The organism is Hoeflea sp. BAL378 (genome assembly GCF_000759435.1).
Lineage (GTDB): Bacteria > Pseudomonadota > Alphaproteobacteria > Rhizobiales > Rhizobiaceae > Hoeflea.
This window is the reverse complement of sequence record NZ_JRJG01000038.1, coordinates 57,672-115,342: the sequence shown is the minus strand read 5'-3', so window position 1 is coordinate 115,342 and position 57,671 is coordinate 57,672. Positions and strand designations below refer to the sequence as shown.

The 57,671-nt window shown below is 64.0% G+C and carries 47 protein-coding genes (2 of these 47 cut by a window edge); 18 read left to right on the top strand and 29 right to left on the bottom strand.

The features are described from left to right. Positions 1-354 carry the end of a tripartite tricarboxylate transporter substrate binding protein gene (locus LL06_RS10490; protein ID WP_035525837.1) on the top strand. 591 nt of this gene lie to the left of the window's left edge, so 354 of the gene's 945 nt are visible here — the last part of the coding sequence; its start codon lies off the left edge, out of view; the stop codon is at positions 352-354. A 135-nt stretch (positions 355-489) separates the two neighbouring features. On the opposite strand, the gene LL06_RS10485 is transcribed toward LL06_RS10490, so the two are convergent. The 8 genes from LL06_RS10485 to LL06_RS10450 form a co-directional block, all read right to left on the bottom strand. Beyond that, the gene (locus LL06_RS10485) at positions 490-1,989 is read right to left on the bottom strand and encodes a tripartite tricarboxylate transporter permease (RefSeq protein ID WP_035525835.1); all 1,500 of its coding nucleotides are present in this window, start codon (positions 1,987-1,989) and stop codon (positions 490-492) included. A 12-nt stretch (positions 1,990-2,001) separates the two neighbouring features. Continuing rightward, the gene (locus LL06_RS10480; protein ID WP_035525832.1) at positions 2,002-2,541 is read right to left on the bottom strand and encodes a tripartite tricarboxylate transporter TctB family protein; all 540 of its coding nucleotides are present in this window, start codon (positions 2,539-2,541) and stop codon (positions 2,002-2,004) included. A 141-nt stretch (positions 2,542-2,682) separates the two neighbouring features. After that, positions 2,683-3,435 (bottom strand): Asp/Glu racemase, encoded by a 753-nt coding sequence (locus tag LL06_RS10475; protein WP_035525829.1) that lies wholly within the window; start codon positions 3,433-3,435, stop codon positions 2,683-2,685. A 1-nt stretch (position 3,436) separates the two neighbouring features. After that, positions 3,437-4,354: a fumarylacetoacetate hydrolase family protein gene (locus LL06_RS10470; protein WP_035525826.1), complete on the bottom strand. Its 918-nt coding sequence runs from the start codon at positions 4,352-4,354 to the stop codon at positions 3,437-3,439. Positions 4,355-4,375: 21 nt separating this feature from the next. Then, on the bottom strand, positions 4,376-5,494 hold the full coding sequence (locus LL06_RS10465; RefSeq protein ID WP_035525824.1) for a cupin domain-containing protein: 1,119 nt from the start codon (positions 5,492-5,494) through the stop codon (positions 4,376-4,378). A gap of 15 nt (positions 5,495-5,509) precedes the next feature. Continuing rightward, complete coding sequence (locus LL06_RS10460) at positions 5,510-6,556, bottom strand: carbon-nitrogen hydrolase family protein (protein ID WP_035525822.1); 1,047 nt, start codon at positions 6,554-6,556, stop codon at positions 5,510-5,512. Between the two features lie 8 nt (positions 6,557-6,564). Then, positions 6,565-7,935, bottom strand: a complete 1,371-nt coding sequence (locus LL06_RS10455; protein WP_052161403.1) for an aminotransferase class III-fold pyridoxal phosphate-dependent enzyme — start codon at positions 7,933-7,935, stop codon at positions 6,565-6,567. Between the two features lie 24 nt (positions 7,936-7,959). Beyond that, complete coding sequence (locus LL06_RS10450) at positions 7,960-9,396, bottom strand: aldehyde dehydrogenase family protein (protein WP_210165718.1); 1,437 nt, start codon at positions 9,394-9,396, stop codon at positions 7,960-7,962. Between the two features lie 195 nt (positions 9,397-9,591). On the opposite strand from LL06_RS10450, the gene LL06_RS10445 reads away from it, so the two are divergent. The 5 genes from LL06_RS10445 to LL06_RS10425 are packed head-to-tail and all read left to right on the top strand — an operon-like array spanning position 9,592 to position 14,847. After that, on the top strand, positions 9,592-11,745 hold the full coding sequence (locus LL06_RS10445; RefSeq protein ID WP_035525819.1) for an indolepyruvate ferredoxin oxidoreductase subunit alpha: 2,154 nt from the start codon (positions 9,592-9,594) through the stop codon (positions 11,743-11,745). 8 nt (positions 11,746-11,753) lie between these two features. Continuing rightward, positions 11,754-13,319 carry an indolepyruvate oxidoreductase subunit beta family protein gene (locus LL06_RS10440; RefSeq protein WP_035525817.1) on the top strand — a complete coding sequence of 522 codons (1,566 nt, stop codon included), beginning with the start codon at positions 11,754-11,756 and terminating at the stop codon, positions 13,317-13,319. Next, positions 13,316-13,804: a thioesterase family protein gene (locus LL06_RS10435; RefSeq protein WP_052161401.1), complete on the top strand. Its 489-nt coding sequence runs from the start codon at positions 13,316-13,318 to the stop codon at positions 13,802-13,804. The genes LL06_RS10440 and LL06_RS10435 overlap by 4 nt, the downstream gene beginning before the upstream one ends. Before the next feature lie 36 nt (positions 13,805-13,840). Then, positions 13,841-14,359 carry a MarR family transcriptional regulator gene (locus tag LL06_RS10430; protein WP_201772327.1) on the top strand — a complete coding sequence of 173 codons (519 nt, stop codon included), beginning with the start codon at positions 13,841-13,843 and terminating at the stop codon, positions 14,357-14,359. Next, the gene (locus LL06_RS10425) at positions 14,356-14,847 is read left to right on the top strand and encodes a MarR family winged helix-turn-helix transcriptional regulator (protein WP_035525814.1); all 492 of its coding nucleotides are present in this window, start codon (positions 14,356-14,358) and stop codon (positions 14,845-14,847) included. Before LL06_RS10430 ends, LL06_RS10425 begins: the two co-directional genes overlap by 4 nt. A gap of 77 nt (positions 14,848-14,924) precedes the next feature. On the opposite strand, the gene LL06_RS10420 is transcribed toward LL06_RS10425, so the two are convergent. The 8 genes from LL06_RS10420 to LL06_RS27655 form a co-directional block, all read right to left on the bottom strand. Continuing rightward, on the bottom strand, positions 14,925-16,718 hold the full coding sequence (locus tag LL06_RS10420; protein WP_035525810.1) for an ABC transporter ATP-binding protein: 1,794 nt from the start codon (positions 16,716-16,718) through the stop codon (positions 14,925-14,927). Next, positions 16,715-18,211: an MFS transporter gene (locus LL06_RS10415; protein WP_052161400.1), complete on the bottom strand. Its 1,497-nt coding sequence runs from the start codon at positions 18,209-18,211 to the stop codon at positions 16,715-16,717. The genes LL06_RS10420 and LL06_RS10415 overlap by 4 nt, the downstream gene beginning before the upstream one ends. Before the next feature lie 235 nt (positions 18,212-18,446). Then, a complete protein-coding gene (locus LL06_RS10410) occupies positions 18,447-21,602 on the bottom strand; it encodes a multidrug efflux RND transporter permease subunit (RefSeq protein ID WP_035525807.1) in 3,156 nt (1,051 codons plus the stop codon). A gap of 17 nt (positions 21,603-21,619) precedes the next feature. After that, positions 21,620-22,789, bottom strand: coding sequence for an efflux RND transporter periplasmic adaptor subunit (locus LL06_RS10405; protein ID WP_052161399.1), 1,170 nt, complete (start codon positions 22,787-22,789; stop codon positions 21,620-21,622). 163 nt (positions 22,790-22,952) lie between these two features. After that, on the bottom strand, positions 22,953-24,371 hold the full coding sequence (locus tag LL06_RS10400; protein ID WP_201772326.1) for a TolC family protein: 1,419 nt from the start codon (positions 24,369-24,371) through the stop codon (positions 22,953-22,955). Between the two features lie 6 nt (positions 24,372-24,377). Then, positions 24,378-26,327: a MacB family efflux pump subunit gene (locus tag LL06_RS10395; RefSeq protein ID WP_035525805.1), complete on the bottom strand. Its 1,950-nt coding sequence runs from the start codon at positions 26,325-26,327 to the stop codon at positions 24,378-24,380. After that, complete coding sequence (locus LL06_RS10390; RefSeq protein ID WP_052161397.1) at positions 26,324-27,514, bottom strand: efflux RND transporter periplasmic adaptor subunit; 1,191 nt, start codon at positions 27,512-27,514, stop codon at positions 26,324-26,326. Before LL06_RS10390 ends, LL06_RS10395 begins: the two co-directional genes overlap by 4 nt. Then, a complete protein-coding gene (locus LL06_RS27655; protein WP_161784961.1) occupies positions 27,511-27,648 on the bottom strand; it encodes a hypothetical protein in 138 nt (45 codons plus the stop codon). The genes LL06_RS10390 and LL06_RS27655 overlap by 4 nt, the downstream gene beginning before the upstream one ends. Before the next feature lie 151 nt (positions 27,649-27,799). Here LL06_RS27655 and LL06_RS10385 point away from each other — a divergent pair, with 151 nt between their 5' ends. Both LL06_RS10385 and LL06_RS10380 read left to right on the top strand, forming a co-directional pair. After that, positions 27,800-28,495, top strand: a complete 696-nt coding sequence (locus tag LL06_RS10385; protein WP_035525802.1) for a response regulator — start codon at positions 27,800-27,802, stop codon at positions 28,493-28,495. Further along, positions 28,488-29,549, top strand: a complete 1,062-nt coding sequence (locus tag LL06_RS10380) for an ATP-binding protein (protein WP_035525800.1) — start codon at positions 28,488-28,490, stop codon at positions 29,547-29,549. Before LL06_RS10385 ends, LL06_RS10380 begins: the two co-directional genes overlap by 8 nt. A 71-nt stretch (positions 29,550-29,620) precedes the next feature. Here LL06_RS10380 and LL06_RS10375 read toward each other — a convergent pair whose 3' ends face one another. The 11 genes from LL06_RS10375 to LL06_RS10325 form a co-directional block, all read right to left on the bottom strand. After that, positions 29,621-30,955, bottom strand: coding sequence for an FAD-binding oxidoreductase (locus LL06_RS10375; RefSeq protein ID WP_035525798.1), 1,335 nt, complete (start codon positions 30,953-30,955; stop codon positions 29,621-29,623). A 231-nt stretch (positions 30,956-31,186) separates the two neighbouring features. After that, positions 31,187-31,639: a nuclear transport factor 2 family protein gene (locus LL06_RS10370; RefSeq protein ID WP_201772325.1), complete on the bottom strand. Its 453-nt coding sequence runs from the start codon at positions 31,637-31,639 to the stop codon at positions 31,187-31,189. A gap of 300 nt (positions 31,640-31,939) precedes the next feature. Beyond that, positions 31,940-33,451 carry an aldehyde dehydrogenase family protein gene (locus tag LL06_RS10365; protein ID WP_173426114.1) on the bottom strand — a complete coding sequence of 504 codons (1,512 nt, stop codon included), beginning with the start codon at positions 33,449-33,451 and terminating at the stop codon, positions 31,940-31,942. Between the two features lie 104 nt (positions 33,452-33,555). Beyond that, positions 33,556-34,848: an FAD-binding oxidoreductase gene (locus LL06_RS10360; RefSeq protein ID WP_035525796.1), complete on the bottom strand. Its 1,293-nt coding sequence runs from the start codon at positions 34,846-34,848 to the stop codon at positions 33,556-33,558. Positions 34,849-34,915: 67 nt separating this feature from the next. Continuing rightward, positions 34,916-35,338, bottom strand: coding sequence for a Rid family hydrolase (locus tag LL06_RS10355; RefSeq protein WP_035525794.1), 423 nt, complete (start codon positions 35,336-35,338; stop codon positions 34,916-34,918). 64 nt (positions 35,339-35,402) lie between these two features. Continuing rightward, positions 35,403-36,578, bottom strand: a complete 1,176-nt coding sequence (locus LL06_RS10350; protein ID WP_052161395.1) for a tyramine oxidase subunit B — start codon at positions 36,576-36,578, stop codon at positions 35,403-35,405. 377 nt (positions 36,579-36,955) lie between these two features. After that, positions 36,956-38,458: an aldehyde dehydrogenase family protein gene (locus tag LL06_RS10345; protein ID WP_035525791.1), complete on the bottom strand. Its 1,503-nt coding sequence runs from the start codon at positions 38,456-38,458 to the stop codon at positions 36,956-36,958. Continuing rightward, the gene (locus LL06_RS10340; RefSeq protein ID WP_052161394.1) at positions 38,445-40,292 is read right to left on the bottom strand and encodes an ABC transporter ATP-binding protein; all 1,848 of its coding nucleotides are present in this window, start codon (positions 40,290-40,292) and stop codon (positions 38,445-38,447) included. Before LL06_RS10340 ends, LL06_RS10345 begins: the two co-directional genes overlap by 14 nt. 3 nt (positions 40,293-40,295) lie before the next feature. Then, a complete protein-coding gene (locus LL06_RS10335; RefSeq protein ID WP_244447096.1) occupies positions 40,296-41,150 on the bottom strand; it encodes an ABC transporter permease in 855 nt (284 codons plus the stop codon). Continuing rightward, a complete protein-coding gene (locus LL06_RS10330; protein ID WP_035525788.1) occupies positions 41,150-42,166 on the bottom strand; it encodes an ABC transporter permease in 1,017 nt (338 codons plus the stop codon). Before LL06_RS10330 ends, LL06_RS10335 begins: the two co-directional genes overlap by 1 nt. Positions 42,167-42,239: 73 nt before the next feature. Then, positions 42,240-43,766, bottom strand: coding sequence for an ABC transporter substrate-binding protein (locus tag LL06_RS10325; protein ID WP_081963871.1), 1,527 nt, complete (start codon positions 43,764-43,766; stop codon positions 42,240-42,242). 717 nt (positions 43,767-44,483) lie between these two features. Between LL06_RS10325 and LL06_RS10320 the strand changes: the two genes are divergently transcribed. After that, entirely contained in the window at positions 44,484-45,521 is a 1,038-nt protein-coding gene (locus LL06_RS10320; protein ID WP_052161391.1) for an AraC family transcriptional regulator, read from the top strand. Positions 45,522-45,788: 267 nt separating this feature from the next. Next, positions 45,789-46,712, top strand: coding sequence for a GNAT family N-acetyltransferase (locus tag LL06_RS10315; protein ID WP_052161390.1), 924 nt, complete (start codon positions 45,789-45,791; stop codon positions 46,710-46,712). A 64-nt stretch (positions 46,713-46,776) separates the two neighbouring features. Here the strand turns inward: LL06_RS10315 and LL06_RS10310 are convergent, their stop codons facing one another. Further along, the gene (locus LL06_RS10310) at positions 46,777-48,066 is read right to left on the bottom strand and encodes an FAD-binding oxidoreductase (protein ID WP_035525786.1); all 1,290 of its coding nucleotides are present in this window, start codon (positions 48,064-48,066) and stop codon (positions 46,777-46,779) included. 22 nt (positions 48,067-48,088) lie between these two features. Continuing rightward, on the bottom strand, positions 48,089-48,754 hold the full coding sequence (locus LL06_RS10305; RefSeq protein WP_035525783.1) for a haloacid dehalogenase type II: 666 nt from the start codon (positions 48,752-48,754) through the stop codon (positions 48,089-48,091). Between the two features lie 204 nt (positions 48,755-48,958). On the opposite strand from LL06_RS10305, the gene LL06_RS27650 reads away from it, so the two are divergent. The 8 genes from LL06_RS27650 to LL06_RS10270 all read left to right on the top strand — a co-directional run. Then, positions 48,959-49,096: a hypothetical protein gene (locus LL06_RS27650; RefSeq protein ID WP_161784960.1), complete on the top strand. Its 138-nt coding sequence runs from the start codon at positions 48,959-48,961 to the stop codon at positions 49,094-49,096. An 11-nt stretch (positions 49,097-49,107) separates the two neighbouring features. Further along, positions 49,108-50,217, top strand: coding sequence for an acetylornithine deacetylase (argE, locus tag LL06_RS10300; protein WP_035525781.1), 1,110 nt, complete (start codon positions 49,108-49,110; stop codon positions 50,215-50,217). Positions 50,218-50,582: 365 nt separating this feature from the next. Then, complete coding sequence (locus tag LL06_RS10295) at positions 50,583-51,956, top strand: aminotransferase class III-fold pyridoxal phosphate-dependent enzyme (RefSeq protein WP_035525778.1); 1,374 nt, start codon at positions 50,583-50,585, stop codon at positions 51,954-51,956. Positions 51,957-52,652: 696 nt separating this feature from the next. After that, positions 52,653-53,384: an HAD-IA family hydrolase gene (locus LL06_RS10290; protein ID WP_035525776.1), complete on the top strand. Its 732-nt coding sequence runs from the start codon at positions 52,653-52,655 to the stop codon at positions 53,382-53,384. A 61-nt stretch (positions 53,385-53,445) separates the two neighbouring features. Then, entirely contained in the window at positions 53,446-55,059 is a 1,614-nt protein-coding gene (locus tag LL06_RS10285; RefSeq protein ID WP_035525772.1) for an ABC transporter substrate-binding protein, read from the top strand. A gap of 69 nt (positions 55,060-55,128) precedes the next feature. Next, positions 55,129-56,088, top strand: coding sequence for an ABC transporter permease (locus tag LL06_RS10280; protein WP_081963867.1), 960 nt, complete (start codon positions 55,129-55,131; stop codon positions 56,086-56,088). Next, positions 56,088-56,945 (top strand): ABC transporter permease, encoded by an 858-nt coding sequence (locus LL06_RS10275; protein WP_052161389.1) that lies wholly within the window; start codon positions 56,088-56,090, stop codon positions 56,943-56,945. Before LL06_RS10280 ends, LL06_RS10275 begins: the two co-directional genes overlap by 1 nt. Then, positions 56,945-57,671: the start of an ABC transporter ATP-binding protein gene (locus LL06_RS10270; RefSeq protein WP_035525769.1), read on the top strand. The gene runs 938 nt beyond the window's last position; 727 of the gene's 1,665 nt are visible here — the first part of the coding sequence; its start codon is at positions 56,945-56,947; the stop codon falls past the right edge of the window. Before LL06_RS10275 ends, LL06_RS10270 begins: the two co-directional genes overlap by 1 nt.

Here is a 57,671-nt window from a genome sequence, read left to right as displayed (position 1 = left end):
GTGATCAACACCACGCTGCAATTGATCCAGCCCTGCCTGGACGAGATCAAGCCCTTAGCGGCGTTCACCACTAGCCGTATAGCCACCCTGCCGGATGTCCCCACCCTGGGCGAGCTGCGTCCGGAACTGAAACTGGCCACCTGGAACGGGCTGTTCGTCCGCAAGGAAGTTCCTGCGGAAGCGCGGGAGAAGATTGCCGCGGTTGCCAAGGAAGTCATCGCCAGCGAGGCAGCGAAGAAGCTGGCGGACCAGACCGGCGCCCAGATCTACTGGCTGGACGCGACGCAAGCGGCGGCGGAAATCGAAACCGACCGGGCCACGCTCGGCCACATTGCGGAAATGAACGGAAACTGATCCGCCGCTTGTGAAGACCTGCCGAACTCAAGAGCCCCCCGACCCTGTTGCAGGGTCGGGGGGCTCTTCATGTCCGGGGACGCAAGCCAAGGACGCTCGCCTGAGAGCGGGCAAGCGGTGCCGATCCCGATCCGATCAGACGCTGTCGCCGGCAGTCGTGCCGGGCTGTTTGCCTTCGGCGCGGAGTGTGCGCAGGTGCTGGACGATGACGAAGACGATCGCAAGAATGATCACCACCGAGATCGGCCGGTCGAAGAAGTCCAGCGGGCTGTCGATGCGCGCCATGGATGCGCGCAGCTTGACTTCCATGATGCCCCCCAGGACCATTCCGAGGATGATCGGGACGACGGGCAGGCCGAGCCGCTTCAGGATCAGGCCGAAGACGCCGAAGCCCGATGCGATGGCGCAATCGGTGATGGAATTGCGCAGGCTGTAAACCCCGACGAAGCTCAGCGCCATGATGGTCATGCCGAGGAAGCGGGTGGGAACCTGGGTGACCTTGATAAGGGCATTGGTCGAGAACAGAAGGAAGATAACGACCAGCACATTGAGGATCAGCAGCGACAGGTACAGCGCCATGATGAAGTCCATGTGGTCGCGAAACAGTTGCGGCCCCGGCACCACGTTGTGGACATAAAACACCGACAGCATCATGGCCGTGAGCGCTTCGCCGGGAATGCCCAGGGCAAGCAGCGGTATCATGGCCGAGGGCGGGACGGCATTGTTGGAGGCTTCGGAGGCGATGATGCCTTCCGGGGACCCCTTGCCGAACATTCCCGGCTGCTTCGATGTCTTGCGGGCATAGGTATAGGACAGGAATTGCGCGGTGAACTCGCCGACGCCCGGAATGATGCCCATCGCCACCCCGAAGCCTGACGAGACCGACGCAACCCGCTTGTGCCTGAACAGCTCCGCGAATCCGCGAAACAGATTGCCCTGCACCGTCATCGGCTTTGGAACCGCGTCGCTGTCGACCATCAGCACCAGCGCCTGTGAGATCCCGAACAGGCCGAGCACCACGACGATCAGATCGAACCCCGAGGACAGCCACGCCTGATCGAAGGTGAAGCGCTGGGTGTATTTGACCGTCTCCAGCCCGACACTGTTCAGGAAGATGCCGAGAAAGGCCAGCATGCCCGCCGCCATGGCCTGGCCCCGGTGCGCGACGATGACCAGCACGATGCCCAGCAACGCCGCCAGAAAGATTTCGCGGCTGCCGAATTTCGGCGCGACCATCGCCAGCACCGGCGCGAACAGGATCAGGCAGAGAATCGCAAAAATTCCGCCGAAGAAGCTCGCCGAATAGGCCAGCGACAACGCCCGGTGCGCTTCGCCGCGTTGCGTCATCGGGAAGCCGTCATAGGTCGTCAGGGCATTGACCGGGGTTCCCGGCGTGTTGAGCAGCACCGCCGGAATGGCGCCGCCATACATGGAGGATCCGTAGATGCCCAGGAGCATGGTCAGTCCGACGACCGGCTCCATCGAGAATGTCGCAGGCAGCAGGATGGCGATGGCGGTCGGCGCCCCCACCCCGGGGATCGCGCCGATGATCACGCCGCCCACCGAGCCCACGAAGAGGGCAAGCAGGACCTGCCAGTTGAGAAGGATCTCGATCCCGCCGATTACAGCTTCCATCGGTCTGCTCCCCTAGAGATAAGACATGGCAAATCGGCGCAATGAGGCCGGAAGATGCTCGTACAGCTCGCCGACCGGCATGTTCACCTGCAGAATGGACTTGAAGATCAGCACGACCGAAATGGCGAAGAGCAGCGCTGCTCCATAGGCAACGGGTTTCCGATAGCCCAGCCGGAAGGTGACCAGCAGCGAGAAAAGCACCGTGGCCGGAAGGTATCCGAGAAACGGCACGCTCCAGACATAGACGAGCAGATAGGCCACATATTCCAGCGACCGCATCCAGAACACCGTCTCCTGCAGCCGGCCGGGCGTTCTCGGCGAAACCAGCGATCCGCACACATGCAGGATCGCGAACAGCAGCATTCCGAGAACGGAGACCGTCGGCCAGAAAGCGGGTTGCGAAACCAGCCCCATGCCCGACACCCACTCGACTTCCTCGCCGAGGTTGGCGAACAGGAACAGGCAGAAGGCCAGGAACCCCAGAGCGAAGACGAGGTCGCCCGGCGGGCGCTCCCGTTGAAGCACATCCAGATAGGATCTCAACCTGCTCATCACCTGTTCTCCCTCAATTCGTTTCCGGTTGGCCGATCAGAGAGGCAGAGGCAAACGTCATCCCGCTCGCCTGCCGTCAAGCGCCGGTTTGCTGCACCGGAAAAAGAACGGACGCGCCGATGTCCCGGCGCGTCCGCAAGATCAGGCCTTGCCGGCCAGCAGCGTTCCGCAATTGGGCACCTTGGGCTCGAGGCCCAGGCGCACCAGCATCTGGTGGGTCGTCGCCACCGCGGCCGAGAGAACCGGAACGCCGCATTCATCCTCGACCCGCTGGATCGCCGCCAGCGAAGGCATCTGCACGCAGGCCGAAAGCACCAGCGCATCGATGTTCTTGAGGTCCAGGCGCTTGTAGATCTCCACGAGGTTCATCGGATCCTGCGCCGCGACCTCGAGATTGTCCGGGATTTCCAGCGCGATGTAGTCCTTGACCTCGACGCCTTCGGCTTCGATGTACTCGGCCACCAGCTTGGTCAGGGGCTTCATGTAGGGCGCCACGATCGAAATGCGCTTTGCCCCCATCAGCTTGAGACTGTCCACAAGCGCCCCGGCGGAACTGACCACCGGTGCGGGATGGCCGTTTTCGACGGTGATCTTGTGCAACCGCTCCTGGCTCTCCCTGTGATAGCCCTTGCCCATGGCCATGATGGCGACGAGACAGGCGTAGCCCATCACGTCGACGGCGGCGTCGGAAAGCTCATAGGCGCAGCGGTCGCTGTCGCAGTCCATGGCCTTGAGCTCTTCCGGGGTGACCTTCTTCATCCGCATCCGCGAGGAATGGAAGGAAAAACGCTCCGGAAAGATGGTTTCGCGGGCGCGCAGCATGGCCGGGATTTCGCGTTCCATGGTCAGGTTTGACGAGGGAACGATCTGGCCGATCTTGATGGTCTGGTTCATGTCAGTCCCCGATCTTGACGACGGGATTGCGCAGCACGCCGATCCCGTCGACGCCGCATTCGATGACGTCTCCGGGCCACATGAATTCCTGCGGACTGCGTCCGGCGCCAACGCCCGCGGGCGTTCCGGTGGCAATGATATCGCCGGGCTCCAGCGTCATGCCCGAAGACAGGTCGGCGATCAGGGTCGGAATATCGAACAGCAGGAACTTGGTGTTCGAGCGCTGCTTTTCCTCGCCGTTCTTCTTGAGCCACAGGACGAGATTGTGCGGGTCGGCTATGTCATCCGCCGTCACGATCGCCGGACCGAACGGCGCGTAGCTGTCCTGCCCCTTGGAGAAGATCCACTGTCCGGCCCGCCGGTTGTCGCGCGCCGAAACGTCGTTGATGACCGAATAGCCGAAGACATGGCTCATCGCGTCTTCCTTGGAGATACGGGTCGCCCGCTTGCCGATGATCACGGCCAGCTCGACTTCCCAGTCGAGTTGCTGGGTCATGGCGGCGTTGTGCTGGATCGGCTCGCCGTCGGCGATGACGGCCGTCGGCGGTTTCGAGAACACCACCGGCTTGTCCGGAAGCTCCTTGGAAGTGTCGAGCGTCCGCGCCGATTCGGCGACATGCTCGACATAATTGAGGCCGATGCCGAAGATGTTCTTGCGCGGGCGCGGAATGGGCGCCAGCATCTTCACGTTTTCGACGGGCACGGCGATGCCGGCCGGGCGCTTGCCGTCGGTTTCGGCGATGGCGCGGGCCAAGGCCGCCAGGGCATCCGGACCCTGGTCGATCAGGTCCAGCATCGAGGTCGGAAAGTCTTCCCCGACGACGTGGCCGAGGCGCTCGACGTCGATGACCAGTCCGTCCCAGACAACACCAAGACGTCCTTCTGCCGCTGCCGCGGCACGATAGGTTACAAGTTTCATTTCTGGATTCCCAAACTGTCGTTATTGCTTGACGATCTGATGACCGTCATTTTCGTTCAGCGCCTGTTCGGCGTAGAAGCCGAGCTTTTTCATGGTAGGAAGATCATTGAAAGAGAAAAGGCACGCATCGTCGCCCGTCGCGGTGTTGCAGTGCTCGTGCCACATCCACGGCGGAACGCAGAAGATGTCCTTCTCCTTCCAGTCGAAGCGCTTGCCGTTGATGACGGAATAGCCCTCCCCCTTGGCAACCTGGTAGATGATGTTGCCGGTGTGGCGGTGCGCCTGGGTGTGCTCAGACGGACGCAGGAGCTGCATCGTGGCGCCCATGGTCAGCATCGGGTCGCCGCCGGTATGCGGGTTGCTGTAGCGCATGATCACGCCGTCATAGGGCGAGCCGTCGGTGACCTTTGCGTAGTTCAAGAGCGCCTCGTAGGTCGGTTCCCAGCGATACTGCAACAGCGGCGAATAAGGCTTGTCCCATTTGTCCATCAGCGGCAGCAGCCCCGGTGCGCCGTAGGTCAGCGGGCTGCCGTTCACCGGAAGATTGGTCGTCTGGTAGTCGTTGGGATGCACGGCGTAGAAATTGGCTTCCAGCGCATTGGTCAGCGGGATGTCCAAGCCGTCCTGCCACATGCAGATCTCGCCATCCTCGGCGATTCCATGTTCGTGCCAGGTACCGTTGGGCGTGATCACAAAGTCTCTTCCGCCCAGTTCCATCTTGTGCCCGTCGACGATGGTATAGGCGCCCTTGCCCTCCATGATGAACCGCAAGGCGGAGGCCGCATGCTTGTGCGCGCCGGCCTTCTCGCCCGGCTTCATCACCTGGATGCCGGAGAACAGCCAGCCGCAGGCGGCGCTGACATCCTTGCGCTTGGGATTGCGCAGATAGACCACGCGCCGCCCGGCGTCCTCGGGGCGGACCAGCTCGATGGCGCGCAGCACCTGGTGGCGCAGATCCGAATTGCGCCACAGAACGGGATCGGAAACCGGCGTCGGCTCCCAAGGCTCAATCGAATTGGCGACCGTCCAGAGGGCGCCGGTGTCGAGCTGTGCCAGATCGTCATAATAGGCTTTCAGCTCCGCGTTGTCCGCAACACGGGCGCGCCCGAGCACGTCATCGCTGTGTGCAGCATTGGTCATTGCAATGTTCCTTCCCTACTTGAGTTTGTCCAGGTGAAGAGGCTCAGACGACGGCAGATCGCCTTCAGGCGCTCCATCGGCTTCCTGTCGCGCGGGCTTTGTCGCCAAGGCGCTTTGCGGTGCGGTATTCAGATGAAGCTGGAAGACATCGAAGCGGTTGTAGTGCCCGATGATGTCGTGCATCTGCTTGGGCTGGATGCAGCGCGCCAGATCGATCTCGGCGTACACGATCCCCTCGTCATCGATAAGGCTGTCGCCCACGACCCGGCCATCGGGCCCGATGATCCCCGAAAACGCGCTCGACTTGCGTTCCAGCAGCGCGCGTGCGTCCGGCCGCACCTTTTCCATCTCGGTGATGATCTCGTCGGAGATGGTCGAGGTCGAGACGATCGTGAAGACCTTGCCCTCGAAGCTGTGCGACTGCCCGCGCAGCTTGATCGCCTCGGCCATGTCGTAATCGGGTGGGGCCACCGGCAGCGAGATGTAGCTTGCCGCATGCACCAGCTCGCCCTGGGCAAGCAGCGAAAACCGCGCCAGGGTGTTGGTGTTCTCGCCACAGGCGAGCCCGCCGAGAGGTCCGATCTCGGTGTCGTAGACCTTGAGGGTGGATCCGTCGCCGCCGGTCCAGGTGAGCTTTTCGGCCCAGGTCGGGACAAGCTTGCGATGCTTGCCGAGGATGGCGCCATCCGGGCCGATGAACACCAGCGTGTTGTAGAGAGCGCCAAGCGAGATCGGGCTTCGTTCGTTGACGCCGATCACCACATAGGCGTCGTTTGCCCTGGCCGCGGCGCAAACCGTCTCGATTTCCGGACCGGGCAGGAACACCGAAGCCCGTACCAGTTTCTCGAACCAGGCGCTGCCGGTCACCGGATCGGTGATCCAGCTCCAATAGGGATAGCCGGGGATGAAGACCTCGGGGAACACAATCAGGCGGGCCCCGTTGCCGGCGGCTTCGGAGATCAGGTCCGCGGCCTTTCTCGCCGTTGCCGCGGCATCGAGAAAGACCGGGCTGGCCTGCACCGCAGCCGCCTTGAAACGGGGAAATTCCTTATCGGGTAACATGGCGGCTCCTACCGGTTGTCTTCGTAGCGCTTGAACGCGGTGACGAGCGCGCCCACGATCTGGTCGACATGCTCGGCCTGCAGCGTCAGCGGCGGCGATATGATGATGTTGCTGCCGGCGGGACGGACGATGACCCCTTCGTCGCGCGCGAAGGCGGCGATCATCTCGCCCTGGCCCTTGCCGGGATCGATGGGCTCGCGCGTCTTCTTGTCGGCGACCATGTCGATGCCGACCATCAGCCCCTTGCCGCGCACTTCTCCGGCAAGCGAAGACCAGGACGGGATGCCGGCAAGGCCCTTGAGCAGCCGCTCGCCCTGGATCCTGGCGTTCTCGGGCAGGTTCTCGCGCTCGACGATGTCGAGCACCGCGTTTGCCGCGGCGCAGCCCAGCGGATGGCCCGTCGAGGTGTAGCCATGGAAGATGAACCCCATCGGCGACACGCCCTTGGTCCAGGCCTCGTAGACCCGCCTGTTCAGGACGGTGGCACCCATCGGGATGTAGCCGGCGGAGATGCCTTTCGCCAGGCACATGATGTCAGGCTTGACGCCCCAGCCGCGGGCTCCGAACATCGATCCCGAACGGCCGAAACCCGTGACGACTTCGTCCGAGATCAGCAGGATGCCGTATTTGTCCAGAACCTTGCGCATCTTCGGCCAGAAGCTCGCAGGCGGAACGATGACGCCGCCGGCGCCCTGCACCGGCTCGGCAATGAAGGCCGCGACCGTGCCCGGCCCCTGATTGACAATCGCGCGCTCGAGCTGAACCACGATCGCGTCCGCAAGCTCCTCGGGATCTTCCGTATAGGGATTGCGATAGGTCCACGGGCTGTCGATCTGGATACACCCGGCCATCAGCGGCTCATAGGCGGCGCGGTAGCCGACATATCCATTGATCGACGTGCCGCCGAAATGGACGCCGTGATAGCCTTGCTTGAGCGAGATGTATTTATAGCGGCCCGGCTCGCCGACGAGATGCCAATACTGCCGCGCCAGCTTCAGCGCGGTCTCCACCGCATCCGAGCCGTTCGCCGAGAACAGCACCTTGACCATGTCTTCTTCGGCGGCCAGTTCCATGATCTTGGCCGACAGCGCAATCGACGGTCCGGTGGTGGTGCCGGCGAAGCTCGAATAATAGCTGATCTTGTCCATCTGCTCGACGATGGCGGCCTTCACCTCGGGCCGGTTGTGCCCGACATTCACATTCCAAAGCCCGCCGATGCCGTCGAGATAGGTGCCGCCATCGATGTCGGTGACGAACACGCCGTCACCTTTGACAATGATCTGCGGCGGATGCTGATCCGAGATCAGCGGATGGATCATCGGATGAAGCTGGTGGCGCGCATTGTGCTCGCGGAGGAAATTGTCGTCCCTGACAGGCATGCTAATGTCTTTCCCTTTTGACGATTAACCCAGTGCGATACAGACTGACTTGGTCTCGAGATAGTTGTCCAGCGCGGACCGCCCGTGCTCTCTGCCGATCCCGGACTGCTTGTATCCGCCGAAGGGCATGTTCTGGTCCGGCAGGTTGTGGGTGTTCACCCACACGGTTCCCGCCTTGATCCGCGGGACATACCGGTTCACCGTATTGATATTGGTCGACCAGATCGAGGCGCCGAGCCCGTATTTCGTGTCGTTGGCCATCCGGACCGCGTCCTCGGGATCCTCGAACGGAGTGATCGTGAAGACAGGTCCGAAGACCTCCTCCTGCATGATCGCCATGTCCCGGTTGACGTTGGTGAAGATCTGCGGGCGGACGAAATAGCCCGCGCCGGCATAGGGGCTCGTATCCAGAAGCGGCGTAGCGCCCTGGGCGATGCCGCCGGCGATGCAGGCCGACACATGGGCCTGGTGCTTGGCGGAGACCATCGGATTGATCTGGTTGGCCGGATCGAGGCCCGATCCGATCGGCAGGGACTGCGTCACCTGCGCCATGATCTCGCAGACCTTTTCGTACACGCCCTTCTGGGCGTAGACCCGCGTCCCGGCGCAGCAGGTCTGTCCCGAATTGAAGAACACGCCCACGCCCGCGGCAATGCCGAGCTGGTCGAGATCCATGTCATCGAACATGATCATCGGAGCCTTGCCGCCCAGCTCCAGGGTCACCCGCTTCATGTCCCGCATGGCTTGGATGCCGATGCGCTTACCGACTTCGGTCGATCCGGTGAAGGCCAGCTTGTCGACATCGGGATGGGCCGTCAGGGCGGCGCCGGCTTCCTCGCCGGTGCCGGTCACCACATTGACCACGCCCTCCGGCAGACCCGCCTCGAGGCAAAGCTCGACCAGGCGGACGGTGGTCAACGGCGTCTCCTCGGCCGGCTTGATCACGACCGTGCAGCCGCAGGCAAGCGCCGGCGCGATTTTCCAGACCGCCATGTTCAACGGAAAATTCCACGGCGTGATCGCGCCGACAACGCCCACGGGCTCCTTGCGGGTATAGGCATTGTACTTCGTGCCCGGCGGGACGGAAACCGAGATGTCGATCGTGGAGCCTTCGATCTTGGTGGCCCATCCGGCCATGTAGCGCATGTAATCGGCGGAGGCGCCGACCTCGATCAGCCGCGACAGCATCACCGACTTGCCGTTGTTGAGCGTTTCGAGCTGGGCAAGCTCCTCGCCATTCGCCTCGATCAGGTCCGCGATCTTCAGCATCACCCGCTGCCGGTCGACCGGCGACATGGACGACCACTCGCCATTCAGGGCGGCCCGGGCAGCCTTCACCGCCTTGTCGACGTCCTCGACCCCGCCACGCGGAACGGAAGCGATGATTTCGCCGGTCGCCGGGTTGAAAACATCGAGGGTCTTGCCGCCCGCCGCGCCCAGCCTGTGCTTGCCGATGGTCATTTTGACCGGCGAACTCAGGAAATCCGCGACCGCGCTTTCAATTCGAGAGACGGGTGTTTGTGGAGCTGCAATCTGCATGGTCTTCGCTCTTTGCCGTAAGGGTCCCAAAACATTTTCGACCTCATCGGGCCGAAACAACTTGACCTATTTTACATATAAATTTATTCATTACCATACATTTTTTTGGAGACTGACATGGCTGAACGTTCATTTGCGAAAGAGGTGGAGGATCTCCGTCTCGGCGAAGGCGACATTTTCCGGGGGGAAGGAATCCTTGCCATTACAAAGGGTCTTCTCCAGGCCGGCGTGTCCTATGTCGGCGGCTACCAAGGCTCTCCCATCTCGCACCTGATGGACGTCCTGGCCGACGCCAACGACATTCTCGAAGAGCTCGGCGTGACTTTTCAGAGTTCGGCCAGCGAAGCCACCGCTGCGGCAATGCTCTCGGCATCGGTGATGTATCCGCTGCGCGGCGCCGTGGCCTGGAAGTCAACGGTGGGGACCAACGTCGCCTCCGACGCCCTCGCCAATCTCGCCTCCGGCGGCGTCACCGGCGGCGCGATGGTGATCATCGGCGAGGATTACGGCGAAGGCTCCTCCATCATGCAGGAACGGACCCACGCCTTCGCGATGAAGTCGCAGATGTGGCTGCTGGATCCGAGGCCCGAGCACGAATGCATCGTCAACCTGATCGAAAAGGGCTACGAGCTTTCGGAAGCATCCAACACGCCGGTCATGCTGGCCGTGCGGGTCCGCTCCTGCCACATGACCGGCAGCTTCGTCTGCAAAGACAACAAGCGCCCGGAGTTCACGCTCAAGGATGCGCTCAACAGTCCGAAGCGCGATCTCGACCGGATCGTGCTGCCGCCTGCCGCTTACGAACATGAGCAGGAGAAGATCAAGCACCGCATGCCGGCCGCGATCAATTTCATCCGCGACAACAAGCTCAACGAATTCTTCGGCGAAAAAACCGGGAAGACCGGGATCATCACCCAGGGCGGGATGTACAACAGCCTGATCCGCGCCCTGCAGTTCCTGGGCCTGAGCGACGCCTACGGAAACACCAAGATCCCGATCTATGTGATGAATGTCGGCTATCCTACCATCAATTCGGAAGTCGAGGAATTCTGCGACGGCCTGGACGCGGTCCTGATCGTCGAAGAGGGCCAGCCGGAATATATCGAGCAGTCGATCTCCACCGCGCTGTCGCGGGTGTCGGCGCCGACCAAGATCCGCGGCAAGGCCTATTTGCCGATGGGCGGCGATTACACCGCGGCCGTGCTGAGCGATGGCATCGGCCGCTTCCTCAGGGATTTCGATCCGGTGCAACTGGGCAACCGGCCGCCGGTGCCCGAATCCCAGCCGATCCTCGCCGACCCCGTCATCCAGAAGCTCAAGGGGGTCGTCCCTTCGCGGCCGCCGGGACTGTGCACCGGCTGCCCCGAGCGGCCGATCTTCGCGGCGATGAAGCTCGTCGAGGAGGAACTCGGCCAGCATCATGTCTCCGCCGACATCGGCTGCCATCTGTTCTCGATCCTGCCGCCCTTCAATATCGGCGCGACAACCATGGGCTACGGGTTGGGGGCCGCCTCGGCGGCGGCATTCAATGTGAAGGCCGACAAGCGCTCGATCGCGATCATGGGCGACGGCGGCTTCTGGCACAACGGCCTGACCAGCGGCATCGGCAACGCCGTCTTCAACAAGCACGACGGCGTCTTCCTGATTGTCGACAACTACTACTCTTCCGCGACCGGCGGGCAGGACGTTCTCTCGTCCCGGGCGTTCAACAAGCGCCGCAACACCAACAACACGATCGTCGACGCGGTGAAGGGCATCGGCGCCAAATGGGTGCGCCAGATCGATCACACCTATGATGTCACCCAGATGCGCGCGGTGCTCAAGGAAGCCCTGACGACTGAAGCGGAAGGGCCGAAGATCATCGTGGCCTCTTCCGAGTGCATGCTCAACAAGCAACGCCGGGTGAAACCGCAGATCAGCAAGGCGATCAAGGGCGGCAAGCGAACGGTGACGGCCCGGTTCGGCGTCGATGAAGACGTCTGCACCGGCGATCATGCCTGCATCCGGCTGTCGGGCTGCCCGTCCCTGTCGGTGAAGGATCTTGGAGACCCGCTGCGCGACGATCCGGTCGCCTCCATCGACAACACCTGCGTCGCCTGCGGCAATTGCGGCGAGGTGGCAGACGCCGCCGTTCTCTGTCCGTCGTTCTATCAGGCCGACATCGTTCACAACCCCAGCTTCTGGGACAAACTCAAAAGCAGCCTGACCATGCCCGTGATCCGCTTCCTGCAAAACCGTCAACACCGCCTTGCGGCAAGCTTCGAAGCGTGAGGCGGGACATGAAGGACGATACCGTCAAGCTGAACCTGCAAGCCGTTGCCCCTGCCACGGAACGCCCGATCTCCGTCGCGATCGTCGCCATGGGCGGTCAGGGCGGCGGCGTGCTGACCGGGTGGATCGTCAGCCTGGCGGAAAGCCAGGGCTGGGTTGCCCAATCGACATCGGTCCCGGGCGTGGCGCAACGCACCGGCGCGACGATCTACTATGTCGAGATGATGCCGCCCGACGAGGCCGGCCGGCAGCCGATCCTGGCGCAGATGCCGACACCCGGCGATGTCGACGTGGTCATGGCCTCGGAATACATGGAGGCGGGACGATCGATCCTGCGCGGGATTGTCACGCCGGAACGGACCACATTGATTGCCTCCAGTCATAGGTCCCTGGCCATATCGGAGAAAATGGCGCCGGGCGACAGCATCGCCGACAGCGCCGCCGTGACCGACGCGGTGGGCGTCGCTGCCCTGCGCGAGATCATCTTCGACATGAACGCCATCGCCGTCGAGAACGGCAGCGTGATTTCCGCGGCCCTGTTCGGCAGCCTCGCGGCATCGGGCGCCCTGCCTTTCGAGCGGGAAGCCTATTATGCGGTCATCCGCGAAGGCGGAAAGGGTGTCGAAGCCAGCATTCGGACATTCGATGCCGCCCATGCGCGCGCCTCGTCCGGCCCGGCGCGGCAGGAAGAGCCCGCAGCCGTCCCGGCGAAGCCGCCTTTGCCGGAACGTCTGGCGGCGCCCCGCGCCAACCATCTGCTGCAGCGGCTCAGGAGCGAACTGCCGCCGGAGGCGCACGAGATGGCCTTTCTGGGGCTCAAGAAGGTCGTGGATTTCCAGGATACCGACTATGGCGAGGAGTATCTCGATCTTCTCGCCCGGCTGCACGCCCATGACCGCTCGGCCGGGGGCGAGGCGAAGGGCTGGCTCTTCACCGAGCAGGCCGCCAAATATGTCGCCAACGCCATGACCTATGACGACCTGATGCGGGTCGCAAGCCTGAAAACGCGCCTCAAGCGCCGCCAGCGAATCGAGCAGGAACTGGGCGTTTCAGACAAGCATGTGCTGCAGACGACGGAATTCATGCACCCGCGGATGGAGGAATTCGTGTCCGCCTTGCCAGTCGGCCTGGCGCGTTGGATTATCGCACGCAAGGCCCTGTACCGCTGGCTGGACCGCAGGATCAACAAGGGCCGACGGGTCAAGACCTACTCGCTGCACTGGTTCCTGATGCTCTATTTCGTTGGCTCCATGAAGCGGATCCGCCGGTTGACATTGCGCCATCTGGAAGAGACTACCCATCGCGACGAATGGCTTGAAAACGCGAAGATGTTGCTTCAGACGAATTATGAACTGGGGGTCGAGGTCCTCCGCTTCCGCAGGCTCATCAAGGGCTATTCGGACACCCATGTTCGCGGCCTGTCCAAGTTCGACAAGGTCATGCGCACGACGCTCAGGATCGCCGAACGCGAAGACGCTGCCCAATGGGCGCGCCTTCTGCTGGCCTCCGCCGTGAAGGATCATGCCCAGGACGGGCTCGACGGAACAATCAAAACGATAGAGACAATAGCATGACAGCACCCTACACGGCCCAGTCGGCAGCCCGAACGTCGGCGCCCCCGCTCACCAGCCGTCCGGCCGAACTCTGGTCCGCCAGGACCACGTTCCGGCACGGGCAATGCGATCCCGCCGGCATTGTCTACACGCCTCAGTTTTTCGACGTCTTCAACCGCATGATTGAACAATGGTTCTGCGAGCATCTGGGGCTCGACTACTACGACATTCTGGGAGCGCGCCGAATCGGTCTAGGCTATGTCAGTGCATCGGCGGAGTTCTTCGTTCCCTGCCGAATGGGGGACGAGCTGGAGATTTTCGTTCGCCTCGCCAAGATAGGCAACAAATCCTACGCTCTGACGTTGCACGCCATGAAGGGCGAAGAGGAAGCACTGCGCGGTCAATTTGTCACGGTGACGACATCCCTGGAAACGCATGGCTCCATACAGATACCAGATGACATCAGGCGGGCGCTTGTAGCATATGGAGAAAAGACGAATATATGAACGTTATCTGATGATGACCTGAGGACGGAGCGATCTGTGCAGACACCAGACATTCAGAATTCGGCGCGGCCCCTTGATGACGAACCCAATCTGACTGCCCGTCAGAAAGCCGAGACGCGCTTTTGGCTTCAGGTTCTGAATGTCAACAAGCTGATCTACGGCGACCTGAATTCGGCGCTCAATGACCATTTCGGCCTGTCCGTCGCCAAGTTCGATGTTCTTGCACAGCTCCACCGACACCCGGAGGGCGTGCCCATGGGCGAGCTCTCCAGAAGCCTGAAGGTGAGCAACGGCAATGTGTCCGGGCTCGTGTCCCGGTTGCGCAAAGACGGCCTGGTGGACAGGCTGGCGACCAAGGCTGACCGTCGGTCCTTCCGGGCATCGCTCACCGAAAAGGGACGCAAGGTCTTTGAAGAAGCAATCAAGTTGCACAGGCAGGTCGTGTCGGAAAAGCTGCAGAACGTATCCCTGTCGGACATCGATGCGGTGACCTCCGGGCTCAGGGCTATGTCGATGAAGACCCGAAGCGGCGTTGAAGAAGAAGTGAACGCGTGACCGATCAAGACCGGCCGAAAGCCAAGCGGAAAAACCGTTTCCCGTTCAAGTCCCGCGAGAGCCTCCGGCAATACGCCCCCTATCTGATCACCCGGCTGGCTCACCGTTGGGGCGCCGACCAGAGCGCAGCCCTTGCCGACCTCGGCTGGAACGGGACGATGATGCGAATCATGTCGTCATTGTCCGCCTACAAGGAACTGACGATCAACGAACTCGCGGTCCTGTCCGTGACCGAGCAGTCGACAACAAGCAGAACCATCGAGGCTCTCGTGACGGCGGGCTATGTCGGACGGGAAATAAGCGACAGCGACCAGCGTGTCCGTACTGTGGTGCTCACGGAACTCGGCAAGGCCAAACTGAAAGAGATCGCGCCCTTGGTCAATGCCCTCTATAACCGGCTGGTCGAGGATCTGGATGAGGAAGAGCTGATGATCTGCATCCGGGTTCTTCAGAAGATGACCGACAAGATCTGCCTCACCAAGATCTAGCGCCGACTGATTCCATCTTCACCGCCCATCCGAAAGCTATCCGCCGCCGCGATGGCCGCGTCGCCGCCTGCGCCGCTTCAATGCGTGGCTCTGACCAGTCCCGCATAGACTCCGTCGAGCGCGAGCAGTTGCTCGTGGCTGCCGCGCTCGACGACGCGTCCCTTGTCCAGCACGATGATCTGGTCCGCGTGACGGACGGTCGACAGCCGATGCGCGATGGTGATGGTGGTGCGGCCTTCGGCCAGGGTTTCCAGGGCCTGCGCCATCGCCCGCTCCGTGGCCGTGTCCAGCGCGCTTGTTGCCTCGTCCATCAGCAGGACGCGGGAATTGCACAGGATCGTGCGCGCCAGGGAGAGGCGCTGCTTTTCGCCGCCGGAAAAGCGGTAGCCGCGTTCGCCCACCAGCGTGTCGTAGCCGTCCGGGAGCGCCGAGATCGTCGCATGGATCTGGGCGACTTTCGCCGCGGCGATCAATTCGCCATCCGTCGCCTCCGGCTTGGCGAAGCGCAGATTGTCGGCGATGGAGGCATTGAACAAATACGGCTCCTGCGTGACCACGCCGAGCATCTCGGTCAGCGACTGGAAGCTCAGATCTCGCACATCGACGCCATCGTAGCGGATCGCGCCGGAATCGACGTCATACAGGCGGGCCAGGAGATAGCCGAGCGTCGTCTTGCCCGACCCCGTGGCGCCGACGATCGCCGTGTGCGATCCGGCCGGAATGTCGATCGAGACGCCGTCGATCGTCGGCTGCTGGGACGTGTCGTAGGAAAAACGGACGTCCTCCAGGCGGACGGCGCCGCGAAGGGTCTTCCGGTCAAGGGTAACGGGATCGGTCCGCTCGACGATCTCGGCGGGGCGGTCAAGATAGTCGAAGATCCGCGCGAACAGGGCGCGGGTGGTCCTCAATTGGACACCGGACTGCAGAACCTCCTCCAGCGGCCAGAGCAGTTGTTCCTGTAGCGCGATCATCGCGACGAGGGTCCCGATGGTGATTGCCGTCGCCCCGTCCTGCATCAGAAACCCGCCGAGCAGCAGCGTCGACGCCGGCAGCGCATGAAGCACCAGATCGATGATCGACCATTCCCATTGCCCGGCCGTGTGCGAGCGCACCTCGAGCGCCGCGACGCGCTTTGACGTACGGATGAACCGGCGGGTCAGGTCGTCGCTCCGCCCCATGGTCCGCGCCAGGATGATGCCGGAGATCGACAGGGTTTCCTGCACCGCGGAGGACATGTCGGCGATCCGCAGTTGCTGCTCGTAGGTGAGCGCCTCGCGCGATTTCCCCACCCGATGGCTGATGCCGATCGCCACCGGCAAGACCAGGAAGGAGAACAAGGCCAGCCGCCATTCCAGCGCCAGCATGGCGATCATGGTCATCACCACCATGCTGACATTGCGCGTGAGTTCGCTGGCCGTGTGGGTGACGAGCGCCTGCAGCCCGCCGATGTCGCTGGCGATGCGGGACTGGATCTCGCCGGATCGCGCCGTGGTGAAGAAGCCGAGCGACAGCGATTGAAGGTGCCCGTACACGCGCACCCTGAGGTCGTGCATGATCGCCTGCCCGACCTTCGTGGTGATCAGCACCTGGAGCACGCCGATCGCCGTGCTGACGCAGGCAAGGACGATCAGCCCGCCCGCCAGAACCGAGAGCAGCGCAAGATTGGAGCTGGGCAGCGCGACGTCGATAATGCCACGCAACAGGAAAGGGGCGGCGATCCCCGCCATGGATGACAGCAGGATCAGGACGAACACCAGCGCCAGCCGGGAGTGGTAGGCCCGGAACAAGCCGAGGATGCGGCGCACGGAGACGTGCCTGGACGTCAGTTCCTCATAGGAGAAGTCGTCTTCCCGGTTGAGGTCGTCGGTCATTGCTGCTCTCCGGTGGGGTGGACCCGCACCGCGCGGGCGCGGATGAGGGCGGCCGTGACGAAGAGGATGGCCGTCGCGACGGCGATGACCACCACGAACGCTTCGTCGGAGGCGCTCCTCGCCAGGGCTCTCAGCTCGTCCGCGGCCGCGCCCTGCAGCCGGTCCGCGACAATGAGCGCCTGATCGAGCCCGTCGCGGGCGATCTCATCTGTCTTCCACGAAGCCGGCAGCACCAGGGAGGCCGAGTAGACGGCGGACATGAGACTGCCCAGAAGGGCGATGCCGAGCATCCCGCCGAACTCGAAGGAGACTTCTTCGAGCGACGCGGCCATGCCGGCCCGGTCCGGCGGGGCCGACAGCATGATCAGGCTGGATGCCGCCGTCATGGCGGCCCCCAGGCCGACGCCGAGCACCGAAAGGCACGCAATCTGCTGGATGACCCCCGCGTCGTACACGACGAGATAGCCGGCAAGCCCGAAGGCGGCCAGCTCGATGGCGCGCCACAGGGTTTCGGCCCCGCCCCACCGCGGCAGCAGGAGGCCCGTTATCGGGCTGCCCAGGAAGGCGCCCAGCGGTATCGGCAGGATCGACAGTCCCGCCTCGAGCGGCGACATCCCGAGAACCAGTTGCAGCCGCTGGCTGACCACCAGCTCGACCCCGACGATGGCGAATGAGGCCAGCACCGCCGTTGCGACGCCTGCCGAAAAGAGCTCGTTGCGGAACAGGCTGAAATCGATCAAGGGATGGGCGGAGCGCTGCTGTCGCCGGATGAACAGGACCAGAGCCAGCGAACCGACGAGAGCAGCAAGCCCGATGCTCCCGTAGGAGGGCAGCGGCTTCGCCAGTTCCTTGATGGCGAAGACGATCCCGACGAGGCCCGCCAGCAACTGGATCGAGGCGACCAGATCCCAGGGGCGGTCTCCGTTCCGGGCAAGTGCCGGAATGACGACCACCGCGAATGCCAAGGCAACGGCCACGATCGGCACATTGATGAGGAAGACCGATCCCCACCAGAAATGCTCGAGCAACAGGCCTCCGACGATGGGACCCAATGCGGCGCCCCCGGAGGCGACGGCGGCCCAGATCCCGATGGCAAAAGATCGTTCGCGCTCGTCGGTGAAGACGAGGCGGATGATCGAGAGGCTCGCGGGCATCATCATCGCCCCGCCGATAGCCAGCGGCACCCGCGCCGCGATCAGCAGCGACGGCGTCCAGGCATAGGCGGCAAAGAGCGAGGCGATCCCGAAGACCAGAAGGCCGCCGACGAAGAGCTTCTTGTGCCCGACCCTGTCGCCCAGCGTTCCGAGCCCTGGCAAGAGACCCGCCATCACCAGCGGATAGACGTTGATGATCCACAGTTTCTCGTTCGCCGTCGCGCCAAGATCATGGGTCAGGCGCGGCAGCGCCGTGTAGAGCACCGTCATGTCGATGACGATGAGGAACAGGGCGACCGACACGATCGACAGAATGAGCCAGCGGTTACTGGAGGTCATAAAAAGTCACCAAATTGTCTGCGGCAGCCGCCGCATGTACCTGTTTGCGCAACAGCGCGCGCCTGCGATGCCATGGCATCGGCCAGCGGCCTGACACGAGAGGTTCCCGCTGCCAGATTGCCCGTCAGGAACCTTGATTCAGATATTCTTTCAAACACATGATCGCGTAACCATCCGCTTGACGATTGGCCAGGTTGAATCGCGTCCCGGCGCGTTTTCCGACGTTCCTGTGGCATCAGCGGTGCACCGTCTCGTGATCCGGGACCCGGGGCTCTGCCGAACCCGGCGCGGGCGGTGCGGCATGCGCTTGGCGCCCGCCGAAGAGCGTCATCACCACGACGTAGAAGATCGGAACGAACAGCACCGCGAGCACGGTGGCGGAGACCATTCCGCCGAAGACGCCGGTTCCGATCGCGTGCTGGGTTTCCGCGCTTGCGCCGCGGGCGATCATCAGCGGGACGACTCCGAGCGCGAAGGCGAGCGAGGTCATCAGGATCGGGCGCAGGCGCAGCCGCGCCGCCTCGACGATCGCCTCCTGCAGGCTCTTGCCCTCGCCCTGCAGGTTCTTGGCGAACTCGACGATCAGGATCGCGTTCTTCGCCGACAGGCCGATGATCGTGATCAGGCCGACCTTGAAGAAGACATCGTTCTCCAGTCCGCGCAGCAGGACAGCGGTGACCGCGCCCACAATGCCAAGCGGCACGACGAGCATGACCGACAGCGGGATCGACCAGCTTTCGTAGAGCGCCGCGAGCACCAGGAAGACGACCAGCATCGAGATCGCCAGCAGAACGGGCGCCTGCGAGGTCGATTGTTTTTCCTGCAGGGACTGTCCCGTCCATTCGATCATGAAGCCGCGCGGCAATTGCGAGGCAAGCCGCTCCATTTCCGCCATGGCGTCGCCGCTGGAGACGCCGGGCGCGGCTTCCCCGGCAATGCGCGCGGCGGGATATCCGTTGTAGCGCGCAAGCTGGAGCGGGCTCGCCTCCCAGACCGGGGTGACGACCTCGGACAGCGCGACCATGCCGCCGGCGGTGTTGCGGACATAGAGCTTGAGCACATCCTCCACCTGCATGCGGCTTTCGGCATCCGCCTGCACGATCACCTGCTGCAGTCGTCCGGCATTGGGGAAATCGTTGACATAGGTCGATCCGATCGCCGATGACAGCGTGTCGTTGATGACGGCGAACGGTACGCCCAGCGCCTCGGCCTTCTGCCGGTCGATCTTGAGCGAAACGCCGGGTCCCGCGGGCAGGCCTTCCTGATAGACGCCGGTCACCAGTTTGCTCTTGGCCGCCAGGTCGACAAGCTGGTCCTGGGCTGCCTGGAGCGCGGCACTTCCGCTGTTGGCGCGATCCTCGAGCCGCAGCGAGAAGCCCGACGTGGTCCCGAGTTCATCGATCGCCGGCGGCTTCAGGATCATGACGGAGCCTTCGGGAGCGGCCGCCATTGCGGCGGTCGCGGCCCCGATTTCCTCGTCGATGGTCGTCGTCCGCTCGCTCCAATCCTTGAGCGTGGTGAAAGACATCGCCGTGTTCGGGCCCGAGCCGGAGAAGCCGAACCCGAGGATCGACAGGTTGTTGGCGACATCTGGCCGCGACGCGACATGGCGGTCATACATGCCCACGATGCTGCGCGTGCGCTCCGCCGTTGCGTCCGCCGGAAGGGAGAACGACGACATGAAATTGCCCTGGTCTTCCCCGGGCACGAAAGCGGACGGCACCCGCATGTAGCCGTAGGCGAGGGCGCCCAGAATGACCGCGTAGAGGACCATCATGCGTCCGCCGCGGCGGATCAGGGCGGTCACCCATCCGGCATATCCCGCGGTCAGGCGTTCGAAGCCGCGGTTGAACCAGCCGAAGAAGCCGCGCTTTTCGTGGTGTGACGGATCGACCGGCCTGAGCAGCGTGGCGCACAGGGCCGGCGTCAGGCTCAGCGCCAGGAAGGCCGAAAACAGGATGGATACCGCCATCGACAGTGTGAACTGGCGATAGATCGCGCCGACGGATCCCCCCGCCAGACCCATCGGAATGAACACGGCGGCAAGGACCAGGGTGATGCCGATGATCGCGCCCGTGATTTCCTTCATGGCCTTTTGCGTGGCCTGCCGTGGCGGCAGGCCCTCGGCGGCCATGATGCGCTCGACATTCTCGACCACCACGATCGCATCGTCGACGACGATGCCGATCGCCAGCACCATGCCGAACATGGTCAGGACGTTGATCGAGTAGCCGGCCGCCATCATCACCGCGAAGGTGCCAAGCAGGGCAATCGGCGCGACGATCGCGGGGATGAGCGTGTACCGGATCTTCTGCAGAAAGAGCAGCATGACCAGAAACACCAGCGCCATCGCCTCGAGCAGGGTGTGGACGACCTTCTCGATCGAGATCTTGACGAACGGCGCCGTGTCATAGGAAACGTCATAGGCCATTCCCGCGGGCATTGCCGCCGAGAGTTCGACGAGCCGCGCACGCACCGCGTCCGCCGTGCGCACGGCATTTGCTCCCGGCGCAAGCTGGACCGCGGCAGCCGTGGCTTCCTGCCCGTTGCTGCGGATCGAAAAGGCCAGGCTTTGCGCACCGATCGCGATCCGCGCGACATCGCCCAGGAGAAGCTTCGAGCCGTCCGGCCCGGCGCGCAGCACGATCGCCGCGAACTCTTCAGGCGTCGTCAACTGTCCCTGAACCGTCAGCGGTATGCTTATCTTCTGGCCGTTCACCGTGGGTTCGTCGCCCACCCGTCCCGGCGCGATCTGGGCGTTCTGGGACTGGATCGCCTGGACGATATCAGCCAGCGAAAGCGAATAGGAAACGAGCTTCGACGGATCGACCCAGACACGCATCGCCTTTTCCGAACCGAAGGACTGAACCCGACCGACACCGGGGATCCGCTTCAGTTCTTCGGTGAGGTTGCGGCTCATGTAGTCGCCGAGCGCGAGGGCATCGTAGCGGCCGTCCTTAGACCCGAGCGAAACGATCATCAGAAAGCCTGATCCGGCGGATTCGACCGAAAGGCCGGACCGGCGGACGGGCTCGGGAAGGCGCGGCTCGACGGCCTTGAGCCGGTTCTGAACCTCGACCTGCGCCATCTCCGGGTTGGTGCCCGGCTTGAAGGTGAGGGAAATGGTGGCGCTGCCCGAAGTGTCGGCGGTTGATTCGAAGTACAGCAGGTTCTTCACGCCGGACAGCTCGCGCTCGATGAGACTGACGACGCTGTCGTTGATCGTCTGGGGCGTCGCGCCGGTGTAGGTCGCATAGATGCTGACGCTCGGCGGCGCGATCGTGGGAAAGCGCGACACCGGCAGTTGCGGGATCGAGATGACGCCGGCGAGCACGATGAAGATGGCGATGACCCATGCGAAGACGGGCCGGTTGATGAAGAACTGGGGCATGAGATGATCCTGTCCGCCTAGTTCTTTGCGGATGCTACGAGAGGGGTGAAGGGCTTCGGGTCGACGATGGCGCCGTCCTGGACGCGGTCCTGGCCTTGCACGACCACGCTCTCGCCTGCCTCGAGGCCTGATGTGACGATGGTGCGGCCGTTGACGGTCGCGCCGATGTCGACCGCCCGGCGCGCGGCCGTCTTGTCCTGGTTCACGATGACGAGCTGCGGCTTTCCGGCCGCGTCGCGGACGAGTGCTTCCTGCGGCACGAGAAGGGCGTCGTGCAGCACGCCGCGCGGCAGGCGGGCGCGGACATACATGCCCGGCAGCAGCAAGCGATCGGGATTCTTGACTTCGACGCGGACGGTGACATTGCCGGTTCCGGGATCGACGCTGACCTCGGAAAACAGGGCCCGTCCCGTCGTCGGATAGGGCTTGCCGCTCGCGCCGAGGATGACGACCGGGATCTTCGAGGCATCCTCGAGCTGTCCGGATTCGGCCGCCTCCCGTATCACGTCGATCTGCGAGGCGGGTTGCCGGACATCGACATAGACCTGGTCGATCTGCTGGATGATCGCCAACGGGGTCGCCCCGGACGCCGAGACGAGCGCGCCCTCGCTGACCAGCGCCTGACCGATCCGGCCGTTGATCGGCGCGCGCACGGTCGCAAATTCCACTTCAAGCTGGCGGCGCTGCACCGTCGCGCGCGCTTCCGCGACATTGGCCTTGGCCGCGGCAAGGTCGGCGACGGCGTCGTCATAGGCCTCGAGACTGATGGCCACCGAATCGAGAAGCTTTTTGGCGCGGTCGAACTTCGCCTGGGAGCGAACGAGGCCGGCTTCCGTCCTTTGCAGCGCTGCGGCCGCGCTGTCGAGTTCGGCCTTGAAGGTGGCCGCCCCTATCTGGAACAATTGCTGTCCGGCCTTAACTTCCGATCCCTGCTCGTACAGGCGCTTCTCTATGATTCCGCCGACCTGCGGCCTGATCTCCGCAGTCCGGAAGGCCGCGACACGGCCCGGCAGCTCGTCCGCGAGGATCACCGTCTCCGGCTTCACGGCGATGACGGTGACCAGTGCGGGGTCCGGCACGGCTTCCGATGTCTGCACGGCGGACTGTTCCTGCTCGCTGCAGGCTGCGAGGGAACCGGCCATGACGGCGCAGAGAAGAACAGAGACAAGGGCGTTTTTGCGAAGCATTGCATGAATCCAAACGGTGAGCGGCAGCGGCGCTCGTTGCATGTCCCCTCCTCGCCCGCCCGAGCCGGGAGACGGTGGAGGTTATGTGGAGGTTATGTGGAGACGTCCCCTGCCGAGGGACGCGGCAGGGCGAACACAGGCGTCGATGGCGACAGAGCGGCGGCTAGGGGACCCGCACGGCGCGGGGTGCCTCGGCGCCCGCCAGGCTGGTCGCCCCGTCAGCCGGCGTGGTGCTGCCACCGAGCGCGCGGTAGAGCAGCGATTCATTGACGATCTGCGCCAGACGCACATCGGCGAGCGCGGTTTCGGCCGCGCGCCGGCGCTCCTGGGCGTCGAGCCAGACGCGAAGGGTGACGGCGCCGGCGCGGTAGCGCGCTTCGGTCAGCCGCTCGACCTCCTGCGCCGCCGCCAGCGCATTGCGCAGGTGGCGCGCCCGCTCGGCGTAATCGGCGCGCGCCCCGAGCGCATTGGCGACATCGGCTAAGGCGTTGAGCAGGCTGCCGCGAAAGCCCGCGACAGCCTCTTCGTACTGCGTTCTGGAGACGGCAACGGTGAGCTTCATGTCCTTGAGGTTGAGGAAGGACAAGACCACCCCGGCGCCCATCGTGGCGACAGGGTTGGAGGCAAAGGAGAGCAACTGCTGGCTGCTGGTGCCGAGCGCGCCGGTGAGCGAGATCGGCGGGTAGAAGCTCGCCCGCGTCGCATCGACGCCTTTAAGCGTTGCGCGCAGCCGGGCTTCGGCGGCGCGCAGATCCGGGCGGCGGGCCAGGAGCTCGGCCGGCAGTCCGGCGGCGATGACCGGCAGTTTCTTGCGCGGAAGGCGCGGCGGCTCCCGCACCGTATTGGGCGCTCCATTGAGGAGGACGGCGAGGCTGTTTCGCAGCACGAGGCGGGCCTGTTTCAGTTCGGAGATGCGCGCGGCCTGGACCTCGACCGTCTGCTCGACCTCCTTGAGCTCGAGCTCGGAGGCGGCGCCTCCGGCCATCTGCGTGCGGACCAGTTCCTGGGCCTGCCGGACATAGGCCAGGCTGCTTTGCGCGGAGGCAATCGACTGGTTGGCGTGGGCGAGCCGGAAATAGGTCTCGATGGCGATCCCGGTGGTGGCCAGGCGCGCAGCCTCGTAGTCTTCCAGCGACGCCCTCGCCTCCCAGTCGGCGGCGTCGCGGGTCGACGCCAGCCTGCCCCACAGGTCGACTTCGTAGGCGACCCCCAACGAGAGGGATGAAGTCGAAGAGGCGCTCGCCTTGCCGTCGAGCGGCTGCGTGTTGCCTGTCGCGAGATTGCCGTTCAGCTTGGGAAACAGCGCGTTGGCGGCCAGATCCGCCTGGAGACGGCTGCGGCGGGCGCGCAACGCCGCAGCAAAGACGTCATTGTTGCTTGCCGCGACGTCGCTCACCAGCCGGTCGAGATTGGCGTCGCCGAACGCCAGCCACCATCTGTCGGCATTCGCCAGCACCGCGCTTTTGGACGCGGCCGCCTGCCAGGCCGGCGCTCGCGGAACGTCCGGCCGCAGGTATTCGGTGGAGAGCGTGGTGCAACCGGTCAGCACCACGAGCGATAGGGGAACGATCCATCTTGTCACGGCAAATTACTCTCTGGAAAGCGCGTCGACGGGGTCGAGGCGGGAGGCGTTGCGGGCGGGCAGGAAACCGAAGACGACGCCGATGAGGAGGGCGACCGTGCAGGCGGCGAGAATTGCATCGAGCGAGATGATCATCGGGAAGTCGCTGGTCCTGCCGCCGAAGGCGGTGGCGATTCCGAGCGCCAGCCCGACGCCGAGCATGGAGCCGGCAATGCAGATGGTGACCGCCTCGATCAGGAACTGAAGCATGATGTCGAGCCGGCGCGCACCGACCGCCATCCGCAGACCAATTTCCCGGGTCCGTTCGGTCACGGACACGAGCATGATGTTCATGACGCCGATGCCGCCCACGATCAGCGAAATGACGGCGACCGAGGAGATCAGCAGCGTCATGGTCCGCGCCGTGCTCTCGATGGTGCGACGGAGCTGGTCGCTGTTGAAGACGAAGAAATCCTTCGTGCCGTGCCGGCGGGTCATCAGGCCGGTGACCGCCCTTTCGGCCAGGGCGGTGTCGACATTGTCGGCGATCCGCACGGTGAGCCCGGCCAGGCTGGTTGCCGCGCCGAGCAGCCTGCCGCCGACGCCGGTATAGGGAAGATAGATCTGCAGGTTCCTGTCGCCGCCGGCGCTCGAGCGCCGCGCCACCACGCCGATGACCACGACCGGCACCCGACCGATCATGACGACCTGGCCCAGCGGCGAGCGGCCGTTGGGAAACAGCGTCGCGGCGGTCCTGTCGTCGATCACGGCTTCCTGCCGGCGCTCGCTGATGCTCTGTTCGGAGAAAGCCGCGCCCCGGACCAGGGTGAGGCCGTTCACCCTGAAATAGTCCTTGCCCACGCCATTGACGTTGGCGGTGAGCGACAGGCGGCCGGCGCGGATCTTGCTCGAGGTCGACAGTTCCGGGGTGACGCTGTCGACATAGGTCTGTGCGGCGAGAGCTTTTGCGTCGGCGACGACGAGCGTGGTGATGCTGTCCGCCCGTTCGTCGCCCCAGTCTCGCCCAGGATAGATCGCCAGCGTGCTGGCGCCGAGCTCGCTGATCTGCGCCAGCACCTTCTGGCGCGTTCCCTCCCCCAGCCCGACAACCGCAACGACGGCGGCGATGCCGATGATGATGCCCAGCATCGTCAGGAAGGTGCGGACCTGATGCGCCGCCATCGACCGCAGCGCCATCGGGAAGGCTTCCCTCAAGCGGCGCTGGAATCCCGCAAGCGCCGTGACCGGCTGCCCCTGGGCGACCAGCGCGGCGCCAGCGCTCGCAGCCGTCGCCTCCGACCGCCGGTCGGACACGACCAGCCCGTCGCGGATCTCGATGATGCGGTCGGCATGACCCGCCACCTCCATGTCGTGCGTGACGAGGATGACGGTATGGCCGTCGCGATGCAGTTCCTTGAGGATTTCCAAGACGGTCTCACCGCTCTTGCTGTCGAGGGCGCCGGTCGGTTCGTCGGCGAGAATGATGCGGCCGCCATTCATCAGGGCGCGGGCGATGGAAACGCGCTGCTGCTGGCCGCCCGAAAGCTGGTTCGGCCGGTGGTCGAGCCGGTCTCCGAGGCCCAATCGCTGAAGCAGCGCTATCGACCGCTTGCGCCGCAAAACGGGATCGAGACCGGCATAGACGGCCGGCATCGCCACATTGTCCGCGGCGCTCATCGTTGCGAGCAAATGATAGCGCTGGAAGATGAAGCCGAAATGCTCGCGCCGCAGGGCGGCAAGCTCGTCCGCCGTCAGCCCGGCGATGCTGCGCCCATCGACCCGGTAGTCACCGGAACTGGGCTGATCAAGGCAGCCCAGGATGTTCATCAGCGTCGACTTTCCGGAGCCGCTGGCGCCGACGATGGCGACGAACTCGCCGCTCTCGATGACAAGATCGATCGCGTCGAGCGCGGTGACGGTCTGCTCGCCGGCATGGAAGACGCGCGAAACGCGATCGAGCTCCAGCAGCGCGGTCACATCATCACCGCGTCGACGCCTTCGGACACCTGTCCATCGGCGGGAATGACGACATCGTCGCCAATTGCTAGCCCGTCGAGAACCTGGGCCTTCAGCCGGTCGGTCAATCCAACGGTGACGCGTCGCTCGGACAGGTCGCCCGAGCGCGAGCGGACCTGGACCCGGTAGCGGCCATCGGCGTCCTGGTCTGTCAGCGCCGCCCATGCGACCAGGGGCACATCCGCCGCCGAGCCGACCACGATGGTGACCAGCGCCGTCATCATGGGCCGCAACCTTCCGTCGCGGTTGGGCGTTTCGAAGAGGCCGTTGTAATAGACCGCCTGGCTCGCCGGCTGGACTGACGCGGCCGTGCCGGTGTTCGCCTCCGTGGCGATCGACGTCGGCGCCGGTTCGATCCGGGAAAGCACGCCGGCGGTCGGCGCGCGGCCGTCGCCCATGATCGTGAAGCGCAGCTTCTGCCCGACCTGCACCCGGCCGATGTCGGCTTCCGAGATCTGCACCTTCACGTTCATGACGTCGAGCTGGGCGAGAACAACGATGGTCGGCACCGCCTGGTTGGCGTTCAGTGTCTGGCCGGCCTTGGTGACGACGGCGACGACCACGCCATCCATCGGCGCCCGGATCATGGTGTAGCCGAGATTCGTGCGCGCGTTCTCGACCTCCACCGTCGCCTGGGCGATCTGCGCCTCCAGCACTTCGACTTCCGCCTCGAGGACATGGAACGCCGCCTCGGAAGTTTCGAAGTCGGCTGCCGACGCGGCCCCCTGCCCGCTCAAGCTCCTTTGACGCTCATAGGCCTGCTTGGCCTGGCGAAGCTGCACGGCGCGTGCCTTGCGCTGGGCCCTGACGTTGGCAAGGGCTGCTTCGGCGATGCGCAGCGCATTCGCCTGCGGCGTGGAATCGATCTCGGCGATCAGGTCGCCGGCCTTGATCGATTGCCCCAGTTCCACATGCAGGGACTTCAACTGTCCCGAAACCTGCGCGCCGACGCTGACCATTCGCGAGGGCTCGAGCACGCCATTGGCCAGAACCGTCTCCTCGATCGAACCGAGCACGACCGGTTCGGTGAAGACCGAAGTCTGCTGCCTGTCCTCGAACGCGCCCGTGACCCAGGCGACGGCGAGCAACGCCGTCCCGATCGCCAGGGTCCCGACCGCCAGCCCAACGAACCGCTTCGAAAGTCTCATTCAACCGGGACCAGGATGACAGGGAATGACTCCGGCAATCTGGCGGACCGGCGGGTACTGTTGACCAGCATCGAGAACAGGATGGCGAAGACAGCCACGACGATGCAGATGAGGGTGAAATTGCGAACAAGCATCTGGGTCTCCTTTGCTCAGCGCCAATGTCTTTTCTTTCCTTCAGCCTAGGCGCAGGGAACATGGAGATCGTGTGGAGGCGGGCGATTCACGGTTGACCTTGCCTCGTCCGTCGCTTCTCTAAGGAGAGATCGCCGACAGAGATGGACCAAAATGGACAATGCCCTGATCCTCATCATCGAGGACGAACCGGAAATCGTCGATATCCTCGAGACCTACTTCCAGCGGGAGGCCTTCCGCACCGTCAGCGCCAATGACGGCACGATCGGCCTTGCCCATCACCGGCGACTCAAGCCCGACCTGGTGATCCTCGATGTGAAACTGCCGGGCCAGGATGGCTATGAAGTCCTGGCGGCAATCCGACGGCACGGCGACACGCCGGTGATCATGGTCACGGCGCTGGCCGAGGATCTCGACAAGCTGCAGGCCCTGCGGATCGGCGCCGACGATTATGTCGTCAAGCCGTTCAATCCGCTTGAGGTGGTGGCGCGGGCCAAGGCGGTGCTGCGCCGTAGCCTAGGCCGCGACCGGCGACAGGCAATCCGCGTCGGACCGCTCACTGTCGACGCCGAGGCCTATGTGGCCACGATCGACCAGCCTTCGGGCCCCGTGGTGCTGGAGCTCACACGCACCGAGTTCCGCCTGCTTGCCTACATGGCGGCTTCGCCAAACCGGGTGTTCGAGCGCTCCGAGCTTGTGGACGCCTGCCTGCCCGAGGGCGACGCCCTGGAGAGAACGGTCGACAGCCACATGAGCAATCTGCGGCGCAAGCTGTCCGCCGCCGGCGCCGAGCAGTTGCTGTCAGGCGTCCGTGGCGTCGGCTACCGATTGGCGGATCGTCATGGCTAAAAGCCTCAACACACAGATGGTTCGCGCCCTGAGCGCGCTGACACTCGTAGCCTTCGGGGTCATGTTCTTTGGCTGGATGTTCTATTACACCGTGATCTACGAGTGGTTTTACACCGACGCCTCCTACAGCGAGAAATGGAACACCGGGGACTTCATCGTCCTCGGCCTGATCCTGGCGATCGGTCTGTCCGCGGCAGCACTCGTCGGCTGGCGGCTGGCGCTCACGATTGTGCGGCCGCTCAAAGCGGTGGCGAGCGCTGCCCGCTCGATCGCGGGCGGGGATTTTTCCATTCGCGCCGAACCGATGCAAACCTCGTTCGGCGAGGCCGAGAGCCTGATATCCGACTTCAACGCCATGGCCTCCCGGCTGGAGAGCGCGGAGGCCGAGTTGAGATACTCGAATTCTGCCATTGCGCATGAGTTGCGCACGCCGCTGACCATTCTGCGCGGCCGCCTCCAGGGCCTGTCCGACGGGGTGTTCACACCGAGCCCGGAAATCTATGGACGTCTGCTCGCCCATGTCGAAGACCTGACCCGGATCGTCGAGGACCTCCGGACCCTGGGATTGTCCAATGCGGATCGCCTGGATCTCACGCTCGACCAGATCGACCTGGCCGACGAAGCGGAAGCCGCCATCGCCTCGGTCGAGCAGGATCTGATCGGCGCGGGCATTACGGTCGAGCGGGACCTCGAATCCGCCGTCGTTCTCGCCGACAAAGCGAGAGTCCGGCAAATCCTGTTTGCGATCCTCGACAATGCCCGTCGCTACGCGCCGAACAGCACAGTGGTCATCCGGACGCGCCGAACCAAGGACAGGGCGGTGATCCGCTGCTCCGACACAGGCCCCGGCCTGCCCCCCGGCGCGGAAGAGCGGGCTTTCGATCGCTTCTGGCGCGCCGACGATTCGCGGACCCGCGCCCGCGGCGGTTCGGGGCTTGGTCTGCCGATCGTGCAGGCGATCGCCCGCGCCCATGGCGGCGACGCGGCCTTCATCGACACGGGCGGCAAGGGCGCCGCGATCGAAATATGGCTGCCGGCGACCGCGACAGACTGAAATCGCGCGCCGGGTTTTCCAGAAGATGGCATTGCGCCTGCAGGAGAACCGCGCCGGGGCTGCTCCGCCCCTCAGACCCTGGCCCGGTATTCCGGCCTCGGGCCGTCGGTGAAGCGTGAGAACCGAAACGGACGCGGATCGACACGCGGCTTCGCCCCCGTCACCAGATCGGCCATCAGGTGCCCCGCCCCGGGTCCGTTGCCGAAACCGTGTCCCGAAAAGCCCGTCGCGATGAAAAATCCCGGCGTCGATGGCACGTCCGTGAGGAAAGGCATCGCATCCGGCGAGACATCGATCATGCCCGCCCATTGCCCGGCAATCCGGGCCGACCGGAAGACCGGAAAATCTGCCGAGAGCGTTTCCAGCACCCGATCCAGATCGCCGGCAACGGGATCCGGATCAAGCACGCGGGTAGCCTCGAACGGACTGACCCGGTCGAGCCGCCAGCGGGAGGGGGCGGTCAATTCGTCCAGGAAACGCCTGCCGAGGCGGAGCCTGATCGTGCTCCATTCATGGCGGATCGTCGGCCAGAACAGGGACAGCATGCGGATGCTGTCCGGCACAAGGTCGGCATAGTTCATGAAGCCGGTGCCGATCGTGTACCCCCCATCCAGGCGACGCCGGAACGAATAGCCGGGCGCCATCGCGGCGCTCGCCGGTCCGCCTTCCAGCGGTCCGGTGCGCATGACCGACGTCCGCAGCTTCAACTGCGGAAGGAAAATGCCCATGTTGGCGCAGAAGATGCGGCACCAGGCGCCGCCTGCCAGAACCACCGAGTCGCAGGCAATCGATCCCTTCTCGGTCACCACCCCCGATATCCGCCCGGCGCTGGTCTCGAACCCGCGGACGGCGCAATGGGTCATGATCGCGGCGCCGCGCGACCGTGCCGCCTTCGCAAGAGCCGGGGCGGCCAGTTGCGGCTCGGCGCGGCCGTCCGTGGCGGTGTACAGTCCTCCGAGGAAATGCCTGGGCGCGCCCGGCAGGATGGTTTGCAGCTCCCGCGTCGACAGGACCCTGGTTCCAAGATCCGGCAGATACTCCCGGACCGAATCGACCCACCCCTCGCAGGCGGCGATGTCCTTCGCGCTCGAGGCCAGCGAGACGCTCCCGCAGGTGCGAAAGCCGGTTTCGGCGCCGATGTCCTGGTTCATGCCCTCCCACAGCTCGACGCTGTGCAGGGTCAGGGGAATCTCCGAGGGATCGCCCCCCTGCTTGCGAACCCAGCCCCAGTTGCGCCCCGACTGCTCGGCGCCGATTTCCCCTTTCTCGCACACGGCGACCGATACGCCCCGCCTGGCGAGGAAGTAGGCGGTCGACACCCCGAGGATGCCGCCGCCGATGACAACGACATCGACGCGCGAGGGCAGTTGGGCGTCACTTGGGACAGGATCGAGGTCGATGCGCATGGTGTTCAAACCCGGGGACAGAGACAGGTCGCTGGACGATGCCGGACAACGACGGCAATCCGGTCGTCTGCGAGGATGACCTCAGAGGCTGAGCCGCCGCCGGCCTGGGCGGCTCTCCGGGACCTGTTCAGAGTCCGGAGAGCCATGAAACCCGTGAAGCGCGCTGCCGCGATCCCGTTCGGCCATTGCCTCATCCGGGCGACAGTCACCCCGCGGATCGGCCGGGAGGCGTCACGACGCCGAGCGCGACGCGTCGTCGATGATGAAGAGCCAGCCCGCGCCATCCTCGTTGCGCAGCACCTCGATGCCGCCGCCGGTCAGGGTCTGCACGACGCCGGCGGCATCGGTGAGTTCAAGCGTCCAGTGATTGGTTGTCAGGGCAATGTTCTGGTAAACCACGTGCTTGCGGTCGCCGATCTCGATCTTCGGCTTCAGGGCCAGCAGTCCCGCATAGTCGGCGCGCGTGGCCTCCTGGCCCGCGAGTTCGACCCCGTCCGGATTGACGTAGGTGACGTCCGCGGCATAGAGCGCGAGCAGCCCGTCGAGATCGCCGGCATTGAACCGGTCCTGCCAGGCGTCATAGACCTTGTCCAGGTCGGTGACCGGCGCGGTGTCGCTGGCCATCTGGGCAAACGCACGGTCGGCTGACAGCCCGACACCGGCGGATGCAAGCCCGAGGGCCATGAAGCGGAGAAAATCCGAGCGGGTCAGAGCGGTTGCCGGTCCGGCATTCGCGCCGGGATGTCCGGCATGGCCTGGAAGCAAGCTCCGGCATGTCCTGTAGATGGATGTAATCATCGTCGTCACCTCTCCCGGTCCCTCGATTGAAGTCAGGCTAGCCACGGGGACTTTGGCTGTCCATTTCGCTTGCGGCCGTAATTTGTGCGGTTCCGGCCACCATCGAATGCGGTGCGCCGGCACGCCCGACGGACCGCATCCGGCACCAGGTGCCGGGGGTCCGTCCGGCGTCTCACCGGGCTGCGATCATCCGAAATCGGCCGTTTCCAGGCGCATGCAGACGGCGCGCGGCTCGGTATAGGCGTGAACGGCTTCGGTGCCGAACTCGCGGCCAAGGCCGGAGAGCTTTGTGCCGCCGAACGGCATCGCCACGTCCAGGACATTGTGGGTGTTGATCCAGACGGTTCCACAGTCGATCTGGCTTGCCAGCAGATGCGCCTTGTCGAGATTGCTCGTCCAGATGCTGGCGCCGAGCCCGAATTCGGTGTCGTTGGCGAGCGATTTGACCTGGCGGAGATCGTTGATGGGCATGGCCAGAACCACCGGGCCGAACACTTCCTCCCGGGCAATGCGCATGTCCGGTCGGCCGCCGGTCAGCACGGTCGGACGATAGAAATATCCCTTGCGGTCGTCTCGCTCTGCGCCGCAGAGCGGTTCCGCCCCTTGCTCGACGCCGCTGGCGACGAGCGAAGCGACCCGATCCATCTGGCGGGCGGAAATCAGCGGACCCAGGTGAACCGAGGGATCGAAGCCGTTGCCGAGCTTCAGCTCCTGGGCGATCCGGGCCACGCCCGTGGTGACCTCGTCGAAGACCGAGGCCTCGATCAGAAGCCGGGAGCCCGCGGTGCATACCTGCCCCGAATTGGGAAAGATGGCGTTCGCCGCACCGGGGATCGCCTTGTCGAGATCGGCATCGGCGAGGACGATCGTCGGAGACTTGCCGCCCAGTTCCAGCGTCACGCGCTTCATCTGGCGCGCCGAGGATTCGAGGATCCTCTGGCCGGTGGCCGTGGACCCCGTGAAGGCGATCTTGCGCACCAGCGGATGGTCGACGAGGGCCTGGCCGGCCTCATGGCCGTAGCCCGTGACAATGTTGATCGCGCCGTCCGGAATGCCCGCCTCCAGAATGAGCTCGCCCAGGCGCAGGGTGGTCAGCGACGCCTCTTCAGAGGGCTTGAGGACGATGGTGCAGCCGAAGGCGATGGCGGGCGCGATCTTCTGGATCGCCTGTCCGAGCGGGAAATTCCAGGGCGTGATGCCGCCGACGACGCCGACCGGCTTGCGCTCGGTATAGGCGCGATAGGTGCCGCCATCGTCGAAGAACGGCGAGAGCTGGATGTATTCGCCGGCCATCTTGGAGCTCCAGCCGCCATAATAGCGCAGGGCGTCGACAGCGAACTTCATGTCGATATTTTTCGAAACCGCGTATGGCTTGCCGTTGTCGAGCGTCTCGAGCCGCGCCAGTTCCTCGGCGTCGCGTTCGATGAGAAGCGCGAGCTTCTCCAGAATGCGGCCGCGGTCGAGCGGTCGCATCTTCTGCCACAGGGCACTTTCGAAGGTGCGGTGCGCCGCCCGGACCGCGCGGTCGACATCGGCGGCGCCGGCGGCGGCGATGTCGGCGATCTTGTCCTCGGTGGCGGGATCGAAAACCGGGATCGTCCGCCCGTCCGCGGCGTCACACCATTGTCCGTCAATCAACATCTTGCTGGCGGGAATCCGCACCGCCGACCCGCCTGCCCTTTCGATCATCGCAGCCATATCACATTCACTCCAGGTTCGGATCGGCATCGGCCGGATCCGGGATTGAAACTTCACCCGCAGGAGCCTGGTCGGCCGCTTGGCCGCCCAGGCTCATGCTCTCCTCAGAGGCGCTCCAGCCGATAGGGAGTGGGATCGACGATGGGGGCGCTGCCTGTCACCAGGTCCGCCGCAAGCTGTCCTGCCGCGGGTGAGGTGCCGAATCCGTGACCGGAGAACCCCGAGGCGAGCGTGAGCCCGGGGATCCGCGCGACCGGGGAGATGACCGGTAGCGAATCCGGCGTGACATCGATCATTCCGGCCCAGCTTTGTTTCACCTCGACCGAGTTGAAGACAGGCCATGCCTTGCTGAGGTTTCGCAGGGCTTCGGCATTCAGGCCCTCGTTGACCGGCGGGTCCATCGTCCGGACGCGCTCGAAAGGCGACCTCGCGCCCGCGGTCCAGCGGCGAGCCAGCGACAGGTCGTTGACAAAATCCCTGCCGAAGGAGAGGCGGACATTGTTCCACTGCGCCCTCAGCGTCGGCAGATACCGGTAGCCGATCAGCAGGTGATCAAGGACCAGCGGCGCATACAGGGCCCCGCGCTGGGTGATCGTGTAGCCGCCGTCGTGGCGTTTGCGGAACGAGAAATCCGAGGCGCCGACGGCGATGTCCGTCGGCCCCTGCATCGGCGCCGTTCTGAACACCGAGGCCACCAGCGGAAGGGTCGGCAGCGAGACGCCGTGGTTGCCGAGAAAGCGCCTGGACCACATGCCGCCGGCCAGCAGGACCTGTTCGCAGCGAATTTCGCCGCGCTCGGTCATGACGCCGCTCACCCGCCCCGCCGACATCTCCAGCGTCCGGACGGCGCAGTTCTCGACGATGACGGCGCCTTTTGCCATCGCCGCCCTGGCGATGGCGCTGCTCGCGAATTGCGGCTCCGCGCGCCCGTCCGACGGAGTGAAAATCCCGCCGACCCATTTGCCCGAGCCTCCGGGAACCAGTTCGGCGATGTTCGCCGGGCTCAGCAGGCGCGAATCGAGCGACCGGCCGCCAACCGACTTGATCCAGGTTTCATGGCCGGCCATTTCCGCTTCGGTGCGCGCGACATACATGATGCCGGCCTGGCTGTAGCCGACGTCGGCGCCCAGCCTTTGCGGCATCTCGGACCAGAGCCGGTCCGACTCGACCGAAAGCGGCAGGTCGTGCTTGTCGCGCCCCGTTTTCCGGATCCAGCCCAGATTGCGCGAGGATTGTTCCGCGCCAATTCGGCCTTTCTCGAGAACGACCACGGGAATTCCCCGTTCGGCCAAAGTCAGCGCAGCGGTCAGACCTATGATTCCGCCGCCGATCACGACGACTGTCGTCGAGGGCGGAAAGTCGATTGAAGTCTGCACCGGAACGATAACGGGAGCCACGGTCCTAATCCTTGAATGAGTGCATCAGATTGCGCGTGGACCTGCAGACCCGCGCGCAGATCCTGGGTCAGAGGGAGATGGTCATCTCGGTGACGTTCGCCTTGGAGGAACCGCGATAGGCCGTGACTTCGATCTCGACCTTGTAGTCCGTCGACCCCAGAGGCGGGCATGTCATCGTCAGGGCCGGATTGATGCCGCGCATCTTCTCTCCATAGGCCGCCATGATGGTGTCGATGTCTTGCGGGAACTGAACGAAGACGCGGGCCCGCACGACATCCGCCAGCGTGGCCCCGACAGCGGCAAGCGCCCCTTCGATGTTGGAGAGCGCCTGCAGCGTCTGCTCGGCCAGATCCTCAGAAATCAGCTTGGTCTTCGGATTGCGGCCGGCGGTGTTCGACACCAGGATCAGGTTGTCGATGGCGACAAGGCGGGAATAGCTGCCAAGCTCTTCATACTTGTTTCCGGTCTTGACTTTGACGATATCGGTCATGGTGGTCACTTTTCTGGAAATATCGGATTGGGAATTGCAAAGCCGTGGGTTCGGCCCGCCTGCATCATCTCAAGGCGGGAACGTCCCAGAGATTCAATGAGACGCCGATCCCTGCCTTGACTGCATTGCGGTAGACAACCGTGCCCCAGGCCACGTCCTCCACCGGCATGCCGCCCACTGACATGATGATGATCTCGTTATCATCGCGGCGTCCCGGCGCTTCGCCGGCCACGATCTTGCCGAGGTCTTCCAACTGATCGTGAGACATCCTGCCTTCGGCGATCAGGTCCATGAAGCGGATGCCGACAACGGGAATCGAATTGTGCGCCGGCTTGGGATTTTCCTCGTACCAGGCTTCGTAAAGGCCCGGATTATCAAGGACCTTGCGGATCTCGGGCGATTCCATGCCCTCGTCGATATTGCTCAGGGCCGGCATCGACAGGAAGGTGCCCGGGCTGACCCATTCGCGCTTCACCATGGGATAGGTCGAAGGATCGCCCGTCGCGCCCGAATTGCAGAAGGTGACGATATCGGACTCCCGGACCACCGCCTCGACGCTGTCGACGACATCGACTTTGGTGATCTGCGGAAATGTCTCCGAGATCCAGCTCAGGAAGGCGTCGAGGTTCTTCTGGCCGCGGCCCTTGACCTTGACCGTGTCGATCTGCGGGCAGACCGCCATGAAGGCCGAGAGCGAGGTCTTGGCCATCACTCCCGGTCCGAGGATGCCGACGACGCGCGAATCCTTGCGGGCGAGATGGCGCGCGCCGACGCCGGGCACCGCACCCGTGCGATAGGCGGAAAGGAGATTGGCCGACATCACCGCCAGCGGCGCGCCGGTGTCGGCGTCATTGAGGATGAACATCAGGATCGAGCGCGGCAGGCCCTTCGCCCGGTTCTCGATGTTGGAGCCGTACCACTTCATGCCGGCCGTGCAAAAGCGGCCGCCCAGATAGGCCGGCATCGCCATGAAACGGCGATCGGGGGTCGGCTTCGGCATGTCGGGAAAAGGCGAACTCTCCGGGAAGATCACCACCGAGCCGTGAGAATTGTTGTTCGCCCCGGCCATGCGGTAGTCGCCGTGGTAGAGCAACCCGAACATCTCTTCCATCGTGTCCACGCACGCCGCCATGTCGGTGACGCCCGCGCGGATCATGTCCGGCTCCGAAAGGTAGATGAAGTCGATCCGTGTCGGCGAGCGCTGCGCGTCGACGGAAGGCTCGCGATTTTCTTGAAGCATGGAGACTACTCTTCTGTTTTTGATCTGCAAAAGCTGTCATGAAGAGGCACAACAAGGAATGACCGAAGCGGCCGATAATTGTGCGGATCAGGCCAGAATTTTGCCCGAATATCCTCTTCGTCGGGCCTTGGGACACGTTGTTTCGGAACGGTTCCTACGGGCGAGAGAAACGCCACGGCGTTGCCCACGCCACGGCACCCACAGAGCCTGTGTGAGGTCATGGATCGGCATTCCACGGGTGCGGCGTGACGTGCAGAATGATGAGGTTTACCAGGCTGTGAAGGCCTGCGAACCTGCGCACGGCGAATGATCACGCAACAGGCAGGCCTGTCACGACTGCGCGCGACAGGCCTGCTGGATCATTCCCGGTGTCGGCGCTAGGAAAAGTGCTCCACGACCGCCTTGACCCTGGTGTGGCCGAGAACGGCCTCTTCGCCGAGATCGAATCCCTGACCGGAATTTTTCCAGCCTCCGAATGGGAGCGCCATGTCCAGCGCGTTGTGAACATTCACCCAGACCGAGCCGGCCTTGATGCCGCGCCTCATCTTGCGGATCTTGCGCGTGTCGTTGCTCCAGATGCTGGCGCCGAGCCCGAACTCGGTGTCATTGGCCAGCAGCAACGCCTCTTCCTCCGTCTTGAACGACGCGGCCACGAGAACCGGGCCGAAGATCTCTTCGGCCACAGGCGTCATGCGGGATGTCACATCCGCCAGGATCGTCGGCTCGAAATAGGCGCCCGGATGATCCGGGCGTCCGCCTCCGGTCACCAGCCGCGCGCCTTCTGATTTTCCGGCCTCAACCAGTTGAAGCACGCGATCGCGGTGCCCAAGATTGGTGAGCGGTCCCATCTGCGTCTCCGCCAGCAAAGGCGAACCCAGCCGGATGGAGCGTGCGATTTCGGCGACGCCCTCGACAACCTCGTCGTACCGGTTGGCATGGACATAGAGGCGCGAGCCGGCGCAGCAGTTCTGGCCGTGATTGGCGAATATCCCCCACGCGGCCGCCGGAATCACCACGGCGGGATCGGCATCCTCCAGCACGATGAAAGGTGACTTTCCCCCCAGTTCCAGGCTGACGGACTTGAACTGCGAGGCCGCGGCTTCCGCGATGCGCCTTCCGGTTCCGGTGGAACCGGTGAAGGAGATCTTGTCGACGTCCGGGTGCCGCACCAGTGCCGCGCCGACCTGGGATCCGCTTCCGGTCAGGACATTGACGACCCCGTCCGGGATGCCCGCTTCCGTCGCCAGCTCCGCCAGGCGCAACGCGGTCAGCGGCGTCTGCGGTGACGGCTTGAGCACGACCGTACATCCGGCGGCAAGTGCCGGTGCGATCTTCCAGATCGCGATCCCGAGCGCAACGTTCCAGGGCACGATCGCCGCAACGACGCCGATCGGCTCGCGGTAGGTGTAGCCATCGAACTCGCCGCGGGGAATGTACGGAATCGACAGCGGCAGCGTGGCGCCCTTGATCTTGGTCGCCATTCCGGCCATGTACCGCAACACCAGGATCGAATGCTCGATGTCAATCCCACGGGTATTGGTCAGCAACCTGCCGGACTCGATCGAGGCGATCTCCGAGATCTCGCGGCTGTTCTGCTGCAGCAGGTCCGCCAGGCGCAGCAGGCAGGCCTCGCGCTCGTGCGGACGCCTTTGCGCCCAGACTCCCTCGAGCGCCTTGCGCGCGGCGGCCACCGCAAGGTCGACGTCAGCGAGGGTGGCGTCCGTGGCGGTGGAGACCGTTCGACCTGTGGTGGCGTCAACGATGTCGTAGCGCTCTTCGCCCAGCACCATCTTGCCGTCGATAAAGACGCCGTGCTCCCGGTTCAGGAAGGACCGGGCCTCCGCGCTCAGCAATTCCAGATCATTTTCAAAATGCTTCATTCTCGGCTTCCTGTTCGGTCGCGTCGGCGTACAGCCCGGAGTTCCCTCTCGCCGCTGCGACAAGCTTCTTCGTGTAGGCGTGTTGCGGGTTGGTGAAGATGTCTTCCACGGGACCCTGTTCGACGATCTCGCCCCGGTACATCACCAGGGTCCGGTCGCAGATGTGGCGGACAACGGCGAGGTCGTGCGAGATCAGCAGAAGCGAGAACGATGCCTGCTTGCGAAGCTCCCTGAGCAATTCCAGGATCTGCGCCTGCACCGACACGTCCAGGCCCGAGACGATCTCGTCGGCAATCAGCAGGCGCGGATTGGAACACAGCGCCCGCGCGATGTTGACGCGTTGCTTCTGCCCTCCGGAAAGCTGGTCGGGGAAGCGGTCGATCATGTCCGGCGGCAGCATGACCTTGGCCAGCAGGTCCTTGGCCAGTTGCTTGCGGGCCGACGCGGACAGCCCGCTGCCCCGGCACTCCAGGCTCTGCGTCACGAGACTGCCGATCCGGCGACGCGGATTGAGGGCGGATTGCGGGTCCTGGAAGACAAGCTGGACCCGATCGAAAAATCTCTCGCGCGGCGTCGTGGCGCGGTCCATGCCGACGACGTCGAGAACGCCGGCTGTGATGTCTTCCAGACCGACAATGAGTTTCGTCAGCGTGCTCTTTCCGGACCCGCTTTCACCGACGATGCCGACGAATTCGCGTTCACGAACCTCGAAATCCAGCCCCCGCAATGCCTCGACCCGGCGCACCCGGCCGAGCCAATCGTGCTGGCGATAGGCCTTCCCGAGCCCCGTCGCCTTCATCACCAGATCGGCTCCCAGCACGGTGTTCTCGTCGTCTGCCTTGAGCGGAGGCGGCGTGATCGTTTCTGTCCGCTCCGGCCAATGGCACGCGCTGCGATGCCCGGCGGATATTTCGCTCAACGGAGGCGGCGTACCGATGCAAAGGTCGCCGGCGATGGGACAGCGCGGCGTGAACTTGCAGCCGGCCATGGCGGTGCGTTCCAGCGGGCTCGGCATCGCCTTTGGCAGGATCATCAGACGGGTTTTCGGGCCCGCCAGGTTCGGAGTGGCCAGGTTCAGGCAGCGGGAATAGGGATGCCTGGGCTCATTGATGATGCTGCGAGCCTCGCCCCTCTCGACGATTTGCCCGGCATACAGCACCGCGACATCGTCGCACACTTCGGCGGCAAGCTGCAGGTCGTGCGTAATGAACAGCACGGATGTGTTGTGGGCTTCGCGCATCTTCGCGATGAGGTCGATGACCTTCAACTGGACGGTGACATCGAGGGCCGTCGTCGGTTCATCGGCGATGACAAGGCGGGGGTTGGAGGCGAAGGCCATCGCGATCAGGACCCGCTGCAGCATGCCGCCCGAGAGCTGATGGGTGTAGTTTTTCAGAAGCTCCCCCGGACGGTTCAGCCCCACTTCGGTGAAGAGTTCGATCGCCCGCTGTTCACGCTTTCGCGCACTTCCGATCCCGATACGTGCAAGATGGCGACCCACCTGCTGGCCGATCGTCAACGTCGGATTGAGCGCCGTCATCGGCTCCTGCGGAATGAAGCCGATGTCCCGGCCGAGCAGGTCCCGGCGCGTCTTCGCGGTCATATCCGTCAGCGTCAGGCCGTCGAACTCGATCGAGCCGCGGGAAATCGCGAGCCCCACCGGCAGGGTGTCGGCGATGGCGCTGCCGATCATCGACTTGCCGGCGCCCGATTCACCGATGACCCCGAGGATCTTGCCCGGAGCGATCGCCAGGTCGACGCCATTCAGGATCTTGTCGCCAGTCCCCAGCGAAATATCGAGATCCCTGATGTGGAGAATGTTCCGCTCTGTCATCGATCAGGCGCCCCGATTTGCGGTGTGACGCGGGTCAAGCGTCCGTCGCAGGCCATCGCCGAAAAGGTTGAAGCTCAGGACCGTCACAAAGATCGCAAAGATCGGCAGGGCCAGCCCCCAGGGCGCGTCGTACATGTCAATCCGCGCATCTGCGATCATCTGGCCCCAGGCCGGCACGTCGGACGGCACGCCCATTCCGACAAAGGAAAGGATCGCCTCGACGACGACCGAAATCCCCATCTGCAGGCTGAGCAGGGTGATCAGCATCGGCAGCGTCGCCGGGAGGATCTCCTTGACGATCACCCGCGCATGCGAGAAGCCGATGAGACGGGCGAAGGCGACATAGTCCTGCCCCCGCACCACCTGCACCTCGCTGCGCAACACACGGCAGAAACGGGTCCAGTCGACCAGCACAATCGCCAGGATGACCTTGTCGGTCCCGACCCCCAGGCCGATGATCAGGAGCATCGACAGCACCACCGGTGGAAACGACAGCCAGACCTCCACGGTCCGGCTGATGATCCAGTCGACCCAGCCGCCGAAATATCCCGCCAGATGGGCGAAGAAGGCGCCCAGGATCATGGCGCCGAAGGACGCGGCGGCCGCGACGGTCATGGCCGTTCTGGCGCCGTAGATGAGACGGGAGAGCGTGTCGCGGCCAAGACTGTCGGTGCCTAGGAGATGCTCCGCCGAGCCGTCCGCGGACCAGACCGGCGGGGCCAGGATATAGAGAAGCTCCTGGTCATTGGGATGGTACGGGGCAAGCCATGGGGCGAAGAGGGCGCACAGGAGGATAAGCCCAGCAACGCTTCCCCCGATCAGAAGGCTCAGATCCGGCAGACGAAACGAAATGCGCATCATCCGGTCCTCAGCTTCGGGTTCAATAGATACGCGGCGGCATCTGCGAGCGAATTGAAGATCAGCGTGGTGGCGCAATAGATCAGGGCAATGGCCATGATCACCGACAGATCGGCCGTCTGCATGGCTTTCACCATCAGATTGCCGAGCCCGGGAAAGGAGAAGATCATTTCGACAAGCAGCGTGCCGCCGAACAGGCTGCCGAACTGGGTTCCGACCAGGATGACCACCGGCAAGATGGCATTCTTCAGCGCCTGGCCGAAAAGGATCTCGCGGTCGCTCAACCCGCGAAGCCGGGCCTGGCGGATATAGCTCTGCTGATAGGTGTTGATCAGGCTCGAATGCAGCACGCGGACAATGGTCGGGGAAAACGCCAGTCCCAGCGCCATGACCGGAAGCGCGATGTGCCTGAGGGCGCTTGCGAAGATCCCGATATCGCCGGTCAGCAGCGAATCCAGCAGCAGGAACCCGGTCTGGGCGGGAACCTGAAGACCCGGATCAAGGCGTCCATTCACCGGAAAGATGGGCAGCAACACCCCGAACAGCAGGATGAACAGCAGAGCGAGCAGAAAATCGGGCAGGGCCATGACCGCCGAGGTGAGCGTCATTCCAACGGATTCAAAAGGCGTGCCGCGGGCCGAGAAAAGCAGAATTCCGCCAACCGTCCCCACGAAAACGGCAAGGATCAGCGAGCAGATCACCAGTTCGATCGTGGCAGGCAGACGTTCGAAAACCACGCTCGACGTCGGCATCCTGTACTGGGCGGACTCGCCCAGATCCCCGGCCACCGCCCGCTTGAACCAGATCGCATACTGCTCCCAGATGGGCTTGTTCAAACCCATCTGTTCGCGCTTCTCCTCGACCTGCTGGATCGTTGCCGACGGCGGGAGAGACATCTGAGCCGGATCGACGGGCAGGATTCTCAATGCCCCAAAGACGAGGATCGTCACGATGGCGAAAACAGGGACGATCGCCATGAGCCTTCGGCCGATGACGCGGATGACTGCTTTGATCAAGACCCATCTCCATAGCGCCGAAACGGCCCGTCATCGCCGCCCTTGGCGATGACGGGCCTCTGGTGAATGCAACTTATTCGGAGGTGATCGCGCCGGGCCGGATCAAACCGTTGGCCCAGGGCGTCAGCGCGATGCCCTTTCTATAGCCAATGGTCTGGATGGCCTGGAGCAGGGGAATCATCGCCCCTTCGTTGATGAGGTACTTGTTGAGTTCTTCGTAGCCCTTGATGCGCTTGTCGTAGTCCGGCTCCTTGAGGAGCGGCTTGACCATGGCGGTGACTTCCGGGGTCCGGTAGGTGGAAAAGGGCAGGTCCGCGTCAAACATGTTCCCGGCGAAAATCTCCGGATCCCCGGTTCCGTTCTCCCAGACGAAGAGCGAGGCGTCGGGAAGCTTGCCCGAGGCATTGAGGTCGTACCACTGCGCTTCGGTGATGACGGTCAGATTGGCCTTGATCCCCACCTTTTCCCACATCGTCACGATGGCGCGGGCGATGTCGTAGTCGCCGGGAAACTGGCCGTTGGTCGTGGCGAAGTCGAGGCTGACGGGATTGTCCGGGCTGTAGCCCGAAGCCGCAAGCAGTTCCTTGGCCTTCTCCGGGTCGTGGTCGAAATGGAAGTCCGGCGGGAAGCTTGGCATGCCGGGAATGGTCGGCACGTCGATCGTGACGGCGTCGCCGCCAAAGAACGCTTTCGACAGGAGCTTCTTGTCGACCGCGTGGTGCGCGGCGAGGCGAATGTTCTTGTCCGCGAACGTACCGTCGGCCCGAATGGTGACATAGATGATGCGCGCGATCGGATTGGCGACCGCATTGTAGTTGCCGCTTTGCTTCAAGCGCTTGACGTCACGGATCGACAGCTCCGTTGCGATGTCGACGGTGCCCGATTCAAGGGCGGCAAGACGGGCCGTCGGATCCGGGATGATTTCGAATGTCAGTTGCTTGATGGAAGGCAACTCGCCCCAGTAATCGTCCCGGCGCGTCAGGACGATGCGGCTGTCCCGCTTGTACTCCTTGAGCACATAGGGACCGGATCCCATCGGGTCGGTCTGGAGACCCTTTACGCCGACCTTCTCCGCATAGGCTTTCGAGACGATGTAGCTGGTGCTGAAACTGAGCCATTGCGGAGCCGTCGGGAACGGTTTCGAGAACCGCATGATCGCCTCGGTCGGGGAGACCACCTCGATGTCCGAAACGGCGCCGAAGCCGACGACAAGGTCGATCTCGTCGCCATTCGCGACGCGCTCATAATAGGTGTAGCGAAAGTCTTCCGCCGTCATCGGCGTTCCGTCCGAGAATGTCACATCGTCACGGAGCTTGACATGCATGCTCATGGCGTCGTCCGCCATTGTCCACTCGGTCAGCAGCCCGGGCTGGAGCGTGAGGTCGTGAGCCTGGTCGATGGGTTGGTCGAAAACGGTTTTCAGGATCGTTTGCGGGTCGGGCGCCAGCCGCTGGTTGGGATCCCAGGTGACCGGGTCGGTCATCCACGCAATCGAGACATTCTCGATGTCGTCCGCGAATGCAAGACCCGGCCGAACGAGCAGTGCACAGCCGGCGACGCCGGCGAGTTTCATAAACAGACGCCTGTCGATCTCATTCATCTTGGAACCCCTCTTGTTCGTTCTAGCGTTCTGATTGCTGCCCTGGGCGGACCGCCTTTGTATCGGTGTGGGCCCGGAGGCCTGTCATGCAAACCACATCCAAGCTCCGCTGCCCTCACCTTCACCTCAGCAAGCGCGGGTGCACTGCGTGCGCCGCGCACAGGACCTGACGCGACGACGAGCATCGTCCGCAACCGGTCCGGAAAGGTGCCCTGCAGGCGCGCTTGCCGTCACGCCGTCAGCGGTCATTGCACCGCGCTGGTCGGCGCTGTCTCGAACCGCATGTCCCGGCCTTTCGCAGTCGTGGCGACGCCGTCGCAGGCTGGTTTCCCTGACACGCGACTTGAAATCCGCTGGCGCCGCCGTCCGCGAAAACCGCGTGTCGGGCGCGCCCAATCTGACCCAGAGAAATCGTCAACTTCGTTCCACCAGTTTTTGGTTGTTGAAGAAAGACTACGTTGCCGCTAATCTAGCGTCCATACCAATTCAGGCCATTATTTGTGCGGAATCGGCAATGTTTCCGCTATTTCGGACCTGTCGTCACACTCTCGCCCATGAAATCAAAACCATGCCCTTGCATTTTTTCATATATAAAGGAGATTTCGGCAGGAGGGTATCGGCATGAGTGGCATCAAAACGAAAATGACGGCTTCAGGACCCAGGCCTGGCAGGCGCGCTGGAACCCGCAACGCGACCGTGCGCTGTTTTTTCCTCGATATGATCATCAGCGAAATGAATGGCGGCTCGCCCGAATGTGTCCATGTCCTGACCAGGTTCAAGCTGAAGGACAGCAAGCCCCTCAATCCCTACGCAACCTACCCGCTCAAATCCTATGTCGAGTTCTTCGAAGAGGCTGCAAGGGCACTGCACAGACCCCATCTCGGCCTGGAGCTGGGACAGAATTTCAGGCTTTGGGAAATCGGCCCGGTCTATCCCCTTCTGGCGACGGCTCCGACGCTCAGGGAAGCGCTCGGCGTGTTTTCGCGGTTTCAGGCGAGCTGGCAAACGCACACGACCCTCAACATCGAGCGGGGGTTCGAGGAGACGAAATACAGCTACGTGATCGACGACATGGACATCTGGCCACGCGTCCAGGATGCGGAGAATGCAATAGGCGGCCTGTGCGCGCTCACCCGGCAGCTTCTCTCCGAGCGCTGGAGCCCCGTCGAAGTCTGCTTCGAGCACGACATCACCGGACGCCAAGAGCCGCTCGAACGGTTCTTCCGCTGTCCCGTCAGGGGCAACAATGAGTCCAACAGCATTCTCCTGCGTGACGCGGAGCTCGACCGGCCGATGCATGCCTGGGTCAATTCCAACGCCCCTGCGCGGGCGATTGTCGAGATGCACCTTTTCGATCTCCTTCGACCGCCGGAAGATACGTTTCAGCCGATCCATGAACGGCTGTCCCGACTGATCGACCAGCGGCTGGGCAGGGAGAGCGTGGATCTGGAGGCCCTGGCCGAGAAGCTCGGCATAGCGCCCCGGACGCTTCGCCGCCAACTGGGCACCTTCGGAACCAGCTTCAGCGAAGTGCTCAACCGCCAACGTCGAAAGAAGGCGGAAATGCTGCTGAGCACCGGAACGATCAAGCTCAGCCAGTTGGCGACCCATCTCGGTTACGCAAACCAGTCTGCCTTCTCGAGAGCGTTCCGCGAGTGGACAGGCGAACCACCCATCGCCGCCCTGCGCCGGGCGCGGCGCAGCGGCGCCGTCGGCGACAATGATGAGGCCGGTGCAGACGAACAGGGCACTTGAGCACAAGGCGTCCCTGTTCAAGGCCGTTGATGCCACGGAAGGGCTGGCACAGGCCCATTCAAGCAGGATGACCGCGCCTAAGCTGAATTCCGGCGTTCAGGACGAAAGCGGTGTTGGCCTCTGAAACCGCCGCTCCGCAGATTCTGTTTTTGTGCGGTTGGATACGGCATATTAAATCATGCGCAACGCGCGATAATGAGACCAAGCAGTATGAGAGGTTGTGCGATTCTGTCGCGGAGCGGTGCATCAAAGGTGGTGCAGAGATCAATGAGTGAAATCAGCGAGACAACGGCCAATGGCTCCCCGCAGCCCGATGCGGAAGAGAGCCATCTGGTTCTTGACAATTTTCAGGCGACCGTCCGCAAGATCAGGCCAGATGACAGTGGGCTTCTGTACCAACTGACGGTGAGTGTGTTCTGGCCGCACCGCGACCGTGACCTCGATCTGTTCATCTCGCTCGGCCACGGATATCTCGCGATTGACGAGATCGGCCGGCCGATGGGCTCGGCGATGTATTTCCCGATGGGCGACGATTTTTCCATGTTCGGCATGATGATCACCGCTCCGCGCCTGCAAACGCAGGGCGCCGGGCGCTGGCTGCTGAGCCAGATCATGGCCGATTGCGCCGGCAGCGATCTGCGCCTGAACGCCACGCGCGCCGCATATTGGCTCTACGAAACCGAAGGATTCGTACCGGTCGCCACGATCTGGCAGCATCAGGGGATTGCGCGCGACATTCATCTGCCGACCCCTGTTGCCGGTATCGAGACCCGAGTCATGTGCGCGGCCGACACGCCGGCGATCCTCGCACTTGACGGTCCCGCCTTCGGGGCAGACCGATCCCGGATCCTGACGGTCCTGCTCGGTCTGTCCGAAGGCCGCGTCGCGGTTCGCGATGGCGAGATCGTCGGTTACGCTCTGATACGGCACTTCGGACGCGGCAAGGTGATCGGGCCGGTGATCGCAGAAGATGAGCGGATCGCAATGCAGTTGATCGCCCCTTTGATTCAGGCGAATGTCGGCACCTTCCTTCGGCTGGATGTCCCACTGCGAAACGAGCTGTTTGCAAGCTTCCTCGCAGCGTCGGGAATGGGGATCTACGATACCGTCACGGAGATGCGGATCGGTCCGCAGCGCCGCGCCACAGAGGGCGCCCAGTTGTTCGGTCTGTCGGCCCATTCGCTGGGATAAAGCGCGCCCACCGGGATGCACAGGGGATGCATCCGCGCCATCGCGCAAGGGGATCCGGGGGAAATCAGGACAGCCGGTCCTTGAGACCGAACCACAATCCGACCAGGGGCAGGAACCAGGGCTTGCCGGAATGCGCCGGGATTGCCGGCCAGTCGAGACCGGCCAGCGGGTTGGTGTCCGCCCGTCCCATCGCCATGTCGGCCAGGCTTTGGCCGATCAGCGTCGACATCTGCGCGCCGTGGCCCGAATAGCCCATGCCGTAGATCAGCCCGTCATGCTCGCCCGCGCGGGGATAGCGGTCCTTCGTCATCCCGACGAGACCGCCCCAGCAGTAATCGATGGGGACATCGGCCAGGTGCGGGAAGATCCGCGCCAGCCCTTCGCGCAGAATCCTGCCCGATTTTTCATCCGAGCGCTGGTCCGACACCGCCGAAAACCGCGCGCGGCCGCCGAAAATGAGGCGGTTGTCCGGCGACAGGCGGAAATAATTGCCGATATTCATCGACGTGACACAGTTGCGGTTGCCGGGCATCGTCACGGCGATTTCCCCGGGCGTCAGCGGGCGGGTTGCGATGATGAACGACCCCACCGGGATGATGCGCCGCCGGAACCAGTGGAAAGGCGCCGTCTTGATCTGCCCGGTATAGGCGCCCGTGGCCAGGATGACCCGCTCTGCGCGGAGCCTGCCTTTCGGCGTGGTCAGCTCCCAGGCCGAGCCGGCCCGGGCACGGGCCTGCACCGGGGCGCCTTCCCATATCTGGGCGCCGTGGCGATGGGCGGCATCGGCGAGCCCCCTGGCATAGCGGCCCATGTGCATCATCGCCGCCTTTTCATAGAGCATCCCCCCATGGAAGGCCTGCGAGCCGATCTCACCGGGCAGATCGGACGCGTCGATCCAGCGCGTGTCCGCATCGACCTCCGTGTGGATCAGTTCGAAATTGGCCCGCAGCCCCGCGACATGGCCCGGTTTCGAGGCGAGCTTCAGCTTGCCCGCCCGACGGAAATTGCAGTCGATCCCTTCTTCAGTGATCACCTCTTCGATCATGTCGATGGATCGGTCGAAGGCGCGATAGAGCGCATACGCCCGCTCGGCGCCCAGATGCGCCTTCGCCTCGGCATAGCCATGGGCGATGCCATTGTTGAGATGGCCGCCGTTGCGGCCCGAACCGCCGGCGCCGATCCTGTCCGCTTCCAGCAGGGCGACCCGCACGCCGGCGCGCGCCATCTTGCGGGCGGCGTTGAGGCCGGTGAAGCCGCCGCCGATGACCGCGACATCGAAACTCCCCTCGACCCGCCCGCTTTGGGCCTGGTCGAAGGGGGCGGAGCTGTCATGCCAATAGGATGTGAACTTCATCCGGCCCTCCGGGAATGGAGGACTAGAGCCCGACGACGCCGGGAAGGCCGGAAATGTCGGCAATCTCGGTGTAGCCGTAATAGGGATTTGCCGGCTCGTGACCGCGGTTCACCCAGACCTTGTTCTTGATCCCGAGATCGTGCGCGGTCATCAGGTCGTAGCGGAAGCTCGACGAGACATGCAGCACATCTTCCGGGCCGCACCCGAGCTGGTCGAACATATATTCGAACGCGCGCATCTGCGGCTTGTAGGCGCCCGCACTTTCAGCCGTGAAGACATGGGCGATCGGGGCGCCCAGCTTGGCGATATTGTGGGGAATCTGCGCGTTCATGGAATTGGTCAGCGCCACAAGCGGAAATTCCTTGGCGACCTTGGCAAGGCCCGCCGGCACGTCGGGATGCGGTCCCCAGGTCGGAATGCGGTTGGAGATGTCCTCGGCGACCGCCGGATCGAAGGCGACGCCGTTGCGCTTGCAGGTGCGTTCGAGCGCGTTGTGGACGACCTCGCCAAAGGGTTTCCAGGCGCCCAGCACTTCGTCCAGCCGGTAGGCCGTGAAATTCTTGATGAAGACCTCCATCTTCTCGGGCGAAAGCTGGCCGGCATAGTGGTCGCGCGCGGCGCCGCCCATGTCGAAGAAGATCATGGTTCCGTGGCAGTCGAAGGTGATGAATTTCGGACGAAAGGTCATAGGTCTCTCCGTGAGGTCTTGTCTGCCTCCAGCATCGCCTGTTCGGGGCGACAGGGCGTGCCGCGTTTGTCTGTTTCGTCGCAGATAATTCCGTTTCCAGCAAGCCAACCGGCATCCGATGCCGTCGGGGGAGCGGCTTCGGCGGCTCCTGCCACGGCCTTCGCAGCACACTTGCAGGGCGCCTTGCCGGCGCGCCCGCGACCGATGGACAAGGACATTCCGATGATGCGTTTAGCGCCGCTCGACACCGCGCCTGCAGGGGCATCGCATCAGCAAAGCCCCACGCCTGAACGGCTCATTGCGGGCAATGCCGCCTTCGCGATTTGGATCGTCGCCAACTGAGGAACCTGCCTATGTCTGCTGAAAAGCTCCTGTCCGACCTGGTCGGATTTGCCTCGGTCGTCGGCACCCCGAACCTGACCGTGATGGCCTTCGTTCGCGAGTATCTCGCCAGCCACGGCATTTCCTGCCGCATCTTGCCGGGCCCGGAGGGAGATCGCGCCAACCTGTTTGCCACCATCGGCGACGCGTCCAGGCCCGGTTACGTCCTGTCAGGCCATGTGGACGTGGTGCCGGCGGGCGAACCCGAGTGGCTGGCCGATTCTTTCCTGCTGCGCACGGACGGCGAACGGCTGATCGGGCGCGGCGCCTGCGACATGAAGGGATTTGTCGCGGCCGTGCTTGCGGCGGCGCCTGGATTGGCCGCGATGGACCTGGCCGCGCCGGTCCATATTGCCCTGTCCTATGACGAGGAGGCAGGCTGCAAGGGCGTGCCGCATCTACTGGCAGCACTTCCCGAACTGTGCGCGCCGCCGCTCGGCGCGATCATCGGCGAGCCGACGGGGCTGGTGCCGGTGCTCGCGCACAAGGGCAAGGCCGCCGTCCGGCTGAGCGCCAGGGGCATATCCGGCCACAGCTCCCGCCCCGATCTCGGGCGGAACGCGATTCATGCGCTTGTTCCGGTCCTGGCGGAGGCGATCGTCCAGGCCGAGGCGCTCAAGGGCGGGCCGCAGGATGCGCGCTTCGCCCCGCCCTGTTCGACGCTGCAGATCGGCACCGTCGCGGGAGGCCAGGCCGTCAACATCATTCCCGACCGGGCCGAGGCGCGGCTGGAGGCGCGGGCCATTGCCGGCGTCGACCCCCGGACGCTACTGGAGCCCGTGATTGCGAAGGCCGCGGAGATGGGCGTGGAGAGCGAGATACTCTCCTCCTATCCGGCGTTGGCGCTGGATGCCGCTGCGCCGCTTGCGGCCCTCGCCGAAGCGGTCTCCGGCCACGCCCCGCTCGGCGCGGTCAGCTTCGGCACGGAAGCGGGGCTGTTCCAGCAGGCGGGCATCCCGGCCATCATCTGCGGTCCGGGCGATATCGCCCGGGCGCATCGCCCCGAGGAATACATCACCCGCGGCGAGCTGGAGAGCACCCGCGCCATGGTTCTGGCGCTCGGCCGGCACCTGTCGGCCTGAGCCGGATGCTGACGCGCGAATTTTCCTGCGGTCCGGACGGCCGGTGGCAAAGCAAACTGCCGTGTGATGCGGCAATCAGGGCAAACATGCCGAAGTCCATAACCTAGTGTCGATCCGGACAGGACGACCACCGGAGCTTTCATGACCCGCGCTGCATCCCGGCACACTGTGTTTCACGCGTTCACCGCCGCGCGCCTGCGCATATCGGCATGTTCCGCGGTGAGGCACGGACCGATGACGCCTTGCCGTCGGGTTCGCCGCCGGGCGGCGGCCCGAGGGTCTGTGCGCCCTGCCTCTACCTGATTGCCGAATATCCAACTTTTCCTTTGTGTCACAGGCCTTGGGCTCATTCTGCGGAGACTGACATGCTTTCCAACTCCCTTGTCGAACTCGACCGGCGCCATCTGATCCACCCGGTATCCTCGTTTCGCGGTCATGAGACGCGTGGTGTTCGTGTTCTCACCGGCGGCAAGGGCGCGACAGTGACCGATGCCGAGGGCCGCGAACTGATCGACGGTTTTGCGGGTCTTTGGTGCGTGAACGCCGGCTATGGTCAGGAAAGCGTGGTCGAGGCCGCCGCCGAACAGATGCGCAACCTGTCCTATGCGACGGGCTATTTCGATCTGGGCGCCGAAGCGCCCATCCGGCTGGCCGCCGCTCTGGCCGAGCGTGCGCCGGGTGATCTCAACCATGTCTATTTCACCTTGGGCGGATCGGACGCGGTCGACAGCACCATCCGTTTCGTGCGTTATTACTGGCATTCCAAGGGCCAGCCGAGCCGCGACCAGTTCATCTCGGTGGAGCAGGGCTACCACGGCTCGACCACGATGGGCGCGGGGCTGACCGCGTTGCCGGGCTTCCATGAAGGCTTCGGCGTGCCCTATAGCTGGCAGCACAAGATTTCGTCACACTATCTCTATCGCAACCCGCTAGGCGGCAATCCGCAGGCGGTGATCGACGCCTCCGTCGCCGAACTGAAGGCAAAGATCGCCGGGATCGGCGAAGATCGCGTCGCCGCCTTCTACGTGGAGCCGATCCAGGGCTCGGGCGGCGTGCTGGTCCCGCCCAAGGGTTGGATCAAGGCGATGCGGGATGTCTGCGCCGAGGCGGGCATCCTGTTCATCGCCGACGAGGTGATCACCGGTTTTGGCCGCACCGGGCCGCTCTTCGCCAGCTCTGACGAGGACATCGTGCCGGACCTGATGACCATCGCCAAGGGGTTGACCTCGGGCTACGCGCCGATGGGCGCGGTGTTGATGTCCGATCATGTCTACGAGACCATTGCAGACGGCGCGGGCGCCAAGGCGGTCGGCCACGGCTTCACCTACTCGGCGCATCCGGTCTCGGCCGCGGTCGCGCTGGCGGTTCTGGCGCTCTATGATGGCGGGCTGCTGGACAACGGCCGCAAGGCCGGCGCGCGGCTGATGGAGGGGCTCGAAACCCTGCGCGACCATCCCCTGGTGGGCGACGTGCGCGGGCGCGGCATGCTGGGCGCCGTCGAACTCGTCACCGACAAGGACAAGAAGACGCCGCTGCCGGCGGCGCTGCAGCCCGCGACCCGGCTGTTTGACCGCGCCTGGGAGCAGGGACTGGTGATCCGGTCATTCGCGCAGGGCGTCTTCGGCTATGCGCCGCCGCTGTGCTGCACACTGGACGAAATCGACGCCATCGTCGACCGCACCCGCAAGGTCCTGGACCTGACGCTGGAAGATCCGGAAATCCGCGCGATCCTGGGCTGACGGGGCCGCTATCGCAAAGGGTCGCCGATGGCGCCGCAGTGCGCGCGCGCACCCTTTCCCGGGCAAATGAACAACGGAGATGCGCCTCGATCCGGTCCGGAATTAACCGGACCCGGCATCGGGCCCGCTGAGTGCCGTCGCCGGAGCGTCTGACGCTTCCCAGTCCTGCGGATGTCGCGGCGGGTGGCGCAGGGCGGATCGGACGCCGCTCCTGCCGGGCCCGCTATTCCAGACTCGCCCCGGGGTGCCTGACTGACCTCGCACGGAGCGGCAGCAGCTTTTACCGGGTCGGAACCGTTGTGCGGTTCCCCGGCACGCCCCGCAATTCACAGTTTCCATCTGTCATCGCCGCGGCAGCGACCAGGCTTCAGGGTGGCCCGGGTCCCCCGCCCTGCCGCATGTCTTGCGGCCGTCGATCCTGGGCGCGGCGGGCGAGGCGACAGTCCGGGTGGAGCGAAATACCGCCGAACACCCGATTTCGGAAGAATCTGCTGCGGATCCACCCCGTTTCGGAGAAATTAACAGGATCGCCGGGATGAAACTGAAGTGGATGGGAACGGTGAAAACACCGAAACAAAAAAACAAATAGGGGACGTCGACCCTGTTGCGGATGCAAAACGCACCCGATGGGCGGTCTGAACCCCAGGCAAAAGGCAATGCCGCCAAGCGCGGCCGATTGCAGAGAGGACTGCCGCGATGGTGAGAGAACCCGCCGTAAAACCACTGACCGCATTTTCCTACGTCACATTTGATGTGGTGGGCACGTTGATCGACTTCGAGGGTGCGATCAAGGGCGGGCTGGCCGAAATCGCCGCGCTCGAGGGCCGTGAGATCGATGGCGAGGCCGCGCTCTCGGTCTATCGTGACGCCCGCTACGAGCCGGGGGCGGGGCGCTACCCGGACGATCTGGGGCGCTGCTATTCGAAGATCGCGGCGGCCTTCGATCTGCCCGACACGGAAGCGTATCGCCAGTTGATGATTGACCGGGTCGGCGACGCCAGCCCGTTCCCGGACTCGGTTGCGGCGATGATGAAGCTCAAGGCCCGCTACAAGCTCATCGCCATGACCAACGCGCGCCGCTGGGCCTTCGAGAAATATGAGGCAAAGCTGGGTTTTCCGTTCTGGGCAGGCTTCACCACGGACGATACCGGCACCGAAAAGCCCGACCCGGCCTTCTTTCACCAGGTCTTCGAGCATGTTGCGAAGGATGGCGGCGACAAGGATGATATCCTGCACACGGCGCAAAGCCAGTATCACGACATCGGGATATCGCGGGCGCTCGGCATGACCAACGCCTGGATCCAGCGCCGCCACGCGCAGGCCGGCTACGGCGCCACGATCGAGCCGGAGGCTTTCACCGAGCCCGACTATCATTTTCACGCGCTGATCGAGCTGGCCGACGCCGCCGAAGAGGCGTTTGACGTCTGAATTTACCACCGCCCGGACCGCCAGGAGAAGCAACCGGGCCCCTAGCAACAGGAAAGCCGCAATGACCAATAAAATTCCTACCAATTGGACTGGCCGTGATGATGCGATGGTCGAACATGCAATCCGCCGGGGTGCGTCGCGCCGCGAGCTTTTGAAAATGATGCTGGCTTCCGGCGTCGGCATCGCCGCGGGAGGCTCGCTGCTGTTGAGTGCGGGCCGCGCTGTCGCAGCGACCCCGGTCTCCGGCGGCCATCTGAAGGCGGCCGGCTGGTCGTCCTCCACGGCCGATACGCTCGATCCGGCGAAGGCCTCGCTGTCGACCGACTATGTGCGCTGCTGCGCCTTCTACAACCGCCTGACCTTCCTCAACGAGGCAGGCGAGGTCGAGATGGAGCTGGCCGACAGCATTTCGACCGATGACGCCGTGACCTGGGAGGTCAAGCTGAAGAAAGGCGTTCTGTTCCACGACGGCCATACGCTGAATTCCGATGACGTCATCTATTCGCTCAAGCGTCATCTCGACGAGGCCGTCGGCTCCAAGGTCAACTCGATCGCCAAGCAGATCACCGAAGTCTCGAAGCTGGACGACACCACGGTCAAGATCGTGCTCGCCACGGCCAACGCCGATCTGCCGACGATCCTTGCGCTGCACCACTTCATGATCATCGCCGACGGCACCACCGATTTCGCCAAGGCCAACGGCACCGGCGCCTTCCTCTGCGAGACCTTCGAGCCGGGCGTGAAATCCGTCGCGGTGAAGAATCCGAACTACTTCAAGTCCGAAGGCCCCTATCTCGACAGTTTCGAGTTCTTCGCGATCACCGACAACAATGCCCGCGTCAATGCGCTCCTGTCGGGCGATATTCATCTGGCCGCCGCGATCAACCCCCGTTCCTTGCGCATGCTCGAAGGTCACGACACGGTGCGCACCTCGGTCTCGACCTCGGGCAATTACACCGACCTCAACATCCGTCTCGACCTGGATCCGGGCAGCAAGGCGGGCTTCATCGAAGGCATGAAATACCTGATCGACCGCGAGGCGATCCAGAAATCGGTGCTCCGCGGCTTTGCCGAAATCGGCAATGACCAGCCCATTTCGGCGGCGAGCCGCTATCACAACCCGAACCTGAAGCCGAGGGACTACGATCCCGAGCGTGCGAAAAGCCTGTTCGACAAGGCGGGTCTTCTCGGCCAGACGATCCCTGTCATTGCCTCCGAGGCCGCAGGCTCCTCGGTGGATATGGCGGTCGTCGTGCAGCAGGCCGGCGCCCAGATCGGCATGAACCTCGACGTGCAGCGCATGCCTTCGGACGGCTACTGGTCGAACTACTGGCTGAAGGCGCCGGTCCACTTCGGCAACATCAACCCCCGCCCGACCCCCGACATCCTGTTCTCTCTGCTCTATGCCTCGGATGCGCCCTGGAACGAAAGCCAGTACAAATCGGAGAAATTCGATAAGATGATGGTCGAAGCCCGCGGTGCGCTGGACGAAACCAAGCGGACCGAGATCTATTGGGAAATGCAGGAGATGATCTCCAACGACGCCGGCACGGTCATTCCCGCCTACATCTCGAATGTCGATGCAGTCTCGTCGAAACTGGGCGGGCTGAAATCGAACCCGCTCGGCGGCATGATGGGGTATGTTTTCGCCGAGCACGTCTGGCTGGAAGCCTGATCCCTGACCATAGCGATCCGCGGGAGCCACAGGCTTCCCGCGGATCCATCCGCAACAGGAAGGTGTCATTTGCCCGCTTCGTTCATCCCCTATTTCCTGGTCGCCCAGCGCCTAGGAATTGCACTGATCACATTGGTCATCGTGTCGTTCGCGGTGTTCTTTGCCACCGACCTCCTGCCCGGAGACGTTGCCCAGATCCTGCTGGGACAGGCGGCGACGCCGGAAGCCGTGGCCGGGCTGCGCGAAGCGATGGGGTTGAACGAGCCCGCGATCTACCGGTTCCTGTCGTGGCTGGCGGGGCTGGCCACGGGGGACCTTGGAACCTCCTACGTTAACAACATGCCGGTCAGTCAGTTGATCGGAGGCCGGTTGATCAGTTCGCTCAAACTGGCCGGCGTGACCACGCTGTTTACCGTACCGATCGCCCTGAGCCTGGGGATCGGCGCCGCCATGGCGCGCGGCTCCCTCTTCGATCGGGTCGTATCCATCCTGACGATCTCGGTGATTTCAGTCCCCGAATTCATGATCGCCACCCTCGCCGTGCTGATCTTCGCGGTCTGGCTCGGCTGGTTGCCGGCCCTGAGCTACGGCGTGGAGGTGGACTCCTGGGGCGCCATGCTGCGCGGCTATGCGATGCCCGTCATCACCCTGAGCTGCGTTGTCTCGGCGCAGATGATCCGGATGACCCGCGCTGCGGTGATCGACACGATCAACACGCCCTATGTCGAGATGGCCCTGCTCAAGGGCGCCTCGCGCAGCCGGATGGTGCTCAGGCACGCCCTGCCCAATGCCCTGGGCCCGATTGCGAACGCGGTCGCCCTGTCGTTGAGCTACCTGGTCGGCGGCGTGATCATCGTCGAGACCATTTTCAACTATCCCGGCATCGCCAAACTGATGGTCGACGCCGTCTCGACCCGTGATCTGCCGCTGATCCAGTCCTGCGCGATGATCTTCTGCATCAGTTACCTGTCGCTGATCACGCTGGCGGACATGATTGCCATCCTTGCAAACCCGAGGCTACGTCACTGATGACCGAGAAGATGCTCACTCTCCGACTGCCGACGCCGCGCAATCTCGGGTATTCCTTCAACTGGATCGGCCGCATCGGCCTGACGATCATCGTCCTGTGGGCGCTGGTGGCGATCTTCGCTCCCTGGCTGACGCCCTATCCCATCGGCGAGATCGTCGACTGGGACTATTTCGGCCCGATGAGCCACCAGTTCTGGCTGGGCACCGACTATCTGGGCCGGGATATGCTGTCGCGCATCCTGATGAGCGCGCGCTACACAGTCGGCATCTCGCTCGCTTCGGTGACGCTCGCCTGCACCACCGGCGTGATTTTCGGGATGGCGGCGGCGGTGATCGGCGGCTGGTTCGACATCCTCCTGTCGCGCATGCTCGATGCGTTCAACGGCATCCCGTCGCTATTGTTCGGGCTCGTCGTGGTCGCGGCCGTGGGCTCGTCCATTCCGGTGCTGATCCTGACGCTCGCCGCGATCTACCTGCCCGGCGCCTATCGCTTTGCGCGGGCTTTGGCGGTCAATGTCAACACGATGGATTTCGTCACCGTCGCCCGGGCCCGCGGCGAGCGCACGTCTTATCTGATCCTGCACGAGATCTTCCCCAACATCATCGGTCCGGTCCTGGCCGATCTGGGGCTCCGCTTCGTCTTCATCGTCCTGGTGCTGTCCGGGCTGTCCTTCCTCGGTCTGGGCGTTCAGCCGCCCAATGCCGACTGGGGCGCATTGGTGCGTGAGAATATCGAGGGCCTGTCCCTCAGTTCCCCCGCGGTGGTCTTCCCCTCGATCGCGATCGCCTCGCTGACCATTTCAGTCAACATGTTCATCGACAACCTTCCCATCAAGATCCGCGACAGGAGCGAATGATGACTGACATTCCCCTCGTTTCCGTCCGCGATCTGACGATCGGCGCCACCACAGATGCCGGCCGCAGGGTGCAAATCATCAGGGGCGTCAGTTTCGATATCGCGCCGGGTGAGATCGTCGCGCTGATCGGCGAATCCGGATCCGGCAAAACCACCATCGCGCTGTCTCTGATGGGCCATACCCGCACCGGCTGTGAAATCACCGGCGGCCATATTCGCGTGGGAACCAGCGACATCACCGCGATGAATGAGAAAGCCCGCGCGAACCTGCGCGGGACAGCGGTGTCCTATGTGCCGCAATCGGCCGCGGCGGCCTTCAATCCGAGCCAGCGCCTGATGCAGCAGGTGATCGAGATTTCGGCGATCCACAAGCTGATGTCACGATCCGAGGCGGAGAAAAAGGCGGTCGGCCTGTTCAGGGCCCTGGCGCTGCCCGATCCGGAAAACATCGGCAATCGCTATCCGCACCAGGTCTCCGGCGGACAGTTGCAGCGGCTGTCGGCGGCGATGGCGCTGATCGGCGATCCGCAGCTCGTGATTTTCGATGAACCCACCACCGCGCTCGATGTCACCACCCAGATCGAGGTGTTGCGCGCCTTCAAGTCGGTGATGGCAAAGGGCGGCATATCCGGCGTCTATGTCAGTCACGATCTCGCCGTTGTGGCCCAGATCGCCGACCGGCTCATCGTGCTCAAGAACGGTGAAATCCAGGAAGAGGGTGCCACGC

What these genes read in the sequence shown, in the direction of transcription:
- LL06_RS10485 (WP_035525835.1), bottom strand. Translation starts at nt 1,989, where the DNA reads ATGGAAGCTGTAATCGGCGGGATCGAGATCCTTCTCAACTGGCAGGTC.
- LL06_RS10480 (WP_035525832.1), bottom strand. Translation starts at nt 2,541, where the DNA reads ATGAGCAGGTTGAGATCCTATCTGGATGTGCTTCAACGGGAGCGCCCG.
- LL06_RS10475 (WP_035525829.1), bottom strand. Translation starts at nt 3,435, where the DNA reads ATGAACCAGACCATCAAGATCGGCCAGATCGTTCCCTCGTCAAACCTG.
- LL06_RS10470 (WP_035525826.1), bottom strand. Translation starts at nt 4,354, where the DNA reads ATGAAACTTGTAACCTATCGTGCCGCGGCAGCGGCAGAAGGACGTCTT.
- LL06_RS10465 (WP_035525824.1), bottom strand. Translation starts at nt 5,494, where the DNA reads ATGACCAATGCTGCACACAGCGATGACGTGCTCGGGCGCGCCCGTGTT.
- LL06_RS10460 (WP_035525822.1), bottom strand. Translation starts at nt 6,556, where the DNA reads ATGTTACCCGATAAGGAATTTCCCCGTTTCAAGGCGGCTGCGGTGCAG.
- LL06_RS10455 (WP_052161403.1), bottom strand. Translation starts at nt 7,935, where the DNA reads ATGCCTGTCAGGGACGACAATTTCCTCCGCGAGCACAATGCGCGCCAC.
- LL06_RS10450 (WP_210165718.1), bottom strand. Translation starts at nt 9,396, where the DNA reads ATGACCATCGGCAAGCACAGGCTGGGCGCGGCGGGCGGCAAGACCCTC.
- LL06_RS10445 (WP_035525819.1), top strand. Translation starts at nt 9,592, where the DNA reads ATGGCTGAACGTTCATTTGCGAAAGAGGTGGAGGATCTCCGTCTCGGC.
- LL06_RS10440 (WP_035525817.1), top strand. Translation starts at nt 11,754, where the DNA reads ATGAAGGACGATACCGTCAAGCTGAACCTGCAAGCCGTTGCCCCTGCC.
- LL06_RS10435 (WP_052161401.1), top strand. Translation starts at nt 13,316, where the DNA reads ATGACAGCACCCTACACGGCCCAGTCGGCAGCCCGAACGTCGGCGCCC.
- LL06_RS10420 (WP_035525810.1), bottom strand. Translation starts at nt 16,718, where the DNA reads ATGACCGACGACCTCAACCGGGAAGACGACTTCTCCTATGAGGAACTG.
- LL06_RS10415 (WP_052161400.1), bottom strand. Translation starts at nt 18,211, where the DNA reads ATGACCTCCAGTAACCGCTGGCTCATTCTGTCGATCGTGTCGGTCGCC.
- LL06_RS10410 (WP_035525807.1), bottom strand. Translation starts at nt 21,602, where the DNA reads ATGCCCCAGTTCTTCATCAACCGGCCCGTCTTCGCATGGGTCATCGCC.
- LL06_RS10405 (WP_052161399.1), bottom strand. Translation starts at nt 22,789, where the DNA reads ATGCTTCGCAAAAACGCCCTTGTCTCTGTTCTTCTCTGCGCCGTCATG.
- LL06_RS10390 (WP_052161397.1), bottom strand. Translation starts at nt 27,514, where the DNA reads ATGAGACTTTCGAAGCGGTTCGTTGGGCTGGCGGTCGGGACCCTGGCG.
- LL06_RS27655 (WP_161784961.1), bottom strand. Translation starts at nt 27,648, where the DNA reads ATGCTTGTTCGCAATTTCACCCTCATCTGCATCGTCGTGGCTGTCTTC.
- LL06_RS10385 (WP_035525802.1), top strand. Translation starts at nt 27,800, where the DNA reads ATGGACAATGCCCTGATCCTCATCATCGAGGACGAACCGGAAATCGTC.
- LL06_RS10380 (WP_035525800.1), top strand. Translation starts at nt 28,488, where the DNA reads ATGGCTAAAAGCCTCAACACACAGATGGTTCGCGCCCTGAGCGCGCTG.
- LL06_RS10375 (WP_035525798.1), bottom strand. Translation starts at nt 30,955, where the DNA reads ATGCGCATCGACCTCGATCCTGTCCCAAGTGACGCCCAACTGCCCTCG.
- LL06_RS10370 (WP_201772325.1), bottom strand. Translation starts at nt 31,639, where the DNA reads ATGGCCCTCGGGCTTGCATCCGCCGGTGTCGGGCTGTCAGCCGACCGT.
- LL06_RS10365 (WP_173426114.1), bottom strand. Translation starts at nt 33,451, where the DNA reads ATGGCTGCGATGATCGAAAGGGCAGGCGGGTCGGCGGTGCGGATTCCC.
- LL06_RS10355 (WP_035525794.1), bottom strand. Translation starts at nt 35,338, where the DNA reads ATGACCGATATCGTCAAAGTCAAGACCGGAAACAAGTATGAAGAGCTT.
- LL06_RS10350 (WP_052161395.1), bottom strand. Translation starts at nt 36,578, where the DNA reads ATGCTTCAAGAAAATCGCGAGCCTTCCGTCGACGCGCAGCGCTCGCCG.
- LL06_RS10345 (WP_035525791.1), bottom strand. Translation starts at nt 38,458, where the DNA reads ATGAAGCATTTTGAAAATGATCTGGAATTGCTGAGCGCGGAGGCCCGG.
- LL06_RS10340 (WP_052161394.1), bottom strand. Translation starts at nt 40,292, where the DNA reads ATGACAGAGCGGAACATTCTCCACATCAGGGATCTCGATATTTCGCTG.
- LL06_RS10335 (WP_244447096.1), bottom strand. Translation starts at nt 41,150, where the DNA reads ATGCGCATTTCGTTTCGTCTGCCGGATCTGAGCCTTCTGATCGGGGGA.
- LL06_RS10325 (WP_081963871.1), bottom strand. Translation starts at nt 43,766, where the DNA reads ATGAATGAGATCGACAGGCGTCTGTTTATGAAACTCGCCGGCGTCGCC.
- LL06_RS10320 (WP_052161391.1), top strand. Translation starts at nt 44,484, where the DNA reads ATGATCATCAGCGAAATGAATGGCGGCTCGCCCGAATGTGTCCATGTC.
- LL06_RS10315 (WP_052161390.1), top strand. Translation starts at nt 45,789, where the DNA reads ATGAGTGAAATCAGCGAGACAACGGCCAATGGCTCCCCGCAGCCCGAT.
- LL06_RS10310 (WP_035525786.1), bottom strand. Translation starts at nt 48,066, where the DNA reads ATGAAGTTCACATCCTATTGGCATGACAGCTCCGCCCCCTTCGACCAG.
- LL06_RS10305 (WP_035525783.1), bottom strand. Translation starts at nt 48,754, where the DNA reads ATGACCTTTCGTCCGAAATTCATCACCTTCGACTGCCACGGAACCATG.
- LL06_RS27650 (WP_161784960.1), top strand. Translation starts at nt 48,959, where the DNA reads ATGGACAAGGACATTCCGATGATGCGTTTAGCGCCGCTCGACACCGCG.
- argE (WP_035525781.1), top strand. Translation starts at nt 49,108, where the DNA reads ATGTCTGCTGAAAAGCTCCTGTCCGACCTGGTCGGATTTGCCTCGGTC.
- LL06_RS10295 (WP_035525778.1), top strand. Translation starts at nt 50,583, where the DNA reads ATGCTTTCCAACTCCCTTGTCGAACTCGACCGGCGCCATCTGATCCAC.
- LL06_RS10290 (WP_035525776.1), top strand. Translation starts at nt 52,653, where the DNA reads ATGGTGAGAGAACCCGCCGTAAAACCACTGACCGCATTTTCCTACGTC.
- LL06_RS10285 (WP_035525772.1), top strand. Translation starts at nt 53,446, where the DNA reads ATGACCAATAAAATTCCTACCAATTGGACTGGCCGTGATGATGCGATG.
- LL06_RS10275 (WP_052161389.1), top strand. Translation starts at nt 56,088, where the DNA reads ATGACCGAGAAGATGCTCACTCTCCGACTGCCGACGCCGCGCAATCTC.